Consider the following 57,308-nt stretch of genomic DNA (forward strand, 5'->3'; position numbering starts at 1 on the left):
CAGAGACTTCATTCAGACGTGGCGCCTTTGGCTCGCCGACATTCTTTGTCGGCGAAGAAATGTTCTTCGGCAAGGACCAGTTGCGAGACGTAGAAGAAGAAATACAGGCCGCGAAAGCACGACTGAGGGCCCACGACCAGGATAGCTCTTATGTTTTGTAGAGCATAAGAGCTATCCCCACACCGCCGAGCGCAAGGGGCTGCCTAGAGCATCTGCCGGTGCAGCAGATCAGTGCCAAGCTGCAAGAGTTGCCTCGCCATGTCGGCAATGCTCATATCCATTCCCATCACTCTTCCTGAAACGAAAATGACAGCCGCCAGCGCAGCCAGGACCAGGAAACCCACCTTAAGGTTGTCGCTCATCACGCCTCCTCGCTATATGCCGACTTGGGTCCGCTTCCCCCCGACATAGCCGCAGCGAGCAGCGGCACTCAATATTATTCGGACCCGGCCCGTTTCTTTATCGAAACATTGGCACACCACATTGCGCACATTCTGTGCGGCATCGCCCACTGTGGGACGGCCAAGGAGGCCTGACCGGCGGAAGCCTCACCCAGGCCATTGCGTGATCGCATCGGAACCGGCTGCCCCTATCCGTTTCCGGAATATCGCGTCATAAGCCAGCTCGGAGACCGCGCCAGGACCACGGCAAAGTGACGACCTCCGCCGAGAGGAAGGAGCCAGGTGGAAAAGCTTCGGACTCCGGCGCGCAGGCTGATTGTTATGTTGCATGGCAAACGTTTCAATCTCGCTAGCGAACGTTTCTTCGATGAAACTAACACTTATGCTGGCGCGATTCGGAAGGTTCTTGACATTTGCACTCGTGTCCATGGGCATGCCAAGCCATGGTCTGTGCTGACGGCCGGGGGGTCATATTGTGAGCACAATCGCAACCGTTCCTTGCTTGCTATGCGCTGCACTGGCGCGACGTTGGCTGGACCCAAATGATCGTCCGCGTGGTGCCCGCATGTACCGCTGCGCTGCCTGTGGTGGGCGATTCGCTGTCACTGGCGACGCTTTCGACCCCATTGAGCAAGGGCGATGGGATACTGCTGAGCTGCTGGCTGCGGTCAGGCGGCATATCGCTGCGGGCGCTCTACCGCGTATCGAGAATGTCGAGGGCAAACCATGCGTGACTGCCATTGGCCGGCAGAGATCCTGAACTCCCTCGCAATGCAACAGGCGACTGCGTAGGGGGCGCGTCAAGGGGGAACACTGCGACAAGCAGCACCATCATGCATAAGGCGGCCGCGCGCCGCGTTCTGGCGACAAGAATTCCTGCTGCCCCCGCTAGTTCCGCCACGCCTGTCATTGCAGGCCAGAGGCATGCTGGCCCCTCACCCACTCTGCCGCTCGCGGCAGAGTGGGCGAAACGGCGGCATTGACGAATGCCGCCTGGCAATTCCATCGCTGTGCGCGCGGCCTCAGCCGTTAGAGTCGGCGGGCCGTGCTTCGCTGCGTGCGCCGTCGGTGAACGTGTCGCGCGGCCCAAGCTTGCCGGCGCCATCGCTATACACGTCGAAGCGGCCCTTGGCGGATGCCGCGCTCGCCGCTCCATCGGTGTACGGATCGACCGGGCGCGGTGCAGCCCTGGCCGACAACGAGATGCCTGCGCAGACCATCATCAGCATGGTCGGGATCAGGGCATGCAGCAGCGCACGCCGAGGCGTGCCGCCGCGGCTCCACAGCACCCGCGTCCAGCGCGCACGCGTGCCGCGCATGGCATGGCGGCCTGTGCCGTCGTGGTGGTCGGTTCTCTTGGTTGGGATCATGGAGGGACTCCTGGTTGTTGGTAAATCGGCCCGGCCAGGCACCCATGCAGTCTATGAAGGGCTGCCGACGCCACCCTGACGCGTTGCTGACAATTGCGACAGGCACGACGTGCGCCCGCAGTCTTCGCGGCGGAAAAGTGTCTTTCACTGGCACGAACGATGTCCGCACCCTGCCATGCCTGTGTGGCGGGTGCTGCTGACGTGGCGGCACTGGTTCGGTGCGGAAACCGGCAACTGACAGGATTGACAGGTTCGATCCGGATACTTCTTCTATATTGCTTAGATTCCGAGGAATGGACCATGAAACTCCTGCTGGTCGAAGATGAAATCAAGACCGTCGATTACCTGCGCCGCGGCCTGTCCGAGAACGGCTATGTGGTCGATACGGCTAACAACGGTGTTGACGGACTGCATCTGGCCTGCACCGAGCCCTACGATGCCATCGTGCTGGATGTCATGCTGCCGGTCATGGATGGCGTTTCGCTGCTGAAGTCGTTGCGACGCGAGCAGCTGACGCCAGTGCTGATGCTGACTGCGCGCGATGACCTGGACGATCGCCTCAATGCCTTCGACGCCGGTGCCGACGACTACCTGTCCAAGCCCTTTTCCTTCCTGGAATTGCTGGCGCGGCTCAACGTGCTGACGCGGCGCGGCCGCCAGACCGAGCCTGCGCAGCTGACCGTGGGCGACCTGCGCATCGACCTGCTGTCGCGCCGTGCCACGCGCGGCACGCGCCGTCTCGACCTGAGCGCGCGCGAGTTCACGCTGCTGTCGGTGCTGGCGCGACGGCAAGGGCAAATCGTCTCCAAGACCGCGATCACCGAACTGGTCTGGGACATCAGCTTTGACTGCAACACCAACGTGGTCGAGGTGGCTGTCAAGCGGCTGCGCGCCAAGCTGGACTGGTCCGGCGAGCCCAAGTTGCTGCATACCATCCGCGGCATGGGCTACGTGCTTGAAGTGCGCGACGGCCTGCTGGCATGACCCGGCAACGCTCCATCGCGGTGCGGCTGGCGGCCATGTTTGGCCTGGCCGCGGCGCTGGTTTTCACTGTCACCGGCCTGGTCCTTTACCGCGTACAGTGCCTGGAACTGGAAAAACGCCAGCTTGGGGAGATCCGCGCGCGCTTCGACCTGGCTGGCTCAAAGGCCGCGGGCATGGGCACTGAGCAGCAGTGGGAGCGCTTTGGCGCCATGCTGCGCACCCTGACGCCGGCCGACCATAGCGTGCGCTATGTCGTGGAAAGCGTCGATCCGCGCTTCGGCTTTGGCGAACCCTTCCCGCGCAGCGCCGCATCCACGCCTCGCGCGCCGGATGTGTGGGAGGTCGAGTTCGGCGACAATCGCTTCCTGGTGCTCAAGCGCCGCATCCCCGCGCTGCAGGAGCGCCCCGAGGTAGTGCTGGCAGTGGCGGTAGACCAGGCGGCGTTTTTCGAGACCAGCCGCACGCTGGGGATCTCGCTGGTGGTGTCATCGGTGCTGGGCGTGTTCGCCGTGAGCCTGCTCGGCTGGCGCATCGCGAAGGCGGGCTTGGCGCCGATCGAACGGCTGTCGCACCACGCCAGCGCGCTCGACCCCAAGCGGCTCGAGCGCCTGCCCGATGCCGACCTGCCCGGAGAACTGTGCGGGCTGGTGCATGCCTTCAACGGCGCGCTTGACAAGCTGGAGCGTGCCTACCAGCAGCTGTCTGCGTTCAATGCCGACGTGGCGCATGAACTGCGCACACCGCTGGGCAATGTCATCGGCCAGACCCAGGTGGCGCTGTCGCGCCCGCGCAGCGTCGCGGAGCTGGAAGAGATCCTGCAGTCCAATCTGGAAGACCTGGAGCGCCTGAGCCACATTGTGATCGACATGCTGTTCCTGGCGCAGTCCGACCGCGGCGCGCTGGCGCGCGACCTGGTGGAAGTGTCCGTGGCGCAGGAGGTGCGGCGCAGCGCCGACTTCCTCGACATGCTGTTCGAGGAAGCCGGCGCCACACTGCTCGTAAGCGGCGATGCGAGGGTACGGGTCAATGTGTCGCTGCTGCAGCGCGCGCTGACCAATCTGATGAGCAATGCCCTGCAGCATGGCCGGCCAGGACGGCCGGTGGCGGTTGCAATCGAGCGGGCCGTGGGGACGCTGACCATCTCGATACGCAATGAATCCGACCGCCTGTCCGGCATCCAGCCTGGCCGCCTGTTTGACCGCTTCTATCGCGCCGATGTCGCGCGCAGCGACAGCCGGCTGAACCACGGCCTGGGGCTGGCGATCGTCAAGGCCATCGCCACCATGCACGGCGGCAGCGTGTCCGCGCGTTTGCGGCAGGATACGATCCAGATCTGCATGACGCTGCCGGTCAGTGATTCCGCGTATGAGGCCCCCGCGCCGCCACGGCCGTTTCCGCGCCCTGTCGTGGCCAGATAGCGGCCGGCCAAGAAGAAGGGGCAACGAAGCGAGGAGCCCCCCGACGTTGCCCCGCGTTGCCAGGCGCCAGGCGCACGCCGCGCCGTCACATGGCCGGCCTGGCCGCCATCCAGCCTTCCTCCATGCTCGCCGCGGCCACCTGCTTTGCGATCGAATCGCCCAGTCGCGTGGCATCCGCATAGACGGTGTCGTGCTTCACTTCCGACACGCCGTGCGCACCCGCGCCGGCCGCGGCCGCCACCGCCACATGCCCGGCGACCGCGCCAACGCCGGCGGTCTCGGCTACGCCCGGCATATGGCCGCTGTCGGCATCCGCGACAAAGCTCTGCAGCGGTACCGGCGCGCCATTGGCAGGCTTGTACGAGATCCGGATGCTGGCACCGACCTCGCTCTTGCCGGCACCCAGGCCGATCAGCAGGCGCCGGCGGCTGGTGCCTTCGTCGATCTTGCGGAAGTCGCCCTCGACGATCAGCGCATTGGCGTTGGCCGGTGCCGGTGCATCGGAGCGCACCGCATTGAGGCCCTGCGCGCGCAGCTCGCGCACGATTTCGTTGGCAACCTGCTGGCTTGCCTCGGCGGCGGCTTGCGACTGCGCGGTGGCCGCCGAATCTCCCGTGGCCATCATCCTGACCTTCTGCACCAGGCCACCGTCGAGCTGGACCTGGCCAACATCGGCATTGAAGGTGTGCACGTAGATGACGTCGGCCTGCACCGGCTGCATCAGGCCCACCTGGTTGATGCCGGTGACGCCGGCGCTGGCGCAGCCCGCGGCCAGCATTGCGCCGGTGGCCAGGGCGGCAACGGTCAGGCGCCGGGTCTTGGTGGCAAGGGTCTGGAGAGTGGTACGCATGTCGGGTCCTTCATTGGCACGCAGGTGCCGTCGGTGGTCTGCAAGGGTGTCACCGACAATCTTTGGATCCGGGTCGGGATCCCGAACCATCGGGGAGCATGTGATCGCGTCGGGCTGCTGGTGTCGCTGTGCGTCGCGCCGCGGTGACCAAAGTATCGGAAACGCCGGCGCCGCACGCCAGGCAGCAATTATTTCGTCCGATGTCACGGCTCGTGGGGGCGTCGGGCCATGACATGCGGCGACATTTTTCTCGCATGGCGCCGGCGGCGTCCGCCCACTACATTTGCCTCACCGACGCAGCGACGGACTCCACCGACCGGAAACGCGTCCCACCCAACGCACTGGAATGATCATGCAACACCTCGGAAAGATCGCCCTCTATGCCACGTTCCTTGTCGTGGCGGCCTCGCTGGTCGAGGCCTTTTTCCTGGCCCGCAAGGCGCGCCGGCAAGGCAAGGCCTATCCCTGGCATGAGATGGGGCTGTCGCTGGCCGACATGGCCGGGCGCAAGCTGTTGGCGCTGCTGCCGCTGTCGCTGGCCACCCCGGTGTTCGCCTTTGCCTGGCAGCACCGCATCTTCACGGTCGAGATCAACAGCGCGCTGGCCGTGCTGCTGCTCTTCCTCGGACAAGAGTTCTGCTACTACTGGTACCACCGCGCCTCGCACCGCATCCGCTTCTTCTGGGCAACGCACGCGGTGCACCACTCGCCGAACGAACTGACGCTGGGCACCGCCTATCGCCTGGGCTGGACCGGCAAGATCACCGGCACCGCCATCTTCTTCGCGCCGCTGGTCTGGCTTGGCGTGCGTCCGGAAGTGGTGCTGGCTGTGCTGAGCCTGAACCTGCTGTACCAGTTCTGGCTGCATACCACGTGGATCCCCAAGCTGGGCTGGCTCGAATACGTGTTCAATACCCCGTCGGCGCACCGCGTGCACCATGCCTCGAACGTCGATTACCTGGATGCCAACTATGGCGGTGTGCTGATCGTATTCGACCGCCTGTTCGGCACCTATGTGGAAGAGCGTGAAGACGAGCCCTGCCGCTACGGCCTGGTCCACCCGACCACCACGCACAACCCGATCGTCAACCAGTTCGAGCACTGGGTCGGCCTGGGCAAGGACATGATGAAGTCAGGCAGCCTGCTGAACGCGATCGGCTATCTGTTGATGCCCCCGGGCTGGGCGCCGGACGGCAAGGGTGAAACCACCGAAAGCCTGCGCCGCCAGGCAGCGGCCCAGCGTGCGGTCGCGGTGGCGAGTGCGGAATAACGGCAGGAGGCGCAGTGAGGAAGCGGGCAGCGCAAGCTGCCCGCTTTTTTTGTCGCTTCGCGCTGTATCACATGGCATGGTGCGGAACGAGCGGTCGCCCACCCGCGCAAACGCGCTCATCCCAGCAGGTACTCCCGCGTCAGCTGGCGCGCCCGATGGAGCCGGCTCTTGACGGCAGCGCGAGTTTCGCCCAGCCGGTCCGCGATCTCGCCGATCGTCAGTTCGTTGAGGTCGCGCAGCACAATGATCTCGCGATAGTGGGGCGGCAGCGACTCCAGTGCGGCGGCCACATCAAGGCGCAGGTCGTCGACCGGCTGGCGGGCGAGCCACGCTTCCACCTTCTCGTCGTCCCACGGATCGGCGGACAGGGCATTGCGAGCCATCCGGTGGCACTCGCGCCGGACGATGGCAAACAGCCAGCTGGAGAACGCCGCCACCGCGCGCAGCGAGCCGACCTTGCGTGAAAGGATCAGCAGGCTCTCCTGTATGGCATCGTCCACGTCGGAGATCAGGCAGTTGCGCTGCGCATAGCGCCGGATGTCGGGCTGGCACACTTTCAGCAAGCGCTCGATGGCCGACACATCGCCGGCGCGGGCGGCATCGAGCAACGGTTGATGGCGGCCAACGTCCATGGCGTCAGCGGCGCTGCTGCAGGCGGCGGCCGACCATCGCGCACGCCGGGCAGAAGCCAAAGACGCCAGACAGCCCCAGGCCGCCGGCCGCTGCCACCAGCACCCAGTTCCACGGCGCAGACATCGTGGCCAATCCGCCAATCGCGATGGCCAGTGCCGCGATGATGCGCACGGCGCGCTCCCCGTTTGGCACATTCTTTACATAGAGCGCGGACTTCAGAAACGACATGATGTTCTCCCTGGAATCGAAATCAACGAGGTGAAAGGTTCCTCGCCCCCTAAGAGGCGCCGATTTGCCAAACGGATTCGCGAGAACAAAAAAAAATCTGGTTGCCGACAGGCCGCGCTACCGTGAAGTTAAGAACGCGCCACTTTCCAGCATGCCGGCGCAGTCCGCAGCCTCAGCGAGTCGAATGCGGACGGCAGGAAGGTGCCCGACACTATAAGCGAGTCACGCGGCGCTTTTTTTGCCAACGCAAACTAGGATCGCACCAGCACCAGCATGCCGTAGAACAGCATGGCCAGGAACAGCGTCTCCAGGACCATCAGCGCAACCGGCTTCCAGCCTACGGACAGGATGTCCTTGAGGTGAGTCTTCATGCCGATCGCCACCATGGCCATGACCAGGCACCACTGAGAGGCGAACTGCCCCGCCTTGACCAGTCCCGCGGGCAACCAGCCCGTGCTGTTGACCGCTACCAGCACCGCGAACGCCACGGCGAACCAGGGCAGCAGCGGCGGGCGCGGACCCTTTCCGGCTTCCCCCTGCGCGCGCTGATGCCGCTGCGACAACCACGCGGCCAGCGCGATCACCGGCAGCAGCATGGCCACGCGCATCAGCTTGACCAGCGTGGCCGCATCGCCGGCTTCGTGCGAGATGCTGTAACCGGCTCCCACCACCTGGGCCACGTCATGGATGGTCCCGCCAATAAAGGCTCCGGCCTGCAACGAAGGCAGCGCCAGCAGTTGCGCGATCATCGGGTACACCACCATCGCCATCGTCGACAGCGCGCTGACGGAGATCACCGTGAACAGCGTCGCGCGCTCCTTCAGCGGATGCTGGGGCATGGCAGCCGACAGGGCCAATGCCGCGGAAGCGCCGCAGATTGCCACGGCGCCGCCGGTGAGCAGGCCGAAGAACGTCTGGAATCCCATCAGCCGGGCCAGCACGATGCCGCACAGGATGGTCAGCGCCACCGCCAGTATCACCATGGCAACGGAGTGCCAACCCAGTGCCGCCACCTGCGAGGCCGTAATGCGCAATCCCAGCAGGGCCACACCCAGCCGAAGCACTTGCTTTGCGCTGAAGTCGATGCCTGAAGCGCTGGAGGATTCCCGGGACAGGAAGTTCAGCGCCATCCCCAACAGCAAGGCGAACAGCATCACCGGCGCCTGGTAATGCGCGGCGAGCGACATGGCCGCCACGGTTACCACCGAGCTGATGACCATGCCTGGCAGATAGCCCCGGACGGTGCTCATCCAGCCCGGATTCAGAAATCTTTCGGACATCAATGTCTCTCCAATGCCCGCCCTCATCGCGAACCGGAAAACGCCGGCGGACCCACTCTGCAATTTCCCATCCGACAAGCATGCTGCAGCGATCCGGTTTGCGCCATGCAAAGGATGCCAGCGGCTTTGCATTACATGCCACTGTCACCAATGAGCGGTCCCCGAAGCACGCCGATTCCGGATCGGCAGTGATCGCGCGGTCGTAACGCCGGCGATCGCCATGGCGGCGCGGATGCTGAAGGCGCCGCAGGCTGGCGTATCGTCCGGCGGCAACTGCCGCACGATGCCTCGCTACCAGCGGTGTGGATCTTTGCCTACAGTAAAGGCGGAGGCAGCTGGCCAGTGCCGGCGGCGCCGCCTTCGCCGTCTGGTCGCGCCCCGGGATGCCTGCCCGCCCGGGTTCCGCAGGCTCGAATGCTGTCGCACCCGGCATTGGGGGCGGGGCTTCGCCGCAGACCTTCGCCGTGGGCAGTTGCCGCCGGGTGCAAGCCAGTGTTGACTACTTCCCTCGACCCCCACGCCGCCGAGGTGCGGCCGCGCCTGCTCGATACCGTCGACCGCGTATGCGAGACGTGCTTCGGCCTGTTCATGGCCCTGACCTTCGTGGGCGCGGTATCGGCCGTCGGCGCCCCGGCGGATGCGCCACGCACGATGTTCTACACGGCGCTGGGCTGCAACCTGGCCTGGGGGCTGGCCGACGCCGTGATGTACCTGGTGCGCACGCTGACCGAGCGCGGGCGCAGGCTGTCCCTGGTCAAGGCGGTTCGCAATGCCGGCGACCCGGCCGACGCCATTGCGCGCTTGCGTGACGCGCTTTCGCCGGCATTGCGCACGCTGGTCGACGATGCCGAGCTGGAAGCGATGCGAGGACGCATCGCCCGCAATGCCAGTTTGCCCGCGCGCCTGGCGTTGACTGCACAGGATCTCCTGGCAGCCGCCGGGATCTTCCTGCTGGTAGTGCTTGCCACGTTCCCGGTGGCCCTGCCCTTCATCGTGTTTACGGAAGTCTCAACGGCGCTGCTGGTATCGCGAGTGCTGACCATCCTGATGCTGTTTGGGGCCGGCATCGCACTTGGGCGCCATGCCGGCTTCAGCGGATGGATAGCGGGTGCGGCGATGACGCTGGTCGGCATCGCACTGACCATCGCCATCATCGCGCTCGGAGGCTGACCATGCAGGCCGGGGGGATGGCAGCACGACTGCTCCTACGCTCGCTGGTGCTGGCCACGGCAACCGCGCCGCTGCCGTTGCATGCCGCCGAAGACGCGGTCACGCCCACAACCGCGCCCGCGACCGCGGAGGCGCCGGCGTGGAGCGGCGGGATCTCGGCTTACCTCAATCTGCCGCGCGGCAGCGAAGCCTATGTCACGGGCATCGCCATCGCCAAGCGCGGCGCCTTGCACCTGGAGGCGCGCAGCAACTACGAAGGCATGGATGCGTACTCGTTCTTCGTCGGCTACAACCTCGGCTGGGGAGAGGCCTTGCGGCTGGATTTCACTCCGATCCTTGGAGTGGTCACCGGCAGCACGCACAGCGTCGTGGGCGGGTTCGAGGCCACGCTGAGCGGCCGCTATGCCGATGCCTATGTCGAATTCGAGTACGTGCCGGACGCCGAGCCGTCCGGGTATGCCTATGCGTGGAGCGAGCTGGCCTGGCGTCCCCGTGACTGGCTGCGGCTGGGCCTGGCGGCCCAGCGCACGCGTGTGCCTGACAATGGCCGCAATCTGCAGCGGGGCGTGTTTGCGCAAGTGAAGGGCAAGCACGTCTCCGGCGCGGTCTACTGGTTCAACCCCGCCGCGCACGACCAGATCGCCGTGGTTTCCATCGGGCTGAGCTTCTGAGCCTGGTCCGGGCGCTCCGCGTACGCGTCAGTACGGTCAGATCCGGACGCGCGCGGTTTGCATCGCCCCGCTACCCGCACGCTTGCAGCGCGAGGGTCACCACGCGCAGCGTGGCATCGTCCGGACATGCGACGTCAACAAATCCAAAGCGTCTGGCCAGTCGCCGCATGCCGGTGTTCGACGACAGGACATAGCCTTCCATGCATCGATAGCCGCGGCTCCGGGCGATGTCGATCAGTGTGCCCAGCAGCCGGCTGGCCAGGCCCACCCGATGCCAGTCGTCGGCGACCGTGACCGCAAACTCGCAGGTATCGCTGCCCGGCACCGCGGCGTAGCGGGCACCACCCACAATGGACGAAGCCGTGCCTTCCGTGGCAAGCGCCACCAGCGCAAACTCGCGCTCGACCGCGGGATGCGTCGCGTGTTCGAGCATTGCTTCCGGCAGTTGCTGCATGGCAGCCATGAACCTGGCGTAACGCGCATCGGCCGAAAGCCTGTTGAATGCCGCCAACACCCCGGCCTTGTCGCCTTCGGTGATCTCCCGCACCAGAACTTGCCGTCCATCGCGCAGGGTCACGTTGAACGGCGCCAGGCTTGCCGCTTCAGACTTGTCTTGCATGGCAACGTTGATGTCTGGAAAGAAAACGGGTTGGTTGAATCGACTCCGCGCCGCATTGGAAGCCGGCCAAATCGACCGTGGTCCCGGCTTCACGGTGCGACGATCCGCTCGCGCAACGCCTCCCGGGTATGCCTGGCGATCATCAGTTCCTCGTTGGTGGGGATGACCCAGACCGGGACACGGCCCGAGGCCGGGCTGATGCGCGGTCCGTCGCTGGCGTTCGCTGCGGCATCCACGCTCACGCCGAGCCATGCCGCAAGCTGGCATACGCGCTCGCGGATCGGCGCAGCATGCTCGCCGATGCCCGCGGTGAAGACCAGCGCGTCCAGCCCCTGCGCGGCGGCGGCCAGCGAGCCAAGCTCGCGCGCGATGCGGTATGTGTATAACTCGACGGCAAAGCGGGCCTGCGCATCGTCGCTGCCGAGCAGCGCGCGCATGTCGCTCGACACGCCTGAGACGCCCAGCAGGCCGGATTTGCGGTAGATCAGGTCCTCGATCGCGTGGGCATCCATGCCGAGTTCGCTGATCAGGTACAGGATCACGCCCGGGTCGAGGCTGCCGCACCGGGTTCCCATCGGCAGGCCGTCCACCGCGGTAAAGCCCATGGTGCTGGCCACGCTGCGCCCCGCGACCAGCGCGCACATGCTGCTGCCGTTGCCGAGGTGTGCCACCACCGTGCGGCCCGCGGCCGCGCCCGCATCGACGCTCGGCAGGACGCTGGCGATGTACTCGTAGGACAGCCCGTGGAAACCGTAGCGCCTGACGCCTCGCGCGGTAATCTCCGCCGGCAACGCAAATGCCTGCGCCACTTCCGGCTGCGCGCGGTGGAAGGCGGTATCGAAACAGGCGACCTGCGGCAGTTCCGGACGCCGCTCGGCGAGGATGCGGATCGGCTTGAGGTTGTGGGGCTGGTGCAAGGGGGCGAGCGGGCAAAGCGTGTCCAGCTCGGCCAGCAGCGCATCGGTCACCCTTGCCGGCTGGGTGAAGCGTACTCCGCCATGCACCACCCGGTGCCCCACCGCGCCCAGCGTATGCCCTTCACCGTGGCCGCGCAGGAAGTCCGCCAGGAAGGCGATGGCACCCTCGTGTCCGAGTTCGGTGCCTGCGTCCCACCGCCTGGCCTCGATCTCGGCCCCCGCCGCGTCGGTGGCGCGGAATGCCGGCGCCGTATAGAGGCCTTCGAGGCTGCCGCGCAAGACTAGTCTCAGTGTATCGTCATGGGTATCGTAGGCACAGTATTTGATGCTCGACGAACCCGCATTCAGGACCAGGATCAGTTCGGCCATGGCATCACCCCGCCACCTGGCCGGATTCGCGGCGTGCCCTCGCCACCAGCGCGGCCACCGCGCATGACGCCAGCCGGGTCGTGACGGAGTCGGCGCGGCTGGTCAGGATGATGGGCACCCGCGCGCCCAGCACGATGCCCGCGGCGTCGGCGCCGGCAAGGAAGGTCAGGCTCTTGGCAAGCATGTTGCCAGCGTCAAGATCCGGCACCAGCAGGACATTGGCGCGCCCGGCCACCGGTGAATCGATTTTCTTGATCCGCGCGGCATCCAGGTTGATGGCGTTGTCCAGCGCAAGCGGCCCGTCGACGACCGCGCCGGTGATCTGGTGGCGGTCGACCATCTTGCACAACGCGGCGGCATCCAGCGTGGATGGCACCTTGGGGTTGACCGTTTCCATCGCCGAAAGAATCGCCACGCGCACCTCCTCGACCCGCAAGGCATGGGCCAGGTCGATCGCGTTCTGCAGGATGTCGGCCTTTTCGGCCAGGGTCGGGGCGATGTTGACGGCGGCGTCGGTGACGATCAGGGCGTCCTCATGCCCGGGCACGTCCATCACAAAGCAGTGGCTGATGCGCCGGGCGGTGCGCAACCCGCTGTCCCCCTTGACCACGGCGCCCATCAGCTCGTCGGTATGCAGGCTGCCCTTCATCAGCGCCTCGGCCTTGCTCTCGCGCACCAGTTGCACCGCGGCGGCCGCCGCCGCGTGGCTGTGCGCGGCATCGACAATCGGGTATTCGCGAATGTCGATGCCGGCTTCACGGGCAGCGTCCTCGATGCGCGAACGCGGCCCGACCAGGATCGGCGCGATCAGGCCCAGCCGGGCGGCCTCCACGGCGCCTTCCAGCGAAGAGCGGTCGCATGGATGCGCGACCGCGGTCGGCGTGGGTGGCATGGTCTTGCAGTAGTCAATCAGACGCTGGTACTTCTCATGCTTGGCGTTCACGGTTTGCTCCTGCGTCAGGTTCATCGGTGTCGGCCGGCAGCAACGGCATGCGCCCGCCGACGGCCCGCTACGATGCGCGGGTAAGCGGCACGGCCGCGCCGCGCGCGCGTTCCGGCCTGGCGCCCAGCACCGTGCGGATCCGCTCCAGCATCGCCTCCTGCTCGACGGTGGGCGTGGTGCCAAGCACGCGATCATCGGTACGCAGCTTCTCCGCCAGCGCCTGCAGCCGCTGGCGGTCGGCCTGATGCCTGAGCAAGGCCGGCAGCGTCGCGAGCGCCTCGTCGGGCGCGTAGCGCGTGATCAGTTCCTGCCGGCCGCGAACCTTGCGCCAGGCGTCCGGCTCCAGTTCCGGCAACAGGTCCGCATAGTCCGTGGCCAGCTCCTTGCGCAACTCCAGCCTGGACAGCGGCAGCGGCTCGCCCTTGCGGCTCAGCAGGCAGGCCAGCCGGGCGATGGCTTCGGCGTACCCGCCTTGCCCGGCCGCGGCCAGCGCCGCCTTGACTTCCGGCAGCTCGCGCGGGTCGGTCGCCGCCGGCGTGCCCGCATGCGCGGCAGGCTCGCCCTTGGGCTGGAACGGGAACAGGTTGGCGTACACGTTGAAGAAGGTGTACTCGGTCATCGCATCGCGCACGGCCCGATATGCGTCCAGTCCGGCGCTGAGCACTTCCGCGCCCGCCTGTTCCTGCCGGCGCAGCGGATGATCCGGCTCCAGCGCTTGCCGGTTGGCCTTGACCGCGTCGGCGGCGGGCTTCAGCCAGGCCATCCACGGATTCAGGTCCGAGAACAACCAGTTCTGCATGCGCAGCGGATGGAATTCGCGCAGCACCCGCGCTGTCATCTCGTTGGACACCGCCTGGACGTAAGGCTGCGCAAACAGCTCGTAGGCTCGCTGCGTGAAGTCCGACAGGTTGGCGACGGTCTGGAATGGCCGCTCGTCAACGCGCTCGAAGCGGTTAAGCCTGCCGGCGATGTCCTCGAGCGTATGCTCCTCGAAATCGACCTCGTACTCCACGCCATCGCTGCCCTTGCGCTCGTGGATGACCATGCCGTAGAGCCCCGGCGGCAGCAGCTCGATACTCTTGAGCACCGAGACGATCTGGGCGTGCTCCTTCTGCGCGACCTTGCCGGAGACAAAGATGCCGAGATGGCCGACACTGCGATGCATCATGCCGACGATCACCTGGCCGCGAGTCTTGATTTCCTCGGTACTGCCGTAGATGTCCACCACCCAGTTGAATGCCTGCTGCGGCGGCGTGATGTTGTCGCCCATCGAGGCAAACAGCACGATCGGCGAGCGGATCTCGCGCAGGTCGAACGCCTTGCCGCCGGCATTCCGGACGTCACCGCTCCATAGCTTGTTGCCGACGAACAGATTGCGCGTGATCCATTCGATCTCCTCGCGGTTCATCAGGTAGTAGCCGCCCCACCAGCGTTCGAACTCCAGAAAGCGCGGCGGCTCGGTATCGGCCTTCCGGTACAGGTTGTAGTACTTGTCCCAGAGACTGTTGGCGGGATTCAGGTTCTCGAAATTCTGGACCAGCCAGGCGCCATCAAACTTGCCGTTGCCCAGGTCCGCCGTGAACGAGGCCAGCCAGGTGCCGCCAAGGAGCCCGCCGGAATAGCGCATCGGGTTGTCGCCTTCGCCCTCGCTCCAGGCACCGCTCCAGTACGACATCGGCGCGCCGTTGATCACGATCGGCCCGGAGTCGTCTGGATCCGAGGCGCCCAGCATCATCGCGGCCCAGCCGCCCTGGCAATTGCCGATGATGGCAGGCTTGGGGCTGTGCGGATGCAGCGCACGCACCTTCCTGATGAACTGCTGCTCGGCCTCGCACACGTCCAGCAGGGTCTGTCCCGGCTCGGGATCGCGGAAAAAGATGACGAAATACACGGGATGGCCGGCACGCATTGCCACGCCGACCTGCGAGTCGTCCTTGAATCCGCCGATGCCCGGCCCATGGCCGGCGCGCGGATCAATGATGACGTAGGGCCGGCGGCTGTCATCGATCGTCACGCCCTCGGGCGCCGTGATCTTCAGCAGCGCATAGTTGACAGGCCGCTCGAAGTGGCGCCCGTCCATGATCGTTTCGTAGCCAAAATGCAGGACCGGCTTGAGCCCCTGCATGGTGTTCTCGACAAAGTGGTTGCCCCGTTGCCTGAGCGTGTCCCAGAACAGGATGGCGCGCTGCATGCTGTCGATGGCATAGGCATAGCTGCTCATCGGATCCATGTCGGCCATCGGCGTGGACGGTCCGGTACCCGGGGCTCCTACGGCCTGCTGCAGGCGGCCGCCATAGGCCTCCTGCGCGTTCTTCAGGCGCTTTTGCAGCACCATGCCGGTCTTGAGGCCGACTTCACGTGCGTGAACCAATTGCTTTGCTGCATCCATGCCGTTCTCCACTGGAAACTCTGTCACAGGGAAGCCAGGGAGCGGGTCGGCTCATCACGGCGATACCGTATTGACCACGCCCCCGGCCGCGGACGCCAGGAAAGAAGCCCGCCCGGGTGGCGGGCCTGGCACGTCCTGGAATGATTCCGGGCTGCTTTCCGGGCCTACTTGCCGGCGGCCGGCTGCACGGACACGGCAATGGCCTCGGTATAAACCGCTTCTACCCGATCGCCCTTCTTGATCTCCTTGAGACGTTCCGGATCCTCGACCATGAGATCCACGGTGCGTCCCTTCGGCCCCTTCAGGGTGACGGTCTTGGCGCTGGTGTTGACCGCGACAACGTCGGCGGTGACGGTCACCTCGCGCCCGACTGTGCCGCCTGGCTTTGCTCCGGGCGCCGCACGGTCCCCAATCTCGCGCTCGTTCATGGCAAGCGGCCCCTTGCCCTTCTTGAGGCTCACGGTCAGGGCCTCCTTGTATTCGATGGTGACCGTATCGCCGACCTTGAGCTGTTCAAAGTTCCTCGCCTCCGGCCCAACCACGAGGTCCTTGGTCTTGCCGTCGGCGGATTGCAGCGAGACCGTCCGCGTCGGCGCATCGATCTTGACGATCTTGGCAGTGAGCTTCGCCGTGCCGGTCGCGGTCGCCTGTCCTGGCGACTGCGTGACATCCACGCGGGTTTCGGGTTGCGCCCACACAGCAGCGGAAGCCGCGACCATCACCGCCGCAGCCAGTAGTGTTGTTCGTTTCATGCTGTATCCCCTCTGATCAGACTTGCCTTGCGCCCATTCGGGCTTCTGTGCCGCCCCTTGCTTCAGTTGAAGCGCTGTCTCGCTACGAGGGCGGAGATCTTGTGACTTTTCCATAACTTGCCTTGGAGACGCCTGGCAAGTTGCACTTGCCGCGTGACATGGCGTCACTGTCCGGATCGCGATCGCGATCGAAGGCGTGGCCGACGCGGCTGACCATGAAATGACTCCTGATGCGGGTATCCGAGGAATGGAGCGGCGAGGCGATCACGGCAAAGCCGCCGAAGCGCTTGCCGTTCACGGCATGGTCGTGCTGGCAGCTGGTTCCACGATGGGTGCGACCGGTGCCCGGCGTTCAGCCCTCTGCATGCGTGTCGCTCCGAACTCTAGCTTCAGTCGTGGTCGCAACAGAACTGAATCTTTTCGGAAGACGAGATGAGAAAAATTTCTTTCGCGGACGGCCGGATGAATGACCATTCATCGCTGCGTGCGCTATGCTGAACTGGCGCGGCGCATGCCGCGCCGCCTCCCAGGAGAACGATCATGCGTTATCGCCTCTCTGCCTGCGTGGCCGCCGTGGTGGCGAGCCTGGTGCTGGGCGCCTGCGCCACCCTTCGGCCCCTCGAAACGGCGCAAGGCATGATCGGCGCTCCGCAGAATGCCGTGCGCGATACCTTCGGCACTCCCACGGAGACCTACCAGCTCGCCGACGGCACCACCCGGTGGATCTATTCGAAGCAGCCGCTCGGGTTCGAGGTCTATGCGGCAGACTTCGACGCGAACGGCAAGCTGACAAGGTTCCGGCAGATGCTCACCGAGAAAGAAATCTACGAAGCGCGCCCGGGGGTCTGGACCAAGCAGGATGTTGCCGAGCGCTTCGGCCATCCGCGCGAGCCCATCCAGTTCTATCCGCTGATGAAGCGGGAAGCCTGGTCCTACCGGCTCTACGCAGGCGCCTACATGCCCGCACATTTCAGCGCCTATTTCGACGAACGCGGCGTTCTCGACCGGACCATGATCATCCTCGACGCGATCGGCGGCGACGCGCGCGACAGCAGCAAGTAGGCCGGCCGTCTGCTGGCCGCCTTCCCGCAGGCTGACGGCGTCGCATCCCGCTCGCCAATGACAATGGCGCCGGGCAGGCCAGGGCGCGGCCTGTCCGGCTCCGCATGTCAGCCATCGACGAACGAAACGAACTCGTCCAGTTCCAGCTTGCAAAGCTCCATGTTGTTTTCCGGCATGCTGTTGTCCGCATAGCCGAGTGACATTCCGGCCACGATCATGTCCCCGTCGGGAATGGCCAGGCTTTCACGAAGCACCGGGGATTGCAGCGACCAGATCTGCTGCGGGCAGGTGTCCAGCCCGCGCGCGCGCGCGGCCAGCATGAGGTTCTGCAGGAAGCAGCCGTAGCAGATGAAGCTGGCCCACTCCAGGCGCCGGTCCATGGTGAAGATCAGTCCCACTGGCGCATCGAAGAACCGGAACTGCCGCTCGACGTCGCGCCGGCGCCCGGCGATATCGCTCCTGTGCACGCCCTGCGCATCGCCCAGCATCCCTCGGAACGTGTTGAAGCGCGACAGGAATGGCGCCGGCAATTCCGCTGGAAAGAACGGGTAATCGGGCGCCAGTCCCTGAGGATCGGCGCGATACGCCTCGACCGCCGCTTCCGCAATCGTCTCGCGCGCCTTTCCGGTCAGCACATAGCAGCGCCAGGGCTGCGTGTTGCTCGAACTCGGCGCGTATTTCGCGACCGACAGGATGTCCCTGACAGTCTCGATCGGCACCGGCTGGTCAAGGAAGCCGCGCTTGCTGTGGCGTCCGCGGATCAGCGCTTCTGTTACCTGGATTGCCTCCATCTTCATGTCTCCGTTCTAGTGGTTGGGGTCGCTACGGTGGAAAAGATCATAGACACGCCCCCTGCCTTGTGAAGATGGCAATGCTTGAAAGCTTCGTTCGGAAGCGGCGAACGACCGGCGCTCGTCCGCACAGGCCCGGCGTCCAGATTTCTGGACGCTTCGTTCGCAAATCCCGCGCGCACGCGCTGGCGCGATTCGCCTATCGTCCTACTCGGGATCGGAGACCCGATCGCATACGAAAACATGGGGAGACGTGGAATGAACCAGTTGAAATGCCTGCCACAGGAAGAGATTGTCTGGGGACACGACGTGCTGAAAACCGTCGCGGCCTCCATGGGGAACTACGGCATCCGCCGTCCGATCACGTTCACCGTCGAATTCCTTGAGGCATTGAACCGCGAGCACCTGCAGCCCGCCATCGGCGACGGCGTGGGCACCTTCACCGGCCTGCCGCCGCATGTGCCCGATTTCGCCGTGCGCGACGGGCTGCGTGCCTGCATCGAGGCCGATGCGGGGTCGATCATCGCGCTCGGCGGCGGCTCCGTGCTCGACGCCGCCAAGGCAGTCTCGTACCAGCATTTCCAGCAGACCGGCCGCTACCTGCCGATTGCGGCGATTCCGACGACACTGTCGGGGTCGGAGTTCTCCCACTACTTCGGCGTGACGGAAACGGGCGGCCCGCAGAAGTTCAAGCGCAGTCATGCCGTGCGGGAAACGACTCCCAGGCTGGTGGTGCTCGATCCCCGGATGATCGTCGACACGCCCCGCATGCTGCTGCTGAGTTCGGCCATCAAGGGGATCGACCATGCGGTGGAAGGCATGCGCCGGGTCGATGTGGATCACCCTCACGCCATCCTTGCCGCCAGGGGCGTGGAGCGCTTCCTTGCCGTGCTGGAGAAGTGGCCGCGCAAGCTCGAGACGCGCGAGGCCATCGCGGGCGGCCTCGTGTCGGCCGACGACCTGCTGCGGCTTCAACTCGCCGCGTGGCAGTGCTACTTCTATCCCGCTTCGGTCATCTACGGCCTGAGCCATCGCATCGGGCACATCCTCGGCGGGACCTTCGGGGTACCGCACAGCATGACATCGTGCATTGCGCTGGCGCCCGTCATCCGCGCCTGCGCCGGTGCCTACGGCCGCAAGCTCGAAATATTCTCCACGGACCGTGGCAGCCGCGCGCCCGCCGCGTTCCTCGCCGACCGCATCGAGGCAGCCGTGGACGCACTGCAATTGCCCAGCCGGCTCGCCGATCTCGATTTCGACCGGGCAAAGCTTCCCGAGATGGCTGCCCTGCTCAGGCAGAACTATCCGTCCGAGGTCGCCGACCTTGGCGACGATGCCGGCACCAAGCTGGATGCACTGCTGGAGAGCCTGTGGTAACGAACGACCAGCCATCCGGCAGCTTCCCGCATCCCGCGGGCCTGCGCCACGCGCTCCAAGCCCTCGCCAGCCGGCAGATCAGCGCGACAGGCCTGACCGAAGAGGCGCTGCGCCGCGCGCAAGCCAGCAGGCAATCGGTCAACGCGTTCGCCGCCATCGACCGGGAGCGCGCCCTGAAGGCCGCCGCGGAAAGCGACCGCCGCTACGGCGAGGGCAGCCAGCGTCCGCTGGAAGGGCTGCCTATCGCCATCAAGGACCTGATCGACACCAGGGGCATCGAAACACTGTACGGATCGGCCGCCTACCGCGGCAATGTTCCCGCTGCCGATGCCGACATCGTGAAGGCATTGACGGGATGCGGCGCCATCGTCATCGGCAAGACCACCACCCACGAATTTGCGTGGGGCGTGACGACCGCCAGCCCGAGCTTCGGCGACACCCTGAATCCCCTCGACCATTCCCGCATTCCCGGCGGCTCCAGCGGCGGCGCTGCGGCGGCGATCGCCGATGGCGCGGTCATGGCGGGCGTGGGCACCGATACCGGCGGCTCGGTCCGGATTCCGGCCGCGCTCTGCGGTGTCGTCGGCTTCAAGCCGACGCTGGGCACACTCTCCACGCGCGGCGTGTTTCCGCTGGCACCCACCTGCGACCATGTCGGCCTGCTTGGCGGACAGGTCGATGACGTGCTGGTGCTGGCCGATGCCGTTGGCATCGGCATCCCGCGAAGCGATGCAAGTCCTTCCGCTCGCCTCGGCATCATCCGACACATCGCGCCGGTTCCGCCGAGTCCGGAGATCGCCCGCGCCTTCGATGATGCCGTGGAGCGGCTGGCACAGCGATTCGCCTGCGTGGACCTCGGCAGCACTGGCCGCTCCGATGTCATGTTCGATGCCATGTTCGATGCCATCTTCGATGCCTTCGCGGCCATCGTCCTCATCGAGGGCGGAATCGAGCATTTCCGCCGCCACGACTGGGATCGCATCGCCACGCAATACAACCCCGAAACGGTCGACAGGCTCAGGCGCGCACAAGCCATGGACCTGCACGCCTATGCGGCCGCCCAGCAGGCCAGGCGGCTTTTCACGGCCCGGCTGCATGAAGTGATGTCGACGCTCGACTACCTCGTGCTGCCGACCTGCCCCTGCACCGCCCCGCCCCGCGATGCCGGCACTGTCGACATCGGGAACTGGACCGGCACCGTCCGCCAGGCCCTGATGACCTATACCGCGCCGTTCAACGTCGCGGGATTTCCCGCCATCTCGATTCCCCTGCCGTCCCGCGACGGCGGCCTTCCGTCTGCCTTGCAGATCGTCGCCAGGCCCGGCGGCGACGGCGCGCTGCTGCAGGTCGCGCAGCAGATGGAGTCGATGCTGGGGACCGTCTCCGACCGCCTCCACCGCACCAGACTTGCCTGACCACACCACCACGAGGAGACCAAAATGAACGATATCGTCAAGCCCGTCAAACCCGCCTCCGCGGCGCCGGCCGGAACGCCTGCCGGAACGCCGGCCGGGCATACGCCATACAGTGACTGGCTGCAGACAGACGTGCTCCACTCGCTGCAGCGCCCCGTCAGCGATCATCCCGGCGAGCATGCCTGGATCGTGTCGGCGCAGGTGTCCGAGCTCTACTGGATGCTGATCATCAAGGAGATGCAGGCCGCGCAGGTGCAATTGCGTGCCGATGACCTGCCCGGTGCCTGCCGGACGCTGCGGCGCGTCGTCGCGCACCACGAGCCGCTCAATGCCACGTGGCGCTCCATCGCCTGGATGACGCCGGTCGACCTGCTGGCGATCCTGTCCTGCGTTGGCCCGAAGTTTGGCAAGGACACCGCGCTCCAGGGCTGGACCTACCGGCAGATGGTCTACCTGCTCGGCATCAAGCAGGAAGAGCACCTGCAGCACTTCCTGCCGCAGCCCCAGCGCTGGGAACAGCTCAGCAAGGCGCTGGCGGAGCCGAGCCTGTATGACGACGTGCTCGCCCACCTGAGCCGCAAGGGCTTCGCCGTGCCGGCGGTGGCGCTCGACCGCGATTTCAGTGCGCCCTACACGCCGGACAAGGCGGTCGAGAACGTCTGGCGCGACGTCTACGCCGACCCGGACCAGCACCGCGAACTGCAGCAGCTCGGCGAGACGCTGGCCGATATCGCGGAGGGATTCGCCGCATGGAAGCACCTGCACCTGATGGCGACGCGCCGGACCTTCGGCGCCAGGCCGGCCTACTTCGGCACCGAGGGCATTGCCTGGCTCCTGCCGACCATGAACGAGATCCCGTTCCCGGAACTCTGGTCCGCGCGCGGCTTCATCGGCGATGCGCCCGCGGTGTGTCCGCACGCCCGCGGACAGGGAAACGCCCGGGCTGCGGAGTGACGTGATCAACCATGAGCCGGGAGAACCCATGCACAACTTGCTGAGAAACCTGGCAGCCGGCGCCCGCGCTGCCATCGCCGATCCTGCGCGGATCACCACGGTGGGAACCGATGCCAACCCGCGCTTCGAGCTGTTCCACGCCGCGAGTTCGCTGTGCTCGCAGAAGGTCCGCACGGTGCTGTTCGAGAAGCAGTTGCCGTACCGATCGAACGATATGCAGATCCTGAGTTCGATGGGCCCGGACGGCGTCATTCCCGCCGAGCACTATCACCCGCCCTATGTGCGCCTGCGGCTGAAGGCCGGACTGGAAATCGGGCGGGAATTCGTCAGCGGCTATAGCGGGCGCCCTTCCGTGGAGACCGACGGCTTCGATCCGTGCGCGGTGCCGTTGCTGGTCGACTACGAAGCCTCCCGGGTGATTGCGGATTCCCGGCGCATCTGCTGCTATCTCGACACGGTATCGCACGCACCCATCCAGCTCTTGCCGGACGATTCGCTGGCGCGTACGGAGGTGATGCGCCAGGTGCGCATCATCGACCAGATGCCGAACGGCGCGCTGCTGTATGGCTCCCATCCCGACGCCGACCGGCGGCCCGAGGCGCTCAGGACGGTCATGGAAACCATCTACGACCACAAGATCGCGGCGCTCGAGGCCATGCTCGCCGACAATGCCGGGGACGCCGAACTCGTTGCCGCCTATCGCGCCAAGATCGCGAAGGAACGCGGCGGCCGGGCGCTGCGCCGCGATGCCCCCTTCCAGCGCGCGGCCCGGGATCAGGTCGAAGTCGCGCTGAAGGAGCTGGACCACACGCTGGAATCCGCACCGGCTCCGTATCTCGCGGGACACGCGTTCTCCCTTGGCGACGTGCTGTGGGGTGTCAACCTGGTGCGGCTGGCGTACCTGGGTCTTGCGCCGATGTGGGACGAGCTGCCCAACGTTGCCCGCTACGTCGACGCGCTGGTCAGGCGGCCTTCGCTGTGCAAGGAGGCGGTCCGCGCCACGATCGACTCGTTGCCGCCATCGCGCGGGATGGATGCCATGGAAGGCGGCATGGGGGCGGCGCCGGCCTGAGCTGTTGCCATCGCGCCTTCGGCCTGTGCCGGTGCGGGAAATTGGGGCGGAGACTGCTGGTCTACGCCCCAGATTGCTGACAAAGCTGGCGTATCACATTGTTTGCTCCCCTCTCCCGCTTGCGGGAGAGGGGTTGGGGGAGAGGGTAAGCGCGTGCCAAGCACGGCGACGCCTCACTGCGTGGATACTCCTGCCCTCTCCCCCGCCCCTCTCCCATAAATGGGAGAGGGGAGACAACATTCGCTGCTGACAAAGCTGGCGTACCAGATTGTTTGCTCCCCTCTCCCATAAATGGGAGAGGGGAGACAACATAGGCAGCCTTGGCTTTGTCAGCAGCTTCGGGCGGAGACTGCGAGTCTCCGCCTTTTCTTGCCATCAGGCTTCTGCTTTCAGACTGCCACAGGCTCCGGCTGGACGTGCAAGGCACGGGCGACAGTCGTCACCCTGCGCCCCTGGAACCGTGCAACTTCCAGGTGGTCGTCGTCGGGCTTCACGGCGTCACGTTGCGAGACGTGGGTCGCGCCGTACGGGGTGCCGGCCTTGAACATCGCCGCGTCGGCATAACCCAGCGGCACGATGATCAGGCCCAGGTGCGCCATGGGCGTGTAGGCCGCCAGCAGCGTGGCCTCATTGCCGCCGTGGCGCGAGGATGTCGAGCCGAACACCGAGCCCACCTTGCCGTTGAGCTTGCCCGCGAACCAGAGGCCGCCGAGCCCGTCGATAAACGACTTGAGTTCGGCCGAGATCGTCCCGAACCGCGTCGGCGTGCCGAACACGATGGCGTCGGCCCACTCGGCATCGGCTTCGGTCGGCGCCTCGTATTTCGCGTTCATCTCCGTGGCGTTCTCGAGCCAGCCCGGCGCCTGCCGCATGACGTCGGGGCCAACGAACTCCCGTACGCGCCGAACGCGCAGTTCGGCACCAGCCTCGAGGGCGCCCTCGGCGACGGCCTTGGCCAGCATCTCGGTGGAGCTGTTCCGTGAATAGAAAACGATCAGTACTCTTGGCTTGCGCATATCGATCCCTTGTAACGTCATGCAGAAATGGGCTCGAGCCGGCCCAGCAGTTCATCCTTGCGATCCGCCAGCCAGGGCGGAAGCTGGAACTCCTCGCCGAAATGGCCGGGCGCTTCGTCGATCGCGAAGCCGATGTCGGTGGTCGTGGCCTCGAACATCACGCCGCCGGGCATCTTGAAGTACATCGAGCGGAAGTAGTTGCGGTGCACGGATTCCGACGTATCGATGTAGCCCATGGCAAACAGCTTCTCCTTCAGTACCGCCTGCTGTTCGACGTTGTCCACCGCGAAGGCCACATGGTGGATGGTGCCTTCGCCGTAGATCGACGAGCCCTGGTGCCGGTCCGGCTCATGCTGGAACTCGACGATCGTGCCCGGGCCGCCGGTGTACGTCTCGAAGCGGTAGTAGGGCCCCGCCTGGCCAACGTTGCGGAAGCCGATCGCTTCGCTCATGAAGCGGATCGATTCGGCGACATCGCGCAGCGACAGCGTGATGCTGTGTACGCCACGGATGGCGTGGACTTCGGGGATATCGCTGGCCACGCAAGCCGGGCGCGGGTCGAGGTCCGTTTCGACGAGATCGAACTCGATGCCGCACGGATGCTGGAAGCGCTGGCGGCGCTCGCCGAAGCGCTCGACGATCTCGCTGTCATACGGCACGTTCATGGCATCGAAGCGGCTGCGCCAGAATTCGAGCGAGCCCGTGGGCACCGAGTAATTGATGACCCGCACCTGGCCCGATCCCTGACGCGCCATGACCCCCCGCTGGCGGAACGGGAACGACGTCACCAGGGTCCCCGGATCGCCATTCGCGTTGCCGTAGTAAAGGTGGTAGATGGGATCTTCGCCGTCGAGAAGCACGGTCTTCTTCACGAGGCTCTGGCCGAGCAGCTTGACGTAGAAGTCCACGTCTTCCTGCGCGTGCCGCACGCCGGCGGTCAGGTGATGGAATCCCTTGAGCATTGACATTGTCCTCTCCATTTTGAAATAGGCATGTAGAAACAGCGCAGAGCCGCTCCTGCGCAACAGCTTATGACGGCAGAATCCGCTTGGGCAGCCGTCCCGGGTTGTACGCAGGGTTCGGCAAACTTGGACAATGGCGGCCTGTGAGGCGCGGTGCGCCCGCCGGGCGCCGGACGGAAAAATCCCGCGGCGGCCGGGCCGCAGGCGCGGCGGGGCGCCAAGGGCTTGCCCGGGTGGCAGCGGGCGGCGGCGCTGGAGTATGATCGGCGTCACCCACTCGCCCCCTCAACAAACGCCGCCGGCATTGGAATGGCCGGCGAGTCCCCATGCCATGCTCGATCTGAAGGACGTCTATTACTTCGTGCAGGTGGTCGACCGCGGCGGATTCACCGCGGCTGGCGAGGCGCTCCGGCTCCCGAAGTCAACGCTGAGTCACCGTGTCAAGGAACTGGAAGCCTCGCTGGGCGTGCGGCTCATCAACCGGACCTCGCGCCAGTTCGCGATGACGGAGGTGGGCCAGGAGTTCTACCAGTACGCCATGGCGCTGATGCGCAGTGCGGAGCTGGCCGAGGAAGCCATGCGTCAGCGGCTGGCGGAGCCGAGCGGCGTCATCCGCGTGACGGTGGCTGTGGACATTGCCCAGTTCGCGCTGCGCCACGTCCTGCCGACCTTCCTCTCCGACCACCCCAAGGTAAGGATCGACGAAACCGCCACGGACAGGATCGTGGACATTGTCGGCGAGGGGTTCGACCTGGCGATCCGGGGCCATCTCGGCCAGCTGCAGGACTCCAACCTGGTCCAGCATCCGCTGGCCAGGACGCCTTGGTATCTCTTCGCGGGCAGCGACTATCTCGAACGGACGTCAATGCCGACACAACCCGAGGACCTTGCGTCTCACGCCATCATCGCCATGGCGGGCAAGTGCGCTTCGCAATGGCAATTGCAGGGCCCGGACAAGCGCGTGGTCACCGTACCGTTCGAACCGAGATTCCTGAGCAACAGCCTGATCTCGCTGAAAGAGGCGGCGTGCGCGAACGTCGGCGTTGCCGCGCTGCCGGTGTACGCCTGCCAGGCCGAGCTGAAGGCGGGCGAGCTGCGGCAGATATTGCCGGAATGGATCGCCGCGGACGCACGTATCACCGCACTCATTCCCTATCGCACGGGCCTGCTGCCGGCGGTGCGCACACTGGTGGACTATCTCGCCGTGGTGCTGCCCGAGGTGACGGCGTTCGACCGGCACTGAGCCTGCCGAGAACGCCCTCGTACGGCACTTGCACGCCAGACCTCGGGTTTATCACGCTATCGATTGAGGCCGCAGCATGAAAGACACACTGGAATTCCTCTACCAGGCCGCCCCTGCCCGCGTCGTCTTCGGCGCCGGCAGCCTGCAGCACCTGGAGCGCGAGATCAGCCTGCTCGGCGCGCAGCGCGCACTGGTGCTGAGCACCCCGGGGCATCGCGCAGGGGCGGAGGCCATCATCGCCCGCCTTGGCCAGCGGGGCGCGGGCCTGTTCGACCGCGCAGTCATGCATGTCCCCATCGAAACTGCCCGGGCGGCCCGCGAAATGGCGCGCGCCTGCCATGCCGATTGCGCCATCGCATTCGGTGGCGGCTCCACGATCGGCCTGGGCAAAGCCATCGCACTGGAAAGCGATATCCCCATCCTGGCGATTCCGACGACCTATGCGGGCAGCGAGATGACGCCGATCTATGGCGTCACCGAAGACGGCATCAAGCGCACCGGCAGCGATCAGCGGGTGCGCCCGAAAGCCGTGATCTATGACCCGGAGCTGACCGTCAGCCTGCCCGTCGGCCTGTCCGTCACCAGTGGCATCAATGCCATCGCGCACGCCGCGGAAGGGCTCTACGCCAGCAATGCCAACCCGATCATGAGCCTGATGGCGGAAGAAGGCATCGGCGCCCTGGCACGGGGCCTGCCGGGCATACACGCGGCTCCGGACAGCATCGCGGCGCGCGGCGATGCGATGTACGGCGCCTGGTTGTGCGGCACGGTGCTGGGCAATGTCGGCATGGCGCTGCACCACAAGCTGTGCCATACGCTCGGCGGCAGCTTCAATCTGCCGCATGCCGAGACCCACACCGTGGTGTTGCCGCATGCGCTGGCGTTCAACGCCGCCGCCGCGCCCGAAGCCATGCGGCGCATTGCCCGCGCCCTTGGCACCGATTCCGCCGCGGGTGGCGTCTATGACCTGGCGCTGCGGCATGGCGCGCCGACGTCGCTGGCCGAGCTCGGCATGACGCCTGCCGACCTGGACCGGGCCGCCGACATTGCCAGCGCGAATCCATACTGGAACCCGCGTCCGGTTACGCGCGCCGCGTTGCGCGAACTGCTGCAGGATGCCTTTGACGGCCGGCGCCCTGCCTGACTCGCGGTGACCCGTGCCGCAATCGGCCAGGATTGCGGCATCAGGCCAGGAGAACAGCCATCAGATCGGCCACCAGTCGATCGGCTTCGGCCTGACTCCTGAGATTTGTGAAGCCCATCATCAGGCCGCGACGCCCCGGTTTCCCATGCCTCCATGCGGTCAGCGAATGGAGGCCGAATCCCGCCTGGCGGGCGCGCCTGGCCATGGCCTCATCATCGAGATCGTCCCTGACGTCCACCAGAAGGTGCATCCCGGCGTCTTGCAGGCGCACGGCAAAACCATTCTCCCGATAGGGAGCCAAGGCTTGGGCCAGCATCGCACGCCGGCCGGCGTAGAGCGTCCGCATGCGCTTGACATGGCGGGAAAAATGCCCCTCCGCGATAAACATCGCCGCCACTGCCTGCAACAGCACAGGGGAACCGCCATGCGCCGTATGTCTGCATGCAATATCGAAGACAGGCACCTGGCTTGGTGGCACTACCAGATATGAGAGCCGCAGCCCCGGCGAAAGTACCTTGCTAAGGGTGCCGCAGTAGAAGACCCGGTCGGAGTTGTCCAGGCTCCTCAGGGCCGGGACGGAATGGCCGCGGTAACGGAACTCCCCGTCGTAGTCGTCCTCGACGATCCATGCGCCACGTTTTTCAGCCCATTCAAGCATCTTTAGCCGCCGCTCCAATGACAGCGCAACACCAGTCGGACATTGATGGGACGGCGTCACCACCGCGAGGTGTGCCTTCGAAAAATGCCGGACCCCATATTCCACGTTGATCCCATCGTCATCGACCGGCACATTCCTGGCATGCACCCCCCGCCGCTTGAGCGTCTGTGCCGTCGGAGGATAGCCAGGGAACTCGACCCAGGCGTACTTGCCGGCAAGCATCAGCGCATCCACGATCAGGGAAAGGCTGGCCGTAAAGGCTGGAAGCACGTAGATATGGCGCTCTCTGACGTCGAGCCCGCGTGACCGTTGCAGGTATGCCGCCAGCGCTTCCCGCAGCGGACCGTAGCCGGCGGGCGGCGGCTTGGTCAGCAAGCTGGCATTGCGCGCCTGCAAGGCCACCAGCCGTGCCCAGAGCTTGCGGGGAAACTTGTCCAGGGCGGGCAGTCCCATCTGCAAGGGCACGGGATAGATCCCGTCCGTTTCGATGGAGAGCTCATCCGTTGCCAGCTCCAGCGGCGTGCGCCTGGCACGTGGCGTGGCCTTTGCGGCACGGACCTGCGGCGAACCTGGCCGCTCCATCACGAAAGTACCGGAAGAACTTCTGGTGACCAGGTATCCTTCGCCAACCAGCCTTTCGTACGCCGCCTCGACGGTACCGCGGGCCACCCCCAGTTCCATTGCGTACGCCCGCAAGGAAGGAACCTGTTCCCCAGGCTTTAGCTGTCCATCCTCGATCAGGGCGCGGATTCGGCCATAGATCTGCTCATGCAGGGGCGCCGCATGGGATACCTGCCGGACCAGGGACTTCGTCATGCCAGGCCTCTTGTATCAGTGCAACAGCCCGGTGCGAAGGGAGCGCAGAGGGCGAACCAGGGCAAGCTACCCCCGGTTCGCCCTGCGCCAGCCTGCCGTTCACCAGGCACTGTTTGATACTAGGCGCTCAATTGCCACGTGACGGGTACGTTCTCGGCGAGCCCACGGGGGGGTTGACCGAAGCATCACATTCACGAGCCAGGCCATTCCCTATGAAGCGGTGCAGGCCGCAGGCAGGCGCCACCCAGTCAGCATTCGGCTTCCCGGGCGGGCACGGTGAACTGAAACACGGCCCCGCGCGGCTCATTGGCAGTGGCCCACAGCCGGCCGCCGTGCGCGTCGATGATCGAACGGCAGATCGACAGTCCCATCCCCAGGCCTGTGGGTTTCGTTGTGTAGAACGGCGCAAACAACTGGTCCATATGCTTCTGCGCAATTCCCGGACCCGAATCGGCAACCTTCACCAGAACGCAGCCATGGTCTGCATTGGCCGTGGCAATGTGCAGCTGTCGTACACCGTCGCTGACGCCGCTCGTCGCCTCGAGCGCATTGACGATGAGGTTCACCAGCACCTGCTGCAGCTTCACGCGGTCTCCTTCGATGCACGGCAAACCCTGCGTCAGCTGCATCTGTACCGTGGCCTCGTATTTGCCGGCCTGCCCGCGCGTAAGTTCGACCACTTCGCCAATGGCCGCGTTGATGTCCACCAGTTCCTTGCGCGGCGGCGCCTTCCGGATCATCGAGTGGATGCGGCCGAGCACGTCCCCGGCGCGATTGCCGTCCTTGATGATGCGGCCGATCGCCTCTGTGGCTTCCTGCAATTCCGGCGCTGGAAAACTGAGCCAGCGCAGTGCCGCCTGCGCGTTGGTCACGGTCGCCGCAATCGGCTGGCTGACCTCGTGGGCGATCGAGGCCGCAAGCTGGCCCATTGTGGCAACCCGGTTTGCATGGGCCAGTTCCGTCTGCACCTCGCGGTAGCGCCGCTCGCTCTCGCGCACCCTGTCTTCCGCCTGCTTGCGCTCGGTCAGATCCAGCACGAAGGCCACGCCCTCCCTCGCGCTCTCATCAAATGCAGCCAGGCCGACGATGACAGGGACACGTCTGCCATCCTTCGTCTTGTATTCCTTCTCGAATGGCTGGGTGTACCCGACCTTGATCACCTCGGCCAGAGCCTGCTCGCAGAACGCGATCGATTCCGGCGCCGTCAGGTGGCGCCAGTGCATGCGGCCGGAGACCAGGTCCTCACGCGCGTACCCCACCATGCGCAGAAACGCGTCATTGGCTTCCAGAATTTCGCCTCGCTGATTCCAGACAATGATGCCGATGATGTTGGCATCCACCAGGCGCCGGATCTTGGCCTCCCGTTCGGCCACGTGGCGATACAGCTGCGCATTCTCTATCGAGACCGCAGCCTGGGAAGCCACGAGCTTCAGCACGGCAATGCGGACCGGGCTGAACGCGCGCGCTGTCAGGTTGTTCTCGAGGTAGAGCGCACCAGTCAGCTTGGCCTGATTCATCAGGGGAAGGCAGAGGATGGAGCGCGCGCGATGCTGGCGGATGTATGCGTCCGCGGCGACACTGGGTTCCAGGGCGGCGTCATCGAGCACCAGGCTTTCGCGCGTGCGCAGCACATGATATAGCACCGATTCCGCCAGTTTCATTGCGGTCACCGGCGCTTCGCATGCCTGCACAACGATCGCGTCGCCCGCGGTGAAGGCTTCCGCCACGATCTGCTGCCGCGTGCCGTCCGAAAGAACAAGCAGGCCGCGCTCCGCTCCGGCCTGTTCCACCGCCATGCGCATGACCATGTCAACCAGCTTGCCCAGGACGATCTCGCCAGACAAGGCCTGGGATACCTTGAGCACCATGGTCAGGTCGAGGTGTTCGACCGGCGTTGCAATCGTCATGGTCGGTTCCGGGGAGCGCTCCCCTGTCCTCAGGAAGGGATAGCGGTCCTCGAGTTGCCGCACCTTGCCGTCAGCCCCCCAGCGCAGATAACCGTAGCGCGCATCCTGCAGGTAAAGGCGTGCGATCTTCTCCAGCCGTCGCCCGGCGTAGAAGTGGGACGCGAGTTCGTTCGCAAGCGCCTCGTTGTGGACGAAATTGCTGTCCTGTGCGGCGTGAATGGCCTGCTCGTAAAGGCGTTCGGCATCGAGGACGCGGTTTTCGATGCGGGCAATCTCGGCAGCCACCAGCGCGGCACGGTCCGCGAAGTTTGCAGGGCAATTGTCCGCCCAGACCTGAAGCTGCCGCTGATGCGCGGTCATCGCCGCCAGCGCCTGTGCACACTCGTCCGCCGTGGCACCGTCACACAACGCCGCGGCCTGCGCCAGTGCGGCAAAGAAGTGATACTCGGCCTCTTCGAAGAAAGAGGTCGAAATCCGCAGCAATTGCCGCGCACGGGCAGCGGCCCGCATGGCCGCCCGATGGTCACCAGCCAGATAGCGCGCCTGGAGCTTGCGGATCCAGTACCAGCATTCGGCCAGCGCAAGATCCGGGCTGCTGCCGAGATGCTGCTCGGTGCGGCGCTCATCGAAATGTTCATCGTCGAAGCCGCCGAAGGTCCGCGTCAGGCCACGCAACGTGCGTATGAGGGCCAGCTGGGAATCGATGAAATCGACGACCAGGCCGAAGCGCACCTTCCTGGCATATGCCTGGCCGCAATGGGCTTCGGCCTGCACCTCGGCCAATGGCTTGCCCGCAAAGATCAGGTCGGAGGCAAGACTGTTGCCGACGTAGGCGCCGTAAGGCAGATCTCCGTTACGGTTGGCTGCTGCAAACGCGCGGCGCAGCAGCGGCTGGCAATCGTTCAGGGGCCGCAGCCAGCGCATGACGAAGATCGAGAAGCACAGGAAGGTCTTGGCCTCGAAGCGCTGCAGGCCGCGCCGGTCAACCAGTTCGCAGCCCAGCCGGCCGAAGCGGAATCCGGCCTCGTAATTGCCAAAACGCCGCCCGGCCACGCGGCCGACATTGGCATACAGCACGCACGATGCGTCGCTGTTACCCCACTGCATGCTGAGGCTGACCGCCTTGCATACCGTCAGGCACGCCAGGTTTGCATCGGTCTGCAGGGCCGGTGCCAACAGCTTGCTCAGCGCCTCGACGGTGCCGAGCGACGCCGCATCCTCCATCAACGGCAGGTCAATCAGTGACTCGATACTGCGGTCGCCGAGCTGTGTCCAGATTTCTTCGTATTGAAGCCGTACAGCGTCGTCAATCGGATGATTCGACCAGTCAATGCCGACATGGCGCAAATAGGCGAGGCATACCTCGACAGCACGGTCGCTCTGGTCTAGCACGAGACAGACGTCGAGCTGCAGACACGTGACACGGGCTTTCTCGACGGTTGTCGTGGCGCGCGCGGACAGCGCCTCCAGCCGCCGGTCTGCTGCCGCGGGCTGCCCGGTCAGGAATTCGCATTCCGCCCGGCTCACTTCGATGTCGAAGATCATGGCGTGGCAGCGGCGCCAGCCATCCTCTTCAAGCAGGCCCGCGCTGGTGACCAGGTACGCCAGCGCGGACGTATAGGCCGTCGAGGCCTTCGCGCGCCGGCCAGCGATGAGGTTGTATTCGGCAAGCAGTTGCCGTTCGTCCGGGTCGTCAATCAATGATGCGCCCCGATTGAGCTGGCCCACGATCTCGAAGATTGCCTCTTCGCGTCTGTCCTGTGGCGTTTGCGCGGCCAGCAACCGGCCGATACGCAGATGGGCGCCGGCCCGCAAGGCTTCCGGGACCAGCGAATAGGCCGCCTCATGCACGCGATCATGGGTAAATGCGTAGTAGCCTTCGCGCCGCTCGACCAGTTCCTGCCGCACGGCCTCCCACAACGCCGCGTGCAGGTCCAGCCCTGGCATGCCGAGCACCGCCGAAAGCGTCGGGACGTCGGCGACGTTGCCCAGGCACGCAAGCTGTTGCAATGCCTGTTGCGTCTCGGCTGGCAAGCGGACCAGCTTGCAGACCATGAGGTCTACGACATTGTCGGTATATCCCTTGGCATGGATGCGGTATGGGTCCCAGCGCCATTGCCGCGCGTCGTGATCGAAGGTCAGCAGATTTTCGTCGAAGAGGGCATGCAGGAACTGAATCACGAAGAACGGGTTGCCGGCAGTCTTCTTCCTCACCAGCCTGGCCAGTGGCTGGATCCGTGCGGGCGCACAACGCAGGGTGTCGGCAATCAGGGCCTCGATATGTTCGCCGGCGAGCGGTGCCAGCGATATCTCCTCCACGATCGCGCCGGCGTCCCGGATGGCCTGAAGCTTCACGGTCAGCGGATGCGTGGCGTCGACCTCGTTGTCCCGATAGGCACCAATGAGCATCAAGTGGCGAAGTTCCGAGCCCGTCATCAGGTCGTCAAGCAGGGCCAGCGTGCCCGCGTCGAGCCATTGCAGATCGTCGAGGAACAACGCCAGCGGATGATCGGCGCAGGCGAATGCACCGATAAAGCGCCGAAACACGAGCAGGAAGCGCCGTTGGGCGTGCTGGGGCTCGAACTCCGGCATTGGCGGCGGTTCACCGATGATCAGCGTCAGTTCCGGAATCAGGTCTGTCATGAGCCGCGCATCGGATCCCAGCGCGTCGCGCAACTGCGTGCGCCATGCCGCCAGCTCCGTGTCCGGCTTGCCAAGCAGCGTGCGCACCAGACCCCGGAATGCCTGCGCCAGCGTCGAATAGGGGATGTTGCGCTTGTACTGATCGAACTTGCCCACGGCGAACAGGCCTCGCGGCGGCACCAGCACCTTGTGCAACTCATTGACGACGGACGATTTGCCGATGCCGGAATAGCCGGACACCAGAACCAGCGCCGGCCCGCTGCGCGCCGCTACGATGCGCTCGAACGCCGCGACCAGCGTCTGGATCTGGCGCTCCCGGCCGTATAGCTTCTCCGGAATCAGCAGCCGGTCCAGGCTGCCGTGTTCGTCCAGCGCGAATTCGTCGATGCGGCCCTGGCGCTGCCAGTCGTCCAGGCAGCGCCGCAAGTCGTGCTCCAGGCCGGCTGCGGTCAGGTAACGCTCTTCCGCCGTCTTGGCCAGCAGCTTCATGACGATGCTCGACACCATGGCTGGCACGGCCCGCACGCGCGAGCACGGCGAAGCAGGCATCCTCGCGATATGGCAATGCACCCATTCCATGGCGTCGGTAGCCGTGAACGGCAGCACCCCGGTCAGCATGTGGTAGAGGATGACGCCGAGTGCATAGAGGTCGCTGCGCGAATCGATCGACCGGTTCATCCGCCCGGTCTGTTCGGGCGCCATATAGGCAAGCGTGCCGGCGATCGTCTCGGGCGGGTCGGGTGCCTGCCGCTCGCGCGGCAGCCGCGAGGCCAGGCCGAAGCCGGTCAGTCGCGCCTGTCCGCTGACGCAGTCCACCAGGATGTGGGACGGCTTGAGATCCTTGTGGACCAGTGCGCACCGGTGGAACTTGCGCAAGGCGTTGGCAATCGCTACGGCCAGCCGCAAGAACTCCCCGGTCTCCATGGGGATGCCCAGCCGCCGTGCCAGCGGCTCGCCACCGGGATCCTCGAACACCAGTACCGCGCGTCCGTCTTCACGCGCGAGTTCAACCGGACGCAGCGCCCACGCGCTGTCCAGTTCGTCCCGCAGACTGTACTCATGAGCAAACCGGTACAGCGTCGCGGGCGACGGATGCAGTGCGGCTGGCCGCGCCAGCAGGAAGTCAGGCCCGCCGTCCGCACCCGGGCGTGGTCCGCGACAAAGCACGCGCTCGCCGTCGTCCCACAAGATCTGGTGTCTGTTTCCCATCACGCCGCAACTCCATACCTGTTCTGATCAGGGGCACGCTGACATCGGCCGGGCACAATCGAGTACTGGCTCGGCGCGTGCCTGGCTCACGGTAGCGGCAGCGTCTACGAAAACCGGCTCGGCGGCAGGCCGACACCCAGCGATTCCGCCTTCCTGACGAGTTCCGCGACAGAGCGCGCCGCCATCTTCCGCATGACGTGCCCCCTGTGGATCTTCACCGTGACTTCGCTAACGCCCATCTCAATGGCAATCTGCTTGTTCATGAGCCCAGCGACGACGTAACCCATGACCTCCCGCTCGCGCGGCGTCAGGGACGCGTATGCCTGGCGTAACGCAGCATTCGCCGCCTCGGCAGCCAGCCGGTCTCCGTCACGCGCCAGCGCATTGGCGACGGCATCGAGCATGTCCTGGTCACGAAACGGTTTGGTGAAGAAATCGACGGCGCCCGCCTTCATGGCCCTGACCGTCATGGCGACGTCTCCATAGCCCGTGATAAAGACAATGGGCATGTGCGTGCCATGTCGCGCCATCTGCTCCAGGAATGCCAGCCCACTCTCGCCGCGCAGCCTGACATCAAGTATCAGGCAACTCGGCACGTTGCGCCTTGGATGCGCCAGGAAGTCTCGCAACGATTCGAAGGTCGCCACGCAAACTCCGCTCGAGCGCAACAGCCCCTCCATGGCCCGGAGCATCGGCTCGTCGTCGTCGACCACATAGACCATGCGTTCCCTGCGATCATGCTGGCCTCGCACTGATGGCGATTGCGCCCATGAACTCATGCCACTTTTTTCCTGCAATCTGGCGGCGGGAGCGCACCGCATGAAACCAGAGATATCGCAAATTGCCCCAGTACGCGATATTCGATGACGCCTGCTGCCCACCGGAAGGCCGACATGCGACAGGCCGAGGATTCCGACGAACCGACTCATGCGACCCGTGCTGCCGAGTGTCGCCTGTGCGCCCCGCAGGGGACAGGCACAATTTCGGGAATTTCGACTAGGCCAATTGCCGGCCACACAGGTCGGAAGCTAGTCTGTGGAGCCCTGACGCCGCGGAACCGGCTGAACCGGCAAGCGCCAGGCCGGGGGGGCAGCCGCTACAAGAGAGAGGGCCTCGCGACGCGTATCACGAGGATTCGGCCGGATGGGCGGGCACGGTGAACTGAAAGACCGCGCCGCGGGGCATGTTCGCGCTGGCCCACAACCGGCCGCCGTGTGCTTCGATGATCGAACGGCAGATGGACAGCCCCATCCCCAGGCCGGTTGATTTAGTCGTGTAGAAGGGGGCGAAAACGCGCTCGGCGATATCCGGCGCAAGTCCCGGCCCCGAATCGCTCACGGCCACGAGCACGCCGCCCTCCTCCGCTTGCCCGGTACAGATCACCAGTTCCCGCACACCGTCGCTGACACCGCTGGTAGCCTCCATCGCGTTGATAAGCAGGTTGAGAAGGACTTGCTGCAACTGGACGCGGTCTCCCTGAATCACCGGCAATTCGTCCGCCAGCTGTGTCTGCACCGAGGCCTCGTGCTTCCTTGCTTCGCCGCGGGTGAGCTCGATCACCTCGCGGATTGCCTTGTTGAGGTCCAGCGGTTCCTTCCGCGGCGGCGCCTTCTTGACCAGTTCACGGATGCGGCCGACCACCGCACCCGCTCGGATGCCGTCGTCGATGATACGGCCGAGCACCTGCCGAACCTCCTCCATGTCAGGCGGATTGGCGCCAAGCCACCGCAGCGCAGCCTCGGCGTTGGTGACCGTCGCGGCGATCGGCTGATTCACTTCGTGAGCGATCGAGGCCGTGAGCTGGCCCATGGCCGCGACGCGGTTCGCATGCGCCAGTTCCGTCTGTACCTCGCGATAGCGCCGCTCGCTCTCGCGGACCTTCTCCTCCGCATGCTTGATCTCGATGATGTTGTCGTCGGCGAGGCGCCGGATCTTCGCTTCGCGTTCCGCGATGTCGCGGTACAGGCGGGCATTCTCCAGCGAGACCGCGGCCTGCGAGGCCACCAGCTTCAGCACGGCGATCCGCGCGGGGCTGAACACGCGGGCAGTCAGGTTGTTTTCAAGGTAGAGCGCGCCGGTGAGCCTCGCCTGGTTCATCAGGGGCAGGCAGAGGATGGAGCGGGCGCGATGCTGCCGGATGTACGGGTCTGCGGCAAACGAAGGCTCGGCCGCGGCATCGTCCAGAAAGCTGCTCTCGCGGGTGCGCAGGACATGGTAGAGGATCGACTCCGGCAGCATCGCCGCGTTCACCGGCACGTCGCGCAGCTGCATCCGGGTCGCGTCGCCGCCAGTCGTCGCTTCGGCCGCCACCCGTGGTTCGCCGCCGTCCGACAGAATCAGCAGCCCCCTTTCGGCGCCGGCCTGTTCAATGGCGGTACGCATGATCATGTCGATCAGCTTGTCCAGCACGATGTCGCCCGAGGCGGCCTGCGACACCTTGATCACCGTCGCCAGGTCGAGGAGTTCGACCGGCGCCGCGATCGTGCTGGTCGGGGCGAGTGCGGGCTCTTCGGTCCTCAGGTACGGCGACGTCCGCTCGAGTTGCCATACCTTCCCCTCGGCGCCCCAGCGCAGGTAGCCGTAGCGGGCGTCCTGCAGATACACACGGGCGATCTTGTCGAGACCGCGCGCCGCGTAAAAGCGCGACGCGAGTTCGTTGGCGAGCGCCTCGGTGTGGACAAAGCCGCTTTCCTGCGACAGCCGGATCGCCTGCTCGTAAAGCTGCTCCGCATCCCCGGCCCGGCCTTCGATCCGTGCGATCTCGGCAGCGACCAGCGCGGTGCGGCTGCCGAAGTTCTCGGGGCAGTTTTCCGTCCATGCCTGCAGTTGCGTATGATGCGCAGCCATCGCATCCAGGTGCTGCGGCCACTCGCCGGCCGGGGCGGTGTCGCACAAGGCGGCATGGGTCAGCGCGGCGAAGAAGTGATACTCGGCCTCCTCAAAGAACCCGGATAAGACCCACACCAGGCGTTGCGCCTTCGATGCGGCATCCATGGCCACCGCATGGTCGCCGGCGAGATAGCGCGCCTGCAATTTCCTGACCCAGTACCAACACGCGCCGATCGGCAGGGCCGGATTGCTCGACAGATGCGCTTCGGTGCGGCGCTCATTGAAATGCTCGTCGTCAAAGCAGCCGAAAGTCGGCGTCAGGCCGCGGATCATGCGGATCAGCGCGAGTTGCACGGTGATGAAATCACTGGCTTGAGCCATCCGCACCTTTTCGGTGTACGCCAGGCCGCGTTCGGCTTCGGCCTGTACCTCGGACAGCGGCTCGCCGGCGAAGAGCATGTCCGCGTTCATGTGGGTGCAGGAAAAGGAGCCATACGGGATGTCGCCGATCCGGTTCGCCGCGGCGAAGGCGCGGCGCAGGAGGGCACGGCAATTTCGCACCGGCTTCATCCAGCGCTCGACAAAGACCGAAAAATTAACGTACACCTTGGCCTCGAAGCGCTTGAGCCCGCGTCGATCGACGAGTTCGCAGCCGAGCTGGCCGAACCGGTATCCGGCCTGGTAGTCGCCAAAACGCTGTCCCGCGACCCTGCCGACATTGGCATAAAGCGCGCATGAGGCATCGCAGTTGCCCCGCTCGATGCTGAGGCTGACCGCCTTGCAGATTGTTACGCATGCCAGGTTCAAATCCGTCTGCAAGGCCGGCGAAAACAGCTTGCTCAGCGCCTCGACGGTCAAGAGGGAGGCCGCGTCCTCCATCAGCGGCAAGTCGACGAGCTCCTCGATGCTTCGGCCCGCAAGCTCCGACCAGATGCGATCGTATTCGTGCCGCACCGCTTCGTCGTTCGGATGGGGGGACCACTCGATGCCGACATGCCGAAGGTAGGCGAGGCAAACCGCCACCGAACGGTCGGCCCGATCGAGGGCCAGGCAGACATCCATTTGCAGGCACGCCACGCGAGCGCGTTCGACCGTTGTCGTCGCACGATTGGAGAGCGCGACGAGGCGCTCGTCTGCGGCCGGTACTTGCCCGGTCAGGAACTCGCATTCGGCCCGGTTCAGCTCCAGCGCAAAAATCTGCTCATGCCGACGCGCCCAGCAATCGTCGCTCATGAGCTCCGCACCCTTGGCGAGATAGGTGAGCGCCGAGACGTAGGCTGTCGACGCCTTGGCACGCAGGCCGGCGGCCAGGTTGAATTCGGCCAGCTGCTCACGTTCCTTCTGCTCGGTGATCAGCGCGGCGCCGCGATTGAGTTGACCCACGATCTCGAAGATCGCCTCCTCCCGCTTTTCCGGGGGCGTCTGCGCGGCGAGCAGCCGACCGATCCGCAGATGGGCCTCGGCGCGCGAGGCTTCGGGGATCAGCGAGTAAGCGGCTTCATGAACCCGGTCGTGAACGAACGCGTAGGCACCCTCCCGCTTCTCGACCAGTTCGTGACGAATCGCCTCCCACAACGCCACGTGGACCTGGCCCTCCGGGATGCCGAGGACCGTTGACAGTGCCGTGATCTCTGCGACGTTCCCGAGGCAGGCAAGCTGCTGCAATGCCTGCTGTGTCTCGGCCGGCAGGCGGGTCAGCTTGTCGACCATCAGATCCACGACGTTGTCGGTATACCCCTTGGCGTGGATGCGATCCGGATCCCAGTACCAACGGCCCGCGTCATGATCGAAGGTGAGCAGGTCTTCATCGACGAGCGCGTGCAGAAACCGGATCACGAAGAACGGGTTGCCGGCGGTCTTGTCGTGCACCAGTCGAGCCAGCGGTTCGATGCGCTCCGGCTCGCAGTGAAGCGCCTCCGCGATCAACTGCTCGATGTGGGCACTGGCCAGTGGCGCAAGCTTGATATCATCGATCTTGGCGCCCGCGCTCCTGATAGCCTGAAGCTTGGCCGTCAGAGGATGCGAGGCATCGACCTCGTTGTCGCGGTAGGCGCCGATCAGCATCAGGTATTTCAGGTCCGAACCGGTCAGCAGGTCCTCGACCAGGTCGAGCGTCGCGGAGTCGAGCCACTGCAGATCATCGAGGAAGAGCGCAAGCGGATGCTCGGCTCGGGCAAAGACGGCGATGAAGTGCCGGAATACCAGCATGAAACGCCGCTGCGCCTGCTGTGGCTCCAGTTCCGGGACGGGCGGCGGGTCACCGATGATCAGCTTCAGTTCGGGCATCAGGTCGGTCATGAGCCGCGCGTTGGGGTCCAGTGCTTCGAGCAACGCGCTGCGCCAGCTTGCCAGTTCCTCGTCGCGCTTGCCGAGCAGGGTCCGCACCAGGCCTTGAAATGCCTGCACCAGCGTCGAATAAGGAATGTTGCGCTTGTACTGGTCGAACTTGCCGGACGCAAAGATGCCTCGCGGCGGCACCAGCACCTTGTGCAGTTCATTGACGACCGAGGACTTGCCGATGCCGGAATAGCCGGTAACCAGCACCAGCTCCGGCTCGCCGCTCCTGACGATGCGCGTGAACGAGGCGACCAGCGTGCCGACCTCGCGCTCCCTCCCGTACAGCTTCTCGGGAATCAGCAGCCGGTCAGGCGTGCCGTGCTCGTCGAGAGGGAAGTCATCGATGCGGCGCAGGCGCTGCCAGTCCGCCAGGCAGCGCTGCAGGTCATGCTCGACACCCACGGCGGTCTGGTAGCGCTCCTCGGCCGTCTTGGCCAGCAGCCTCATCACGATGTCCGAAACCACGGCAGGGACCGTCTCCAGCCGCGCCCTGGGCGGCACGGGCTTCCTCGCGATGTGGCAGTGGACCCACTCCATGGGGTCGGTGGCCGCAAACGGCAGCGCGCCCGTGAGCATTTCGTAGAGCGTGACGCCGAAGGCGTAGAGATCGCTGCGCGAGTCGATCGAGCGGTTCATGCGGCCGGTCTGCTCGGGCGCCATGTAGGCGAGCGTGCCGGCAATGGTCTCGGGCGGTTCGGGCGCCTGCCGCTCGCGCGGCAGCCGCGAGGCCAGGCCGAAGCCGGTGAACCGTACCTGCCCGTCGGCGCAATTTACAAGGATATGGGTGGGCTTGAGATCCTTGTGGACGAGGCCGCGCTGGTGGAGCTTGACCAGCGCCGCGGCGATCCCGACCGCGAGCCGCAGGAATTCCCCGGTTTCCATGGGCACGCCGAGCAGCCAGGCAAGCGGTTCGCCACAGGGGTCCTCGAGCACCAGCAAGAGCCGGCCGCCCTCGCGCACCAGTTCCAGGGGCCGCAACGCCCACGAGCCATCGAGGTCGTCCTTCAGGCTGAATTCGTGGGCCAGGCGGTCAAAACTGTCGGGCGGAGGATGCTCCGCGGCAGGCCGTGCAAGCAGGACGTCGTGATCGCCCCTGCCGCCAGGGCGCGGCCCTCGACAGAAGACGCGCTCGCCGTCCTCCCACAAGACTTGAGGGCCTGGAATGTTACCCGTCGGCATTGAAACCATGTGAAGGGCTCATCTTGCACTCTGCAGCAGGCTGCTGCCCGGCGCGGGCCTGGAGAACGCCACAATCGCCCGATATACCCGGCCAGGATGCGCTCACCAAGTCATTTACAGCGCGTCTATTTCCGCAGCATCGCGGCTGCGGCACCGTTCCCTAGAATACACCTCGGCGACCGCGGCGCCATCCGCGCAAGACGCAGTTCAATGGCCGCGACGGCCGCGCCATTGCAGTCAGGCCGGTGCATTGCGGCTGGATGCGTTTCCTTTTTCGTTTGCCTTTTCGCAGCTGAAACACACTTTATTGAGCCACGGTTTAAGCACTACAGCGGATGCTAAGGCAATGGAGCATCATCCAACATGGAACACGCGGGGCAGCTGATCTTGCCTCGCCTTTATAGCCTCCCGGGATCCCCCGGTACCGGGGGGCTCCTTTTCCGATCCTTGCACGAACTTCGCCACGCACCGGGACCTTGTGGCCGGTTTCGAACTGCCCGATGAACCTTCGTGAGCGGCTGTTGGCCCGGTCGCGCGGAAGCAGGCTAGTGCCGAGTGACCTCGGTGTCTTGAACGCGGCTTCACCCGCCGCGTGCCGCGAGACTATCGCGTCGCGGTCGATTCGCGCTCGAAGTTCCGGATCACCGGGTTGCCAAGGATGGCATCCCGTCCCGCTTCGATCAGGCGATCGACGTCCCTCTCGGGCAGGCGAAGCCTGGTCGGAAGATTGTTCAGACCTGCAGCACGCTCCTTGCCGAGGGAATCGAACGAGATCCGCGTGACAAAGAACTGGACTTCGTCGCACCGCCAGCCCGGGACGCGTGCAGCGATCTCCTGCTGCCGATAATGCGGCAATCCGCACCGATACCCCACCAGGTCGTCGCGCCACTGCTGCATCATGGGAACGAAGGCGTCATAGGTCATTCGAACGTTGGTTGCCATTGCCGCGTCGATGGCCGCATTTGCGACCTCGATTCCGGATGGGCCTTCCTGGCTTTGGTTCCAATCGCCACGCGGGCCCTGACCGGCGTCAACAACGACGAACAGCAGCCGCCGCACATTGATCGCGTCGTTCTCGCTCATCGGACCGTAAGGTGTGCCCAGCAGCATGCGCGATTGCAGTATGGTGGCCAGGCCGTAGTTGTCGGTCACCCCGCCGTCGACCAGCTTGATGTACTTTCCCTTCGAAGTGTCCCGGAGATCGCGAACGGCGCTTGCCAGCGCGCCGAGCAGCAGCGATTGCCCGGGCGCCTGGGCACGGTCAAGGTTCGGCAGCGGTGCACTGCAAGCCTCGGGATGCTTTTGCACGACGATCGGGGCGAAGAAGACCGGGACCGCCATGGATGCGGCGACGGCCTCGGAAACCGGAAAGCTCGCAAGATCGCTGCATAGCGCATCGAATGCCTGCTGGCTGAACGGGAACGCGATCCGGTAGTAGACGTTGGTGGCGTTGATCCAGACGACCGGCTTGCCGCGGCGGAACATGTCGGCGTACGTCGCGCCCTTGAATACGTCCTCGTCAAGCCATGCCTGGAGGTCTTCCCGGTCGTTGAGGCCCCCGGCGAAGAGGCGCGCAAGGTTGACCGGATTCAGGAGACTGAAGCGAAGTCCCGCCTCTCCGTCCTTCAAGAGCACGGATCGCAAGGTCGACAGGCTGGCCTTGCCGTGCAGACCGTAGTACGCAGCGGTGATGGACCCTCCGGACACGCTGCTGATGAATGCGACGTTGTCGAGCAGGGACGCGCCCCCAGGACCTCGCAAGGCGTCGATTCCCTGCAGCGCGCCGAAGGCGAAGGCCGCGGCTCGCGTGCCGCCGCCGGAGAACGACATGGCGACGGTGGTCCGGCCGACCACGTCGACGGGTTCGCGCAAGGCCGCGGATGCGCTGCCCGCCGCGGGCTGGGGCAGATTGCGCGGCGCATTGTGAGGAAGCGACCCGCAGGCACTGAGTGCCGCAAGCACAAGCGGGATCAGAGTGCGGCAGGCCCTGCCGCAGGCGTGTCGCGCTCTCCCCGGCCCCACCGTTTGCCCAGGCAGGCTGCTCTTGCGTCGAAGAGCGTGGTCATGTCGGAACTTCCACATTGGACTAGGTCAGGAACGTTCGGCTTGGCGGCGGCCCGCACGGAGCGAGGGTCCGGTTTCGTTGCCGCGAGGATCGGTATGTCCGGGTCCTGGAAATATTACGGCATCTCCACGGGGGCCGCACCACCCCGCAGATGGCGCGCGGGCTGCCGCGGAGAAAGCCGGAGGGCGGAGGAAGATCATTCAGTACTGAATGCCGGCTTGACCGGCCGTGGCCGGTTCGGAGCTGTGACAGGCGGGATGGGATGTTCGCGCTGAATGTGCCTCCCGGTTCTCATATTCCACCGCCGCATTGCTGCCTGCGACATGCCCAGGCGAATCAGCAACGTCCAGGCCAGCAAGGTCTTCCCGCTCAACATGCCGGCTTTGGCAGGCAGGTTCCGAGCCGCGGATTCCGCATCATAATGGCGGCCTTGACCAAGCACCACTACGAGGTCCTCATGCCCCGATACGTTGCCTTCCTTCGCGGCGTCAGTCCGATGAATGCCCGGATGCCCGCTCTCAAGCTCTGCTTCGAGGCGGCGGGCTTCTCCGAGGTAAAGACCTTGCTTTCCAGCGGGAACGTCGTATTCAATGCCCGCTCATCGTCGCCGGCCGCGCTGGAGCGACGCGCAGAGAAGGCGATGCAAGCCGAACTGGGCCACAGCTTCAGCACCTTCGTCCGGCCGAGCAGCTATCTCCAGGACCTCATCGACTCGGACCCCTTTGCCGGGTTCAGCGTGCCACCCTCGGCCAAACGGGTCGTCACCTTTCTCCGCGGCCCCGTGCCGCCAGACCTGAAGCTGCCCATCGAACGCGACGGCGCAAGCATCGTCAACGCCAATGCCACGGAGATCTTCAGCGCCTACGTGCCTGACCCGAAGAAGGGCCCCGTCTTCATGAGCCTGCTCGAACGCTCGTTCGGGAAGGACATCACGACGCGAACGCTCGACACGGTCATCAAGTGCTCCCGGGCATAACCCTCACGCGCGTCCCCCGACGTCCTGCGTTGTTCGCGCGTCATTGCCGCCCGGGCGACAGCACGAGCAGCGTAGATGTGCCATGTGCCAGGACGCGCCCGTCCATCGCCAGCACGCGAGCTTCCGCAGTAATGATTTGCCGGCCCTGGTTGACAACGCGGCCTTCGACGCGGACCCGGCCGGTGTCAGGCTTGATCGGTCGGGAGAAATTCCCTTTTGTTTCAACCGTGGTGTAGCCAGCACCAGCGGGAAGAAGTGAGTTGGCTGCGCAGGCGGCAGCGCTGTCAATGAGCGTCAGCGGCCATCCGCCGTGGACCGAGCCCATGGGATTGAGCAGCCGGGACGACGGCTCGCCCTCGAACGCGGCGAATCCGTCGTCAACCTCGACCAGCCAGAAATCGAGGACCTGCGAGATGGGCGGTTGTGGAAGATGTCCGTCCACGATCGCTTGAAGAACTTCCTTTCCGTTCATGTTTGCGACGTCGGCAGGCGAGGCCAGGCCATATTGGTATTCCATCTCGTCAGATCTCCTGGTTGTTGGTAATATATGCAGATACATTCAATGCATCTGCATATACTATAGCCATGAAGACGGGAAAACAAGGCGCCAGGACCCTGCGCACGGACGCCGCTGCGGCTCTCGATGTCGATCTCGGCTGGTGGTCGCGCCTGCTGGCGCGCAGGATCACAGCGGCAATGGATGAGGCGCTGGCACCATCGGGGCTGACCAGTACTCAGTTTGGATTGATGTGCCTGATTGCGTCGGCCACGGATGACACCCTTGGCGCATTGGCGCAACGGGCCGGGCTGAATCAATCGACAATGTCAAGGAACGTGGATCAGCTTGTCGGCGCGGGGATGGTGGAGGTCGTTATGGCAGAAGCCGATCGCCGCCGCCGCGCGGTCTGGCTGACGGAGGCCGGCGCCTTGACATTGCAACAGGCCCTGGCGCTGTGGGAGCCGGCCCACCGCGCGTTGCTTCGAAAGCTGGGTCCAGACACGCACAACCTCATGGGCGCCATCGCAGCGAGATTGGCAGAGTAGCGTCAGGGAGGGCTTGCCCGACTCCACTGCGCCCCCGACAGATCCCCCCTCTGGCGCGAACGACTGTCACGAGATGGCGATTGACATCCACAAAGATGCCAATCATCATCCTGACCGGCTGCGGCGCGAAGACGCTCGCGCCCGCATGAGCGCCGCACGGCAATCCTGCGCCTCAAAAAATACGAAAAGAGGGGTCAATACATGAAGTCCGCATTCCAACGCCGCGCGCCGCGCGGCGCGGCATCGCGCGCCCTGAAGGCGGCGGTCTCGCTGCTTCCCGCCATCCTGCTGGCCGCCGCCTGCGGGGGTGGCGGCGGCGAGGACAGCGCCTCGGCGCCCCCACCACCGGCCGGACACCAGCCGCTCGGCTATACCCCGCTCTTTGCCGCGGACACGCCGATGATGGAGCAGATCCAGTACCGCGAGCCTGACGGCACGCTGGTCACGCTGATGGGCTCGCGTCCGACCGAGCGCCACGCACGCGAACGCGGCGAGCCGTGGGATGCGCCCGATGCCGGTCCGGGCCGCTACCTGACCTTCCCCACCTTCTACTTCCAGAACCGCACGTTCGGTCTCGAGATCCGCGACGGCGTGCCGGCCGGGCGCCAGCGCATCGAGGTCTATCTGCGGGTGAACCAGGGAATCTTCGACGGCACCACCTTCAGCCTGTTCCGCAATGTCCTCGATCCCAACGTGCGCGACTACGGCTGGGCATTGAACTACGGCTTCAACAACCCGAAGGAGGGTGGCCTGCCGATCTGCCGCGAGGGACAGCCGCGCGAGGACTGCATGATGGTGTTCGACTCCAACTGGCGTACCGATCCGCACAGCCCGCTGAAGATCGGTGACCGGGTCGAGCTGGCGCCCGCGCCCCGGCTCAAGCGCGACCCCGTCGTCGATGGCGGCGGCAGCCGCTACTACTCGTTCGAGCAGCTTTACGTTGTCGGCGTCGGTATGCGGCCGTGGTACGGCATCGCTCCGAACCTGGACTCGGAGGTGCTGCCTGACGAAACGCTGCTGGGCGGCCAGGCGAGCATCTCGTACAACTACTCCGAGGAACCGATGCGGGTGTTCCAGCAGATGGCCAACAATATCGGCATCGCCAACACCCAGCGCTTTGTCGAGGGCAGGCGGCTGTTCCACACATCGTTCCTGGACGGCACGCACTCCGAGCACGATGTCGACAACCCGAAATTCACCGCGCATATCGGCCAGCTCGGCCCACGCTACAACCAGCCGCGCTGCATCGAGTGCCATACCAACAACGGCCGCAGCATCGCCGCGGGCATCGGCGCCAGGCTCGACTCGCTCTCGTTCCTTACCGCCACTGCCGATGGCAAGCCCGATCCGGTCTACGGCCACAATGTGCAGCAGCGCGCGCAGGACCCGTCGGCGCCCGCCTACGACGTGACCATCCAGTCGTACGAGACCACGGTACGCACCTTGCCAGACGGCCAGAAGGTGGAACTGGTCAAGCCGGTCTATGCGTTCAAGGGACCGGTGCCGGCGCGCTTCTCGACACGGCAGGCGCCGCAGGTGATCGGCATGGGCTTGCTCGAGGCCATTGCCGAACCCACCATCCTCGCGCTGGCCGACCCGGACGACGCCAATGGCGACGGCATCAAGGGCATTCCCAACTGGATCGTCGATCCGGAAACGGGCAAGACGCATCTTGGACGCTTCGGCTGGAAGGCATCCAAGGCAAGCATCCGGCAGCAAGTGGCGGACGCGTTGATGAAGGACATGGGCGTCACCTCGCCGGCATTCCCGGACCGGAGCTGCCAGCGCGGCGCAGCGGATTGCCGCGGCAGCACCGCGCCGACCGCGGTCAGCGAGACGGAATTGCAGCGCCTGTCCCAATATCTGTCGCTGATCGGCGTGCCGGCACAGCGCAGCCTGCGCAGCGGTTTTCCGGACGGCATACGGGTCTCGCCTGAGCACGACGTCAACCCGGCACAGATCGCGCGCGGCAGCGAGTTGTTCGCGCAGGTGCGCTGCGTGGCGTGCCACACGCCGTCCATGAAGACCGGCAATACGCACCCGTTTGCCGAACTGCGCGAACAGACCATCCGTCCTTACAGCGACCTGCTGCTGCACGACATGGGTCCTGGCCTGGCCGACACCATCAGCGAGGGACGTGCCTACCCCAGCCAATGGCGTACCGCGCCACTGTGGGGTATCGGCTCGCTGCGCTTCGTCCAGGGCGGCGAGCAGCAGGTGCGCCTGCTCCACGACGGCCGCGCACGCAACATGGTAGAAGCGATCCTGTGGCACGGCGGCGAGGCCACCGACAGCCGGACGCGCTATGAAGCGTTGCCCAAGGCCGACCGCGACGCCATCACGGCATTCCTGCAATCACTGTGATATCGGCTGCCTGCTCGCCCATCGGGGCGGGCAGGCCGTCGGTCGACGGACTGCCACGTTGCGCCCGGCCTACTTGGCCGGTGCCACCAGCGGTGCGCCCTTCTTCACAATGTAGGTTGCCAGTTCCGATGCCGTGCCGCTGCCGACATTCCTTGCCGAGTGGGCAACCCCGGCGGGGATGAACAGGGATTCCCCGGCCTTTAGCGTGACGGGCGGGTTGTTGCCGAGCTGGTACTCCAGCGTCCCCTGTAGCACGTACGCAATCTCCTCGCCGGGATGCGAATGCATCGGCGCGAATGCGCCCGGATCGAGGTCAACCCGGACCTGGACGCCCTCGCGGCCCGGCACGCTGAGATCGTGCTGAACGAGATCGGTGCGATGGACGCCTGCCATTTGAGCCTGGGCCGTCTGAAGCAACAAGCCGCTGCCGGCGAAGATCATGGCCGCAGCCATCATTCGGGTCGATTTCATCTGCTGACTCCTCTGTCCTGATTGACTATCAACGATCGGATTGCATTCCGCACCGGGGTATGGGGTATGGGCGGCGTGCAGGCGACGTGCGGTCAGAGAAATAAGCGATGTGGTACGACGCCCACCATGCAAACCGACACGAATCCCGTGCACAGGGAGCATTAAAAGACGGCGATGTATCTGGTCTATGTCTGCGAGCGGCTGCGAACGTATCTTCATGTATTCGGCACTTGCATCGATACCTTCGCACACAAACCATGCCGGTGCCTCCCGGCATGTGCGGATAGCCCCCGATCCGGGTCGCCAGCATCGAACGGCGCGATTGTCACAGAAGCGAGATAGACACCAGGTCTCTGGCTTGATGAACTCCGGGGGCGATTCGCCCACCCTGAAAGGAGTTCGCCGTGGACCTGAAGACACTCAGCATCGCGACATTCAACCTGTACAACCTCAACATACCGGGCCTGCCGCTCTATACCGACAGCAACGGCTGGAGCGAGCAGGAATACAAGCGCAAGATCGCCTGGACTGCGAGCCAGCTTAAGCTGATCGACGCCGATGTGGTCGGGTTCCAGGAACTATGGCATGGCGAGGCGCTGGCCGCGGCGGTCGAAGCCGCGGGAATTGCCGAGGACTACGATCTGGTGGTACCCGATAATGCCGACGGCAAGGGCATTGTCTGCGCCGCCATTGTCCGCCGCGGGCTGCTGGAGGGCGAGTCCGAATGGATCGCCGATTTTCCGGAGGACTTCATACTCAAGGCAAAGGGAGACGACCCGCAGACACCGCAGATCAGCGTCAATATCCGCGGGTTTTCCCGGCCGGTCCTGCATTTCACCATCCGGCCGCGCGATGACGAGCCGGCCATGCACATGTACGTATGCCATCTCAAGTCGAAGCAGCCGACGCGGATCGATGACGAGGCCTGGTATGAAAAGGAAATCTACGCCCGGCATGCGAAGGCTGTTGGCGCCGCGCTGTCGACCATCCGCCGTACCGCCGAAGCGGCCGCACTACGCTTCATGCTGACCAACCGCATGAAGGGGAACAACACGGCGGTGGTGGTCATGGGCGATATCAACGACGGGCAACTGAGCAACACCGCCAATATCCTGACCGAACAGCCGGCCTACCTGGTCGGGGACTCTGTCGGCGGCGGCGACATTGCCCTCTATACGGCGCAGACCTTGCAGGAATACCGGGACACGCGCGATGTCTACTACACCCACGTCTACCAGGATTTTCGCGAGTCGCTGGATCATATCCTGGTCAGCGAGCAGCTCTACGACAACAGCAGACGGCGCCGCTGGCTGTTCGACGGGCTCATCGTCAACAACGATCACTTGAATTTCAGTGACCACAAGGGACTTGGCACCAACGACCACGGCATCATCCGCGCGGTGTTCAAGCACCGTCCAATCAGGGACGACCTGGCTTGACCTGAGCACGCTGTCGCTGTCCCTTGCCCTGGGGCGGCCGCGGCTGGCTCCATCCCGGCCGCCCCGATAGCGTGCGAGGCGTTCCCATCATCGGAACGCCTCTTTCCAGTACGCTTCAATATGCCTGACCACGCCGGCGGGAAGCGCGACATAGTGCGCGGCCGCGGCGTCCGCCTGCCCCTCCGACAGCGCCCAACGGAAGAACGCGATGGCATCATTGGTCTCCGCAGCGTTGCCGTTCGTCTTGGAGATCAGGACGAACACGACCCCGGTAATGGGCCACGCCTGTGGGCCGGATGCATTTGTCAGTACCTGATAGAAGTCCGAATTCGGATTCCACTCTGCCGCGCTGACCGCTGCGCTGAAGGTTTCGCGCGACGGCTGCACATAGATGCCGTCGCGGTTCTTGATGGCCGCATAGGCCAGATGGCGCTGCAATGCGTAGGTCAGCTCGACATAGCCAATGGAGCCTTTGACATTGCGAATGTAGGTGGCAACGCCATCGTTGCCATTAGCCCCGACGCCGACGGGCCATTTCACAGTCGTTCCGGCGCCCACGCTTGCGCCCCATTGCGGGCTGACCTTGGTGAGGTAATCGGTCCAGTTGAAGGTGGTTCCCGAACTGTCGCTCCGATGGACGACCACGATTTTCAGATCCGGCAGCGCCAAGCCGGGGTTTTCCGCGGCGATCGCCCGGTCATTCCAGTTGACGATCTTTCCCTGGTAGATATCGTTCAGCAACGCGCCGGTCAGGCGCAACTGCCCCGGGGCAACACCATCCAGATTGATCACCGGCACAACGCCGCCGACCACGATCGGGAACTGCACCAGGCCCGCCGCGCGAAGATCCTCCGGCTTGAGTGGCATGTCGGTGGCGCCGAAGGTCACCCGGGCCGCCCGAATCTGCCGAATCCCGTTCCCCGAGCCCGTGGGTTGATAGTTGACCTGTTGCCCGGTGCGGGCGTAGTACGTTGCCGCCCATTTGGACATCAAGGGATAAACGAAGGTGGAACCCGCGCCGGTGATTTCGCCGGCGAGCGCCAGCGAAACGGCACCGAGCAGGAGCAACAGAATCGCAACTTGTCGTTTGATCGCTGGCAGAAAACGCAATCCGTAATTTGGCGATGGCTTCATCATTATTCTCCCGCTTCTGACGCCCTTGTTCGGTGCTGCGCAATTCAGGCTAGCAGATGGCGTGAGACATGACGACGAAGTCGTGACAGCTTCATCAAAAAAATAGCGGCCTGATCCATGGACCGCTTTATCGCCAGGCGGCGGCAATCAGTCCATATCTATGCCACCAGAATTGTGACTGTCATGTTTCTGACATCAGGAAGATACCGATCGCATTGCCGACCCATTGCCGACTCATTGCCCACCCATGCCCATGCGCTCAGGTTCGTGCCGGGCGGGATCGACGCCGCGAGTGCGGCGTCCTCGGCGACTTCACCCCCGCCATCGCCGGAAGCGCGTATCCCAGCTTCTCCCTGAGCCGCGGGACGGCAAAGTCAACAAATACGCGCAGCTTCAGCGGTATCTGTCCCTGGCCGGCGTACAGGATGTTCACCGGCGCGGGCGGCGCTTCAAAGGCCTCCAGCAGTATCACCAGCTTGCCGGATTCCACCAGGTCCCCGATCTGGTACGAGGCCAGCCGCGCGACGCCTGCGCCTTCCACGGCGGCAACCAGTGCCGCTTCAATCGAGTTCACCACCAGCCGCGACTGAACCTGTACATGCAGCGGGTCGCCCTTCGCATTGAACTTCCAGTTGCCGCCCATCGCATATCCCTCATACGCCACGCAGTGGTGCGACACAAGGTCCGCTGGCTTTCGAGGCATGCCGTGCTGCGCCAGGTAAGCCGGGCTGGCGCACACCACCTCGCGCAGCATGCCAACGCGGGTCCCGATCAGGCTGCTGCTCGGCGGCTCTCCGATGCGGATGGCCAGGTCGACGCGCTCTTCCAGCAGGTTGACGAAGCGATCGGTCATCTGTGCCTGCATGCGGATCTGCGGGAAGGCGCGCAGGAACTCCACGATGACCGGCAATATATGATTGCGGCCCATTACCGGCGGCATGCTGATGATCAGCTCCCCCTGCGGGGCATGGTATTCGCCTGCGGCGGTGCGTTCGACTTCCGAGATGTCTTCCAGGATGCGCCGGCACGACGCGACGTAGCCGCGCCCTGCCTCGGTCAACGTCAGCTTGCGGTTGCCGCGCACGAGCAGCCGGATGCCTAGGTGCTCCTCCAGCTCCGATACCCGGCGGCTGACGGTTGCGAGCGGAATGCGGAGCTTGCGGCTCGCCGCGGAAAGACTGCCGGAATCTATCGCCGCCAACAGAATGGTCATCGCCTCGAGTCGATCCACAGCCTTCCACCAATGAGAGGGTTCTGGCTGATTCTACCGGCTGTTCGATGGATGGGGAGGCGCCGGGATGATGCCTCGCCGCGGGCATCCATATGCGCGCGGATGAATCAGGCTGCACGCGAACGGCTCGCGCGGCTGGCAGCGGAGGCTGCCGTGCCCTGGCGGCGAGTCTTCCCGAGCCGCGCAATCACCCGCAGCAGCATCGCCGCAATCACGATCATGGCGGGCACGGCGTAGCCGGCATGGTTCGGCATGCGGGTCAGGAAAGACCCCGCGAAAATGACAGCGATGATCCACACGCCGACACGATGCAGTCTCTTCCAGTTGTCCGGCCCGAGCCACCGCATCGGCCCGTCTCGATGGAGATCCTCAAGTCGTTCGACGACTAGGGACGGCATGGCGACGCCAGGCGGTTCGCGCCGTGTGTCGCCACATGACAAACGCTGCGGAGGCAGGCGAGCCGCATCTCACCCAGGGACGCTCGCTTGAATCCGGTGCACGGCGATTCCCTCGATCGGGTCGAGGGGTTGGCGCCAGGGCGCATGGGAAATTGCGTCTCGCGTGTCCTGGTACCCCGCCGCCCAGCGGCGTTCGATGCCGCGCATGGAAAAGTCGATATCGCGGTTCATATCGTGGTCGTCCAGTTGCGGCGCATCCAACTCGACCACATGCATGGTGGTTCCGCAGCCCCAATCGAGCAATTCCTGCACGGCAGGCTGCGCGCGCTCGCTTTCCGGAATGTGCTTGCCCAGTTCGCGGATCACATGCCGCAGGCGGTGCATCTGCCGCTGCCGCTCCAGATGGCATTCCGCGCGGCTGGAATACTGGATGTCGCGCAGACGGCTCATTACCTGCCAGATGGAGGCCGGCTCGGGGCCGCTGGCCGGCCACAACTGCACGGCGAAGATCAGCGAACTGCGGCGAGGGCGGTCATCCAGGACAGCTTCCAGCGGCGTGTTCGAATAGATCCCGCCGTCCCAGTATGCCTCGCCCTCCACCTGTACCGAGGGGAACCCCGGCGGAAACGCCGCCGAGGCCATCACGTGCGCCACGTTCAGCGGCGCGTCGCGGTTGGTGAAATAGCGCATGCGCCCATTGCGCACGCCGACCGTGCCAACGGTCAGCCGCGTGTTCCCGGCGTTCAGGTAGTCGAAGTCGATCAGCTTGCCCAGGGTCGCGCGCAGCGGCTCGGTGGAATAGAAGGCCGACTGGGCCAGGCCGACCGTGGCGCGCAGGCCCAGCCACCAGGCGGCGGGACTTGGCGTGAAGAACGACGGGATGCCATGGGTGGTGATCGACATCACCCGCACCCAGTTCTCCCAATCATTGAAGCGGCCGCCTGCCTCGCCGGAGCGGCGGTAGGCAATGCCGTCCCAGAACCGCTTGAGCCGGGAAAGCCGCTCGGCCGGCGGGTTGCCGGCGATGATGGCCCCGTTGATCGCCCCGATCGACGTACCGATCACCCAGCGCGGCTCCAGGCCGGCCTCGTGCATGGCCTGGTAGACGCCGACCTGGTAGGCGCCAAGGGCGCCGCCGCCTTGCAGGACCAGCACGACCTGTCCGGGCACTTCCGCGTGCGCTTCCGCGGGCGCGGAGACGGGTACTTTTTCTGTCTCGCCCATCGCATTCCTTCCTGTCGTGGCACAGGGGCACGACTGACTGTTCGGAAGTATCGTCCCGCGTCCGCGGCCAGGCAACCGCGGCATGCGTGATCGTCGCACCCTTCCGGCTCAGCCCGGTCGCTCAGGCTGCCGTGCCTGACATGAAGATTGTATCCATGACAATAGTTTGATTGTCATGATGCAGCGAATTACGATACAGCATCGCCCCCCCTTGATAGCGTGGTGTTCCCCCGGACCGCTGCGCCTACTTCAGCGGGCCGGAACGTTTTCTGCATCAGCGCTTCGCTTCCCATCGGGGCGAAGAAAGAAGGGCTACATGGAACTGAATGCCACCACCATCCTCGTTACTTTCGCAGGTGTCTTCCTGATCTGCTTCATGAAGGGAGCCTTCGGTGGCGGCTTTGCCATCGTCGGCATTCCGCTGCTGTCGCTCGTGATGGACCCGGTCACGGCGGGCGGCCTGCTTGCGCCCTTGTTCGTCGTGATGGACTTGTTCGGACTGCGCTACTGGAAGCCATCCACCTGGTCCAGGCCTGACCTCATCCTCCTGGTGCCCGGCCTCGTGGTCGGCATAGGGATTGGCTACCTGCTGTTCCGGGTGCTGGACCACCGCGCGATCGCCATCGTGATGGCCGCCGTCACGCTGGTGTTCGTCGGCCTGTGGTTCCTGCGCGGCGGCGAAGTCGCGGTGCGGCCGCGCTCTTCGCCCAAGGCCGTCGCCGCTGGCATGACGTCGGGCATCACCACAATGGTCGCGCACTCCGGTGGTCCGCCTCTGGCGATGTATCTGTTGCCGCTCGGCCTTGGCAAGCAGGTCTATGCCGGCACGACGAGCCTGTTCTTCACGGTAGGCAACCTCATCAAGGCCGCGCCATGGCTTGCCCTGGCCAGGCCGGCGGGGGCCGTCTGGGCCCTGATGGCGATCTGCCTTCTCGCCATTCCCACCGGCGTCTCGCTGGGCTGGCGCCTGCACGCCAGGCTGGATCAGCGCCAGATGTACACGGCCTGCTACGCCTTGCTGGTGGTCACGGCCCTGAAGCTGCTGTGGGATGGAGTGTCGGGCTACCTTCACTGAAGGCGCCCGGAGCAGGCCCGATACCGATCAGCCAGATCGACAACCGTGAAATCGGGCTGGCCAGACGAAGTGCGCTTGGGGGAATCCGATTACCCGAGGTGCAGCTTGAACCATTCGATAGCCGCCTCGCTCGATTGGCGGAACATGGACACATAGGGATCGAAATGACCGCCCTCGAACGTCACAAGACGCTTGGGCTGCAATGCGCGCTCATACGCGGCGAGTTCCAGGTCGGTCAGTCGACGTGGGAGATGAAGTAGTCGGGATCGGCGCTGCGGAATACCAGGACCCTGGTACCGTCGTCGGCCTCGGCGGCGGCGATCAGGCTGACCAGGTCGCGCACCAGCGCGGGGCCAAGCAGGTTCATGGGCGGAGCGGCGATTTCCACCAACAAGACCGCCTCTTCACGGTTCACTTTGAGCGTATCGAACATCATGGCTGCCTTCCAGGGACAAGATCGGACTGGCGATGGCCTGAGGCCATCGGGACAAGCGCCTGACACGTTGATTGCAGGTGGTACGGGCGCTCCTGACGGACAGGAACTCTATGCCTCTCCGGATCCGTTGAGTAGCCGGCGGAAATGGGAATGACCCTTCCGTTGGTGGAAGGCAATGGGGTTGGCGACACGCAAGACGACCGATTATCATCCTGTCCTGTCTCGCCAGCCGCTCCTTCAGACCGTACCCGCCCCGAACATTGCCGCTGATTTCATGCCGATATCCTTCCATTGCTCCGCCCTGGCGGCGCTGTCCACCCGGTTGGTCCCTGCGCGGCGCCACGCCGCCCGCGGGCGGGCCGCATGGTAAAGCCCAAGCGCAGCGCTGACGGAGCGCCGGCCAGGACACCGTCCAGGCGGGCCGCGCCTGCGGGTACCGAGGCGCCACAGCCATCGGGTTCCGCCTCTGCGATGCTGGCGCGCATCGCCAGCATCCGCGCCTCGCTCGGCCCTGCCGGGCAGCGCATCGCCGACTTCGTGAGCCAGTCGCCGCACGCGGTGATCCATATGTCGGTCAGCGAAGTGGCCGAGCGCACCGGCGCGAGCGAAGGCAGCGTGGTCGGGTTCTGCAAGAGCGTCGGCGCCACCGGCTTCCAGCAATTGAAGATCGTGCTGGCGCAGGAACTGGTGCAACCGGTGCAGATCATCCACGAAGACCTCGAACCCGGAGACACCGGCGCGGTGGTCATGCGCAAGATCTTCCAGAGCAATGTGCAGACGCTGCACGACACCAGTGCGGTGCTGGATGTCGCATCGATCGATCGCGCCGTGCGCCTGCTGAAGGCGGCCGAGCGCATCGAGATCTATGGCATCGGCAGCGCCGCGCCGATCGCCGAGGACGCGCAGTACCGCATGCTGCGGATCGGTCTTAACGTGAAGGCCGTGGTCGACTCTCATATGCAGGCCATCAGCGCGTCGCTGGCCGGGCCCAAGGTGACCACGCTCACGATCTCGCATTCGGGCAGCACGCACGAAACCGTGGCCGCCACACGACTGGCCCGCGAGAGCGGCGCGCGCACGCTCTGCATCACCAACTTCGGCAAATCGCCGATCCAGGCATACGCCGACGTGGTGCTGTTTACGATGGCGCGCGAGACGCGCTTCCGGACGGAGGCGATGACGAGCCGCCTGGCGCAACTGGCGATCATCGATGTGCTGATCGCCTGCCTGGCACTCGCCGACTACGACGCCTCCGTGGAAACGCTGCGGCGCACGTCCGACGTCCTCTCCATCAAGCGATACTGAACGCGTCTGCGCGTCCGCACGTCGGCGCCGCGACGCGCGCATGCCCGGGATGGCGCAACTGCATCAGCGCCTCCGGCGTGGCCGCATCGGCGCGCGGATGCGCGCCCACCAGCAGGTAATCCATGCCCAGGCGAGCCGCTCCCAGCGCATCGGTGAGCGGGTTGTCGCCGATCACCAGCGTATCGGCGGCGCGCGCCCCAAGCCGCCGCAATCCTTCCATGAACAACTCGGGCTCGGGCTTGCCCACGACCAGCGCGGGCGCCACGCCCGCGCATTGCACGATCGCGTGCATCAGCGTGCCGGTCTCGGGCACGAGGCCGCCATCTGCGGCGGGATGGCTGGTATCGGGATTGCTGACGATCAGTGGCGCGCCACGCCGCAACGCATTGACCGCCGCGCGTAGCGTGGCATACCGGAAGTCCTGGTCGAGCGCGAGCAATACCACCTCCGCGCCCTCCTCCACCAGCACACAGCCCCGCGCCGCCGCATAGGCCCGCAGCACCGCGCTGCCGATCATCAGGATGCGCTTGCCCGCGTGCAGGCGCGCCACCAGGTCCACGGTGGCCTGCCCGGCCAGCACGATGCTGTCGGCCGCCACGGGCATCCCTGCCGCGTGCAACCGCAGCGCCAGCGTCTGTGCCGTGTCGGCCGAATTGTTGGACACCACCACGTGACGCCCATGCAAACACTCGAGCATCCGCGCCGCGCCAGGCAGCGGCACGCCTTCACGCATCAGCGTGCCATCGAGATCGATCAGGAAATGCCGATGGGTGTCAAGCCACGTGGCAGCCATCGTTCCGGCCGCCATGGCGGGCTCGGACATATCGGCCTGGGTTGGTGCAGTCATGGGAACGAGAAAGAAACACCGCGGATTGCGGCGCTGATGGTGAGCTTAATTCAATACACTCATATATTCAAACTGAATTTTGTTCATTTTGATGTCACATAGCAGGCCTAGGCTTCGATCCGCTCACCCAGTGCACCTCCCAACACAAGGAGTCCCCATGAAAAAACCGCTTTGGTATGGCCGCACCGCGCTGCTGGCGGCCCTGCTATCCCTGACCCTTTCCGCTTGCGGCGGCGGCGACGACAGCGGTGGCGCAACCAGCCAGACGCTCAGCGCGACGCCGCAGGCGTCGAAGTCCGCCGAGTCCAGGCCGAACCTGCACTGCGCCCCCTGACGCCCCGCGCGTCGCTCCCGCCCCATCGTCCACCTTACCCTTCCCGCGATCATGACGAAGATAGATCGACGCAGTTTCCTTACCGGT

49 protein-coding genes and 1 pseudogene (2 of these 50 cut by a window edge) are annotated in these 57,308 nt (G+C 65.2%); 21 read left to right on the forward strand and 29 right to left on the reverse strand.

What is annotated here, in order from left to right; genetic code table 11:
- Positions 1-161, forward strand: the 3' end of a protein-coding gene (locus VSR71_RS23165; protein WP_342916137.1) for a 2-hydroxychromene-2-carboxylate isomerase. Its footprint begins 493 nt before the window's first position; the window shows 161 of its 654 coding nt (coding positions 494-654); its start codon lies off the left edge, out of view; its stop codon occupies positions 159-161.
- A 42-nt stretch (positions 162-203) separates the two neighbouring features.
- Here the strand turns inward: VSR71_RS23165 and VSR71_RS23170 are convergent, their stop codons facing one another.
- Positions 204-362, reverse strand: coding sequence for a hypothetical protein (locus VSR71_RS23170; protein WP_342916138.1), 159 nt, complete (start codon positions 360-362; stop codon positions 204-206).
- A gap of 1,061 nt (positions 363-1,423) precedes the next feature.
- Positions 1,424-1,771, reverse strand: coding sequence for a hypothetical protein (locus tag VSR71_RS23175; protein WP_342916139.1), 348 nt, complete (start codon positions 1,769-1,771; stop codon positions 1,424-1,426).
- A 300-nt stretch (positions 1,772-2,071) separates the two neighbouring features.
- Between VSR71_RS23175 and VSR71_RS23180 the strand changes: the two genes are divergently transcribed.
- Together VSR71_RS23180 and VSR71_RS23185 are read left to right on the forward strand one after the other, a co-directional pair.
- On the forward strand, positions 2,072-2,755 hold the full coding sequence (locus VSR71_RS23180; protein WP_342916140.1) for a heavy metal response regulator transcription factor: 684 nt from the start codon (positions 2,072-2,074) through the stop codon (positions 2,753-2,755).
- A complete protein-coding gene (locus VSR71_RS23185; protein ID WP_342916141.1) occupies positions 2,752-4,173 on the forward strand; it encodes a heavy metal sensor histidine kinase in 1,422 nt (473 codons plus the stop codon). The genes VSR71_RS23180 and VSR71_RS23185 overlap by 4 nt, the downstream gene beginning before the upstream one ends.
- Positions 4,174-4,258: 85 nt before the next feature.
- On the opposite strand, the gene VSR71_RS23190 is transcribed toward VSR71_RS23185, so the two are convergent.
- A complete protein-coding gene (locus VSR71_RS23190; RefSeq protein WP_342916142.1) occupies positions 4,259-5,023 on the reverse strand; it encodes a DUF4410 domain-containing protein in 765 nt (254 codons plus the stop codon).
- 352 nt (positions 5,024-5,375) lie between these two features.
- Here VSR71_RS23190 and VSR71_RS23195 point away from each other — a divergent pair, with 352 nt between their 5' ends.
- The gene (locus VSR71_RS23195) at positions 5,376-6,293 is read left to right on the forward strand and encodes a sterol desaturase family protein (protein ID WP_342916143.1); all 918 of its coding nucleotides are present in this window, start codon (positions 5,376-5,378) and stop codon (positions 6,291-6,293) included.
- Positions 6,294-6,409: 116 nt separating this feature from the next.
- Here the strand turns inward: VSR71_RS23195 and VSR71_RS23200 are convergent, their stop codons facing one another.
- From VSR71_RS23200 to VSR71_RS23210, 3 genes are all read right to left on the reverse strand, one after another.
- Entirely contained in the window at positions 6,410-6,925 is a 516-nt protein-coding gene (locus VSR71_RS23200) for a sigma-70 family RNA polymerase sigma factor (RefSeq protein ID WP_342916144.1), read from the reverse strand.
- A 4-nt stretch (positions 6,926-6,929) separates the two neighbouring features.
- Positions 6,930-7,154 (reverse strand): DUF2892 domain-containing protein, encoded by a 225-nt coding sequence (locus tag VSR71_RS23205; protein WP_342916145.1) that lies wholly within the window; start codon positions 7,152-7,154, stop codon positions 6,930-6,932.
- 251 nt (positions 7,155-7,405) lie between these two features.
- A complete protein-coding gene (locus VSR71_RS23210) occupies positions 7,406-8,434 on the reverse strand; it encodes a YeiH family protein (protein WP_342916146.1) in 1,029 nt (342 codons plus the stop codon).
- A gap of 492 nt (positions 8,435-8,926) precedes the next feature.
- Here VSR71_RS23210 and VSR71_RS23215 point away from each other — a divergent pair, with 492 nt between their 5' ends.
- On the forward strand, positions 8,927-9,604 hold the full coding sequence (locus tag VSR71_RS23215; protein WP_342916147.1) for a hypothetical protein: 678 nt from the start codon (positions 8,927-8,929) through the stop codon (positions 9,602-9,604).
- A gap of 17 nt (positions 9,605-9,621) precedes the next feature.
- Positions 9,622-10,275, forward strand: coding sequence for a hypothetical protein (locus tag VSR71_RS23220; RefSeq protein WP_342916148.1), 654 nt, complete (start codon positions 9,622-9,624; stop codon positions 10,273-10,275).
- A 70-nt stretch (positions 10,276-10,345) separates the two neighbouring features.
- Here VSR71_RS23220 and VSR71_RS23225 read toward each other — a convergent pair whose 3' ends face one another.
- The 7 genes and pseudogenes from VSR71_RS23225 to VSR71_RS23255 all read right to left on the reverse strand — a co-directional run bounded on the left by VSR71_RS23225 (position 10,346) and on the right by VSR71_RS23255 (position 16,806).
- Entirely contained in the window at positions 10,346-10,894 is a 549-nt protein-coding gene (locus VSR71_RS23225) for a GNAT family N-acetyltransferase (protein ID WP_342916149.1), read from the reverse strand.
- Positions 10,895-10,983: 89 nt separating this feature from the next.
- Positions 10,984-12,180 carry an acetate/propionate family kinase gene (locus VSR71_RS23230; RefSeq protein ID WP_342916150.1) on the reverse strand — a complete coding sequence of 399 codons (1,197 nt, stop codon included), beginning with the start codon at positions 12,178-12,180 and terminating at the stop codon, positions 10,984-10,986.
- Between the two features lie 4 nt (positions 12,181-12,184).
- The gene (locus VSR71_RS23235) at positions 12,185-13,123 is read right to left on the reverse strand and encodes a phosphate acetyltransferase (protein WP_342916151.1); all 939 of its coding nucleotides are present in this window, start codon (positions 13,121-13,123) and stop codon (positions 12,185-12,187) included.
- 67 nt (positions 13,124-13,190) lie between these two features.
- Positions 13,191-15,512: a DUF3141 domain-containing protein gene (locus tag VSR71_RS23240; RefSeq protein ID WP_342916152.1), complete on the reverse strand. Its 2,322-nt coding sequence runs from the start codon at positions 15,510-15,512 to the stop codon at positions 13,191-13,193.
- Positions 15,513-15,676: 164 nt separating this feature from the next.
- Complete coding sequence (locus VSR71_RS23245; protein ID WP_342916153.1) at positions 15,677-16,264, reverse strand: hypothetical protein; 588 nt, start codon at positions 16,262-16,264, stop codon at positions 15,677-15,679.
- Positions 16,265-16,346: 82 nt separating this feature from the next.
- Positions 16,347-16,571 (reverse strand): annotated as a pseudogene (locus VSR71_RS23250) (DUF2950 family protein); the annotation flags it as partial.
- Between the two features lie 82 nt (positions 16,572-16,653).
- Positions 16,654-16,806 carry a hypothetical protein gene (locus tag VSR71_RS23255; RefSeq protein ID WP_342916154.1) on the reverse strand — a complete coding sequence of 51 codons (153 nt, stop codon included), beginning with the start codon at positions 16,804-16,806 and terminating at the stop codon, positions 16,654-16,656.
- Between VSR71_RS23255 and VSR71_RS23260 the strand changes: the two genes are divergently transcribed.
- Positions 16,805-17,326 carry a hypothetical protein gene (locus tag VSR71_RS23260; protein WP_342916155.1) on the forward strand — a complete coding sequence of 174 codons (522 nt, stop codon included), beginning with the start codon at positions 16,805-16,807 and terminating at the stop codon, positions 17,324-17,326. The genes VSR71_RS23255 and VSR71_RS23260 overlap by 2 nt on opposite strands.
- Positions 17,327-17,433: 107 nt before the next feature.
- Here VSR71_RS23260 and VSR71_RS23265 read toward each other — a convergent pair whose 3' ends face one another.
- Positions 17,434-18,117, reverse strand: coding sequence for a nitroreductase (locus VSR71_RS23265; RefSeq protein ID WP_342916185.1), 684 nt, complete (start codon positions 18,115-18,117; stop codon positions 17,434-17,436).
- Positions 18,118-18,375: 258 nt separating this feature from the next.
- On the opposite strand from VSR71_RS23265, the gene VSR71_RS23270 reads away from it, so the two are divergent.
- From VSR71_RS23270 to VSR71_RS23285, 4 genes are read left to right on the forward strand one after another with little or no spacing between them, the layout of a single operon-like run.
- The gene (locus tag VSR71_RS23270) at positions 18,376-19,494 is read left to right on the forward strand and encodes an iron-containing alcohol dehydrogenase (protein WP_342916156.1); all 1,119 of its coding nucleotides are present in this window, start codon (positions 18,376-18,378) and stop codon (positions 19,492-19,494) included.
- Complete coding sequence (locus VSR71_RS23275) at positions 19,488-20,909, forward strand: amidase (RefSeq protein ID WP_342916157.1); 1,422 nt, start codon at positions 19,488-19,490, stop codon at positions 20,907-20,909. Before VSR71_RS23270 ends, VSR71_RS23275 begins: the two co-directional genes overlap by 7 nt.
- A 24-nt stretch (positions 20,910-20,933) precedes the next feature.
- Positions 20,934-21,863, forward strand: a complete 930-nt coding sequence (locus VSR71_RS23280) for a tryptophan 2,3-dioxygenase (protein ID WP_342916158.1) — start codon at positions 20,934-20,936, stop codon at positions 21,861-21,863.
- 28 nt (positions 21,864-21,891) lie between these two features.
- Positions 21,892-22,935, forward strand: coding sequence for a glutathione S-transferase (locus VSR71_RS23285; protein ID WP_342916159.1), 1,044 nt, complete (start codon positions 21,892-21,894; stop codon positions 22,933-22,935).
- A 389-nt stretch (positions 22,936-23,324) separates the two neighbouring features.
- Here the strand turns inward: VSR71_RS23285 and wrbA are convergent, their stop codons facing one another.
- Both wrbA and VSR71_RS23295 read right to left on the reverse strand, forming a co-directional pair.
- Positions 23,325-23,951, reverse strand: coding sequence for an NAD(P)H:quinone oxidoreductase (gene wrbA / locus VSR71_RS23290; protein ID WP_342916160.1), 627 nt, complete (start codon positions 23,949-23,951; stop codon positions 23,325-23,327).
- Positions 23,952-23,968: 17 nt separating this feature from the next.
- Positions 23,969-24,919: a ring-cleaving dioxygenase gene (locus VSR71_RS23295; RefSeq protein ID WP_342916161.1), complete on the reverse strand. Its 951-nt coding sequence runs from the start codon at positions 24,917-24,919 to the stop codon at positions 23,969-23,971.
- Between the two features lie 325 nt (positions 24,920-25,244).
- On the opposite strand from VSR71_RS23295, the gene VSR71_RS23300 reads away from it, so the two are divergent.
- Complete coding sequence (locus tag VSR71_RS23300) at positions 25,245-26,156, forward strand: LysR substrate-binding domain-containing protein (RefSeq protein WP_342916186.1); 912 nt, start codon at positions 25,245-25,247, stop codon at positions 26,154-26,156.
- A 76-nt stretch (positions 26,157-26,232) separates the two neighbouring features.
- A complete protein-coding gene (locus VSR71_RS23305) occupies positions 26,233-27,300 on the forward strand; it encodes a maleylacetate reductase (RefSeq protein ID WP_342916162.1) in 1,068 nt (355 codons plus the stop codon).
- 40 nt (positions 27,301-27,340) lie between these two features.
- Here VSR71_RS23305 and VSR71_RS23310 read toward each other — a convergent pair whose 3' ends face one another.
- From VSR71_RS23310 to VSR71_RS23330, 5 genes are all read right to left on the reverse strand, one after another.
- Entirely contained in the window at positions 27,341-28,774 is a 1,434-nt protein-coding gene (locus VSR71_RS23310; protein ID WP_342916163.1) for a PLP-dependent aminotransferase family protein, read from the reverse strand.
- Between the two features lie 248 nt (positions 28,775-29,022).
- Positions 29,023-34,533 carry a trifunctional serine/threonine-protein kinase/ATP-binding protein/sensor histidine kinase gene (locus VSR71_RS23315; RefSeq protein ID WP_342916164.1) on the reverse strand — a complete coding sequence of 1,837 codons (5,511 nt, stop codon included), beginning with the start codon at positions 34,531-34,533 and terminating at the stop codon, positions 29,023-29,025.
- 104 nt (positions 34,534-34,637) lie between these two features.
- Positions 34,638-35,255, reverse strand: a complete 618-nt coding sequence (locus tag VSR71_RS23320; protein WP_428979452.1) for a response regulator transcription factor — start codon at positions 35,253-35,255, stop codon at positions 34,638-34,640.
- Between the two features lie 403 nt (positions 35,256-35,658).
- Positions 35,659-40,878, reverse strand: coding sequence for a trifunctional serine/threonine-protein kinase/ATP-binding protein/sensor histidine kinase (locus VSR71_RS23325; RefSeq protein WP_428979453.1), 5,220 nt, complete (start codon positions 40,876-40,878; stop codon positions 35,659-35,661).
- Between the two features lie 603 nt (positions 40,879-41,481).
- The gene (locus VSR71_RS23330; RefSeq protein ID WP_342916166.1) at positions 41,482-42,750 is read right to left on the reverse strand and encodes a patatin-like phospholipase family protein; all 1,269 of its coding nucleotides are present in this window, start codon (positions 42,748-42,750) and stop codon (positions 41,482-41,484) included.
- A gap of 650 nt (positions 42,751-43,400) precedes the next feature.
- Between VSR71_RS23330 and VSR71_RS23335 the strand changes: the two genes are divergently transcribed.
- A complete protein-coding gene (locus VSR71_RS23335) occupies positions 43,401-43,919 on the forward strand; it encodes a DUF1697 domain-containing protein (protein ID WP_342916188.1) in 519 nt (172 codons plus the stop codon).
- Between the two features lie 40 nt (positions 43,920-43,959).
- On the opposite strand, the gene VSR71_RS23340 is transcribed toward VSR71_RS23335, so the two are convergent.
- Positions 43,960-44,436, reverse strand: a complete 477-nt coding sequence (locus VSR71_RS23340) for a PaaI family thioesterase (protein ID WP_342916167.1) — start codon at positions 44,434-44,436, stop codon at positions 43,960-43,962.
- Positions 44,437-44,504: 68 nt separating this feature from the next.
- Between VSR71_RS23340 and VSR71_RS23345 the strand changes: the two genes are divergently transcribed.
- Both VSR71_RS23345 and VSR71_RS23350 read left to right on the forward strand, forming a co-directional pair.
- Positions 44,505-44,963, forward strand: coding sequence for a MarR family winged helix-turn-helix transcriptional regulator (locus tag VSR71_RS23345; protein ID WP_342916168.1), 459 nt, complete (start codon positions 44,505-44,507; stop codon positions 44,961-44,963).
- A gap of 201 nt (positions 44,964-45,164) precedes the next feature.
- Positions 45,165-47,327, forward strand: coding sequence for a di-heme oxidoredictase family protein (locus tag VSR71_RS23350; protein WP_342916169.1), 2,163 nt, complete (start codon positions 45,165-45,167; stop codon positions 47,325-47,327).
- A 69-nt stretch (positions 47,328-47,396) separates the two neighbouring features.
- Here the strand turns inward: VSR71_RS23350 and VSR71_RS23355 are convergent, their stop codons facing one another.
- Positions 47,397-47,798, reverse strand: coding sequence for a cupin domain-containing protein (locus VSR71_RS23355; protein ID WP_342916170.1), 402 nt, complete (start codon positions 47,796-47,798; stop codon positions 47,397-47,399).
- A 404-nt stretch (positions 47,799-48,202) separates the two neighbouring features.
- On the opposite strand from VSR71_RS23355, the gene VSR71_RS23360 reads away from it, so the two are divergent.
- A complete protein-coding gene (locus tag VSR71_RS23360; RefSeq protein ID WP_342916171.1) occupies positions 48,203-49,237 on the forward strand; it encodes an endonuclease/exonuclease/phosphatase family protein in 1,035 nt (344 codons plus the stop codon).
- Between the two features lie 87 nt (positions 49,238-49,324).
- On the opposite strand, the gene pstS is transcribed toward VSR71_RS23360, so the two are convergent.
- From pstS to VSR71_RS23380, 4 genes are all read right to left on the reverse strand, one after another.
- Positions 49,325-50,374 carry a phosphate ABC transporter substrate-binding protein PstS gene (gene pstS, locus VSR71_RS23365; RefSeq protein WP_342916172.1) on the reverse strand — a complete coding sequence of 350 codons (1,050 nt, stop codon included), beginning with the start codon at positions 50,372-50,374 and terminating at the stop codon, positions 49,325-49,327.
- Positions 50,375-50,630: 256 nt separating this feature from the next.
- On the reverse strand, positions 50,631-51,584 hold the full coding sequence (locus VSR71_RS23370; RefSeq protein WP_342916173.1) for a LysR family transcriptional regulator: 954 nt from the start codon (positions 51,582-51,584) through the stop codon (positions 50,631-50,633).
- Positions 51,585-51,709: 125 nt separating this feature from the next.
- Positions 51,710-52,000: a hypothetical protein gene (locus tag VSR71_RS23375; RefSeq protein ID WP_342916174.1), complete on the reverse strand. Its 291-nt coding sequence runs from the start codon at positions 51,998-52,000 to the stop codon at positions 51,710-51,712.
- A gap of 69 nt (positions 52,001-52,069) precedes the next feature.
- Positions 52,070-53,224 carry a patatin-like phospholipase family protein gene (locus VSR71_RS23380; protein ID WP_342916175.1) on the reverse strand — a complete coding sequence of 385 codons (1,155 nt, stop codon included), beginning with the start codon at positions 53,222-53,224 and terminating at the stop codon, positions 52,070-52,072.
- Between the two features lie 316 nt (positions 53,225-53,540).
- Here VSR71_RS23380 and VSR71_RS23385 point away from each other — a divergent pair, with 316 nt between their 5' ends.
- Positions 53,541-54,299, forward strand: coding sequence for a sulfite exporter TauE/SafE family protein (locus VSR71_RS23385; protein ID WP_342916176.1), 759 nt, complete (start codon positions 53,541-53,543; stop codon positions 54,297-54,299).
- 235 nt (positions 54,300-54,534) lie between these two features.
- Here VSR71_RS23385 and VSR71_RS23390 read toward each other — a convergent pair whose 3' ends face one another.
- The gene (locus tag VSR71_RS23390; protein ID WP_342916177.1) at positions 54,535-54,735 is read right to left on the reverse strand and encodes a hypothetical protein; all 201 of its coding nucleotides are present in this window, start codon (positions 54,733-54,735) and stop codon (positions 54,535-54,537) included.
- A 363-nt stretch (positions 54,736-55,098) separates the two neighbouring features.
- Between VSR71_RS23390 and VSR71_RS23395 the strand changes: the two genes are divergently transcribed.
- Positions 55,099-56,040, forward strand: a complete 942-nt coding sequence (locus tag VSR71_RS23395) for a MurR/RpiR family transcriptional regulator (RefSeq protein WP_342916178.1) — start codon at positions 55,099-55,101, stop codon at positions 56,038-56,040.
- On the opposite strand, the gene VSR71_RS23400 is transcribed toward VSR71_RS23395, so the two are convergent.
- Complete coding sequence (locus VSR71_RS23400; protein ID WP_342916179.1) at positions 56,027-56,887, reverse strand: HAD-IIA family hydrolase; 861 nt, start codon at positions 56,885-56,887, stop codon at positions 56,027-56,029. The two genes, VSR71_RS23395 and VSR71_RS23400, sit on opposite strands and share 14 nt — an antisense overlap.
- A gap of 157 nt (positions 56,888-57,044) precedes the next feature.
- Between VSR71_RS23400 and VSR71_RS23405 the strand changes: the two genes are divergently transcribed.
- Together VSR71_RS23405 and VSR71_RS23410 are read left to right on the forward strand one after the other, a co-directional pair.
- Positions 57,045-57,221 (forward strand): hypothetical protein, encoded by a 177-nt coding sequence (locus VSR71_RS23405; protein WP_342916180.1) that lies wholly within the window; start codon positions 57,045-57,047, stop codon positions 57,219-57,221.
- 51 nt (positions 57,222-57,272) lie between these two features.
- A protein-coding gene (locus VSR71_RS23410; RefSeq protein ID WP_342916181.1) for a phosphocholine-specific phospholipase C crosses the window boundary here: on the forward strand, positions 57,273-57,308 show its 5' portion. Its footprint extends 2,160 nt past the window's final position; 36 of the gene's 2,196 nt are visible here — the first part of the coding sequence; it begins with the start codon at positions 57,273-57,275; its stop codon lies beyond the right edge, outside the window.

It is taken from the genome of Cupriavidus oxalaticus (genome assembly GCF_038900635.1).
In the GTDB taxonomy this organism is placed as follows: domain Bacteria; phylum Pseudomonadota; class Gammaproteobacteria; order Burkholderiales; family Burkholderiaceae; genus Cupriavidus; species Cupriavidus oxalaticus_B.

Coding starts and splice junctions, on each gene's coding strand:
- VSR71_RS23170 (WP_342916138.1), bottom strand. CDS start 362: ATGAGCGACAACCTTAAGGTGGGTTTCCTGGTCCTGGCTGCGCTGGCG.
- VSR71_RS23175 (WP_342916139.1), bottom strand. CDS start 1,771: ATGATCCCAACCAAGAGAACCGACCACCACGACGGCACAGGCCGCCAT.
- VSR71_RS23180 (WP_342916140.1), top strand. CDS start 2,072: ATGAAACTCCTGCTGGTCGAAGATGAAATCAAGACCGTCGATTACCTG.
- VSR71_RS23185 (WP_342916141.1), top strand. CDS start 2,752: ATGACCCGGCAACGCTCCATCGCGGTGCGGCTGGCGGCCATGTTTGGC.
- VSR71_RS23190 (WP_342916142.1), bottom strand. CDS start 5,023: ATGCGTACCACTCTCCAGACCCTTGCCACCAAGACCCGGCGCCTGACC.
- VSR71_RS23195 (WP_342916143.1), top strand. CDS start 5,376: ATGCAACACCTCGGAAAGATCGCCCTCTATGCCACGTTCCTTGTCGTG.
- VSR71_RS23200 (WP_342916144.1), bottom strand. CDS start 6,925: ATGGACGTTGGCCGCCATCAACCGTTGCTCGATGCCGCCCGCGCCGGC.
- VSR71_RS23205 (WP_342916145.1), bottom strand. CDS start 7,154: ATGTCGTTTCTGAAGTCCGCGCTCTATGTAAAGAATGTGCCAAACGGG.
- VSR71_RS23210 (WP_342916146.1), bottom strand. CDS start 8,434: ATGTCCGAAAGATTTCTGAATCCGGGCTGGATGAGCACCGTCCGGGGC.
- VSR71_RS23220 (WP_342916148.1), top strand. CDS start 9,622: ATGGCAGCACGACTGCTCCTACGCTCGCTGGTGCTGGCCACGGCAACC.
- VSR71_RS23225 (WP_342916149.1), bottom strand. CDS start 10,894: ATGCAAGACAAGTCTGAAGCGGCAAGCCTGGCGCCGTTCAACGTGACC.
- VSR71_RS23230 (WP_342916150.1), bottom strand. CDS start 12,180: ATGGCCGAACTGATCCTGGTCCTGAATGCGGGTTCGTCGAGCATCAAA.
- VSR71_RS23240 (WP_342916152.1), bottom strand. CDS start 15,512: ATGGATGCAGCAAAGCAATTGGTTCACGCACGTGAAGTCGGCCTCAAG.
- VSR71_RS23245 (WP_342916153.1), bottom strand. CDS start 16,264: ATGAAACGAACAACACTACTGGCTGCGGCGGTGATGGTCGCGGCTTCC.
- VSR71_RS23260 (WP_342916155.1), top strand. CDS start 16,805: ATGCGTTATCGCCTCTCTGCCTGCGTGGCCGCCGTGGTGGCGAGCCTG.
- VSR71_RS23255 (WP_342916154.1), bottom strand. CDS start 16,806: ATGATCGTTCTCCTGGGAGGCGGCGCGGCATGCGCCGCGCCAGTTCAG.
- VSR71_RS23265 (WP_342916185.1), bottom strand. CDS start 18,117: ATGGAGGCAATCCAGGTAACAGAAGCGCTGATCCGCGGACGCCACAGC.
- VSR71_RS23270 (WP_342916156.1), top strand. CDS start 18,376: ATGAACCAGTTGAAATGCCTGCCACAGGAAGAGATTGTCTGGGGACAC.
- VSR71_RS23280 (WP_342916158.1), top strand. CDS start 20,934: ATGAACGATATCGTCAAGCCCGTCAAACCCGCCTCCGCGGCGCCGGCC.
- VSR71_RS23285 (WP_342916159.1), top strand. CDS start 21,892: ATGCACAACTTGCTGAGAAACCTGGCAGCCGGCGCCCGCGCTGCCATC.
- wrbA (WP_342916160.1), bottom strand. CDS start 23,951: ATGCGCAAGCCAAGAGTACTGATCGTTTTCTATTCACGGAACAGCTCC.
- VSR71_RS23295 (WP_342916161.1), bottom strand. CDS start 24,919: ATGTCAATGCTCAAGGGATTCCATCACCTGACCGCCGGCGTGCGGCAC.
- VSR71_RS23300 (WP_342916186.1), top strand. CDS start 25,245: ATGCTCGATCTGAAGGACGTCTATTACTTCGTGCAGGTGGTCGACCGC.
- VSR71_RS23305 (WP_342916162.1), top strand. CDS start 26,233: ATGAAAGACACACTGGAATTCCTCTACCAGGCCGCCCCTGCCCGCGTC.
- VSR71_RS23310 (WP_342916163.1), bottom strand. CDS start 28,774: ATGACGAAGTCCCTGGTCCGGCAGGTATCCCATGCGGCGCCCCTGCAT.
- VSR71_RS23315 (WP_342916164.1), bottom strand. CDS start 34,533: ATGGGAAACAGACACCAGATCTTGTGGGACGACGGCGAGCGCGTGCTT.
- VSR71_RS23320 (WP_428979452.1), bottom strand. CDS start 35,255: ATGGTCTATGTGGTCGACGACGACGAGCCGATGCTCCGGGCCATGGAG.
- VSR71_RS23325 (WP_428979453.1), bottom strand. CDS start 40,878: ATGCCGACGGGTAACATTCCAGGCCCTCAAGTCTTGTGGGAGGACGGC.
- VSR71_RS23335 (WP_342916188.1), top strand. CDS start 43,401: ATGCCCCGATACGTTGCCTTCCTTCGCGGCGTCAGTCCGATGAATGCC.
- VSR71_RS23340 (WP_342916167.1), bottom strand. CDS start 44,436: ATGGAATACCAATATGGCCTGGCCTCGCCTGCCGACGTCGCAAACATG.
- VSR71_RS23345 (WP_342916168.1), top strand. CDS start 44,505: ATGAAGACGGGAAAACAAGGCGCCAGGACCCTGCGCACGGACGCCGCT.
- VSR71_RS23350 (WP_342916169.1), top strand. CDS start 45,165: ATGAAGTCCGCATTCCAACGCCGCGCGCCGCGCGGCGCGGCATCGCGC.
- VSR71_RS23355 (WP_342916170.1), bottom strand. CDS start 47,798: ATGAAATCGACCCGAATGATGGCTGCGGCCATGATCTTCGCCGGCAGC.
- pstS (WP_342916172.1), bottom strand. CDS start 50,374: ATGATGAAGCCATCGCCAAATTACGGATTGCGTTTTCTGCCAGCGATC.
- VSR71_RS23370 (WP_342916173.1), bottom strand. CDS start 51,584: ATGACCATTCTGTTGGCGGCGATAGATTCCGGCAGTCTTTCCGCGGCG.
- VSR71_RS23375 (WP_342916174.1), bottom strand. CDS start 52,000: ATGCCGTCCCTAGTCGTCGAACGACTTGAGGATCTCCATCGAGACGGG.
- VSR71_RS23380 (WP_342916175.1), bottom strand. CDS start 53,224: ATGGGCGAGACAGAAAAAGTACCCGTCTCCGCGCCCGCGGAAGCGCAC.
- VSR71_RS23385 (WP_342916176.1), top strand. CDS start 53,541: ATGGAACTGAATGCCACCACCATCCTCGTTACTTTCGCAGGTGTCTTC.
- VSR71_RS23390 (WP_342916177.1), bottom strand. CDS start 54,735: ATGATGTTCGATACGCTCAAAGTGAACCGTGAAGAGGCGGTCTTGTTG.
- VSR71_RS23395 (WP_342916178.1), top strand. CDS start 55,099: ATGGTAAAGCCCAAGCGCAGCGCTGACGGAGCGCCGGCCAGGACACCG.
- VSR71_RS23400 (WP_342916179.1), bottom strand. CDS start 56,887: ATGACTGCACCAACCCAGGCCGATATGTCCGAGCCCGCCATGGCGGCC.
- VSR71_RS23405 (WP_342916180.1), top strand. CDS start 57,045: ATGAAAAAACCGCTTTGGTATGGCCGCACCGCGCTGCTGGCGGCCCTG.